Below are 57,671 nucleotides of genomic sequence, written 5' to 3'. Positions count from 1 at the left end.
TAAGCAATATTGTGGATAAAATGACGGATGATAAGATCGGATTGATCGTGTATGCCGGAGAGGCCTATACCCAGTTGCCTATAACAAGTGATTACGTGTCGGCCAAGATATTTTTGGAAACGATAAATCCATCCATGATTACCACGCAAGGAACAGATATCAAGCAGGCTATTGATTTGGCCATGAAAAGTTTTACGTCCAATCAGGACGTGAGCAAGGCTATTTTTGTGATTACCGATGGAGAGGACAATGAGGGAGGAGCTGTGGAGATGGCCAAAGCGGCAGCGGAAAAGGGAATAAAAGTCTATGTCTTGGGAGTCGGTTCTCCGCAAGGCGCACCCATACCCATGCCCGGAAGTTCGCAGTATATCACAGACAATACGGGGAATGTAGTGGTTTCCAAGTTGAACGAGTCGATGTGTCGGGAAATTGCGGCTGCCGGTCAAGGAGCCTATATTTATGTGGATAACAGTTCATCCGCACAGGAACAATTATCGGGCTATGTGGATAAGTTGGCTAAGAAGGAGATGGAAAGTGCGGTCTATTCGGAATACGATGAGCAGTTCCAAGCCGTAGCTTTGTTGGTTTTGCTTGTACTCGTTCTGGATGTGTTGATTGTGGAACGTAAGAATCCGTTGTTTAAGAATATAAAGTTGTTTCGTAAGTTAAGTAAGGAAGAAAGACATGTTACGTGGGATATATAAATATGGATTGGCTTTGTGCTTGTGTCTGACGGTATCTCTTTTATGGGCGCAGAAGAAAACAGACCGTGACTATTTGAGGAGTGGAAACCGGTTGTATCGCGACAGTATGTACACAAAAGCCGAGGTGGATTACCGTAAAGCCATTGAAGCCAACAGTCGTTTCCCTCAGGCACATTTCAATTTGGGAAATGCGTTGTTGAGACAGCAAAAGCCCAAGGAAGCCATGCAGGCATACGAACAGGCCGTGAAAGTGGAGACAAACAAGGGACGGTTGGCTTCCATATATCATAATATGGGAGTGATTCTGCAAAGCCAAAAGCAGTTCGGACCCGCCATAGAGTGTTATAAGAACGCCTTGCGGCGGAATCCTGCGGACAACGAAAGCCGCTATAATTTGGTCTTATGCCAACACCAGTTGAAAAACAATCCACAGCAGGACCAGCAAAACGACAATAAAGAGAATAAGGACGGAAAGGACAAGAACAAAGAAGAAGACAAGAATAGCAGTAAAAAGGACAAACAGGAGAATAAAGACAAAAAAGAAGACCAACAGAAGCAACAGCAAAAGCAGTCACAGCAGAATGAAGAGAACATGTCGAAAGAGAATGCCGAACAACTGTTGAACGCAGCCATGCAAGATGAGAAAGATACACAGGAGCGCATCAGGAAGGCCATGGCCAAACCGCGACAGAGAAAATTGGAGAAACAATGGTAACGACTAAACAATAAAGGAAATAGGAATGAAGAAATATATCGCATTACTTTGGTTATGTTGTCTGACAGTCGGGATACGGGCAGCCGTACAGATAAAGGCCGCGGCACCGGATGTGGTGGAGGAAGGTGAGCAGTTTAGGTTGAGTTTCACCGTGAACACACAGGATGTCAGTAATTTCCATTTGCCTACCCTGAAAGGGTTTAGTGTAGACATGGGGCCGAGCCGCTCCTCACAGTCCAGTTTTCAAATGATTAATGGAAAGACTTCGCAGAGCAGTTCGGTAACCTATACTTATATATTAAGTGCATTGAAGACCGGTACTTATACCATTCCGGCCGCTACGGCTACTGTGAACGGAAAGCAATACCGTTCCAATACCGTGAACATAGAGGTTGTCCCCGGCAGTGGCGGGGGGGCACAGTCTCGCCAGCAAGGGGGCGGACAGCACGAACGGATGCAGATGCAAGATGCCGGGGCTAAGATTACCGGAAAAGACCTTTTCATTACGGTTACGGCCGACAAGCAACGCTTGTATGAACAAGAGGCGGTAGTGCTGACTTATAAGGTCTACTCTTTGGTCAACCTGTCGCAGTTGGCCGGTGGCATGCCGGATTTGGAGGGTTTTCATACACAGGAAATAGAGCTGCCCCAACAGAAGAGCCTGAAAATGGAAGAGCACAATGGGCGCAGGTACGGTACGGTGGTATGGCGGCAATATGTGCTCTTTCCCCAACGTAGCGGAAAGATGACGATTCCTTCCATCAAGTTCGAGGGGATTGTGGTGCAGCAAAATCGTAATATCGACCCGATTGATGCGTTTTTCAACGGGGGGAGTACCATGGTCGAGGTGAAGAAAACCATTGTGGCTCCTTCTCTGACCTTGCAGGTAGATCCTTTGCCTTCGCCACGGCCTGCTAATTTCTCCGGAGCGGTGGGCAAATTCAATATCAGTGCTTCCCTTACTCCGAGCGAAGTGAAGACGAATGACGCGTTGACGCTGAGGGTTACGGTTTCCGGAAGCGGCAACATGAAGCTGATGAAAGCTCCGGTGGTGAATTTCCCGAAAGATTTCGAGACGTACGATGCCAAGATTACGGACCAGACCAAAGTAGGTCGCGGAGGGGTTTCCGGTAATAAAATATTTGATTATTTGGCTGTGCCCCGCCATCCGGGGGAATATACGGTCCCGCCTGTGGAATTCTGTTATTTTGATACCGACGCGAAAGCTTACAAGACCGTGAAAACGGAAGGATTTGACCTCAACGTGGCGAAAGGCAAAGGCGGAAGCGGCGGCGGGAACTATACGAATAAAGAGGACGTGGAGTTGTTGGCTTCAGATATCCGGTACATCCATCAGGGGGAGGTGCGTTTGCAGCAAAAGGGTGAGTCCTATTTCGGGACAGCAGCCTATTGGTGGAGTTATGTCATTCCCTTGTTGGCATTCATTGTTCTTGTGGTGGTCTTCCGCAAACAAGCTATGGAAAATGCCAATGTGGCTAAAATGCGTAACAAGAAAGCGAATAAGGCGGCAGCCAAGCGTCTGAAACAGGCGGCTGCATTGTTGAAAGCCGACAAGCCGGCCGAGTTTTATGATGAGGTCTTAAAGGCCTTGTGGGGCTATGTGGGAGACAAGTTGAATCTTCCGGCTACAGAACTGAACAAAGAGAATGTCAGTGAAAAGTTGCAGGCCAAGGGAACGGACGTCTCCGTCGTGCAGCAGTTGGTAGAGACGATGAACGATTGTGAATTTGCCCGTTATGCGCCGGGCGACCCGTCGCAAACGATGGACAAGATATATGCAGCGGCTACGGAAGTCATTGATAAGATGGAAAGTTCTATTAAACGGTAAGTAAAGGATGAAGCTGATGAGAAAGTTGATTTTGATATGTATAGGTGTGATGTGCATGTTTTCGCTTCACGCCCAAGACAAAGTGCAGGCTGATAGTGCGTACGCTGCGGAAAAGTATGAAGAAGCCATACCTATATATACGGCTTTGCTGAAAGAAGGGGAGCATGCGGACATATATTATAATTTAGGAAACTGTTATTATAAGACAGACCGTCTGGCTCTTGCCATTTTGAATTACGAGCGTGCCGCCTTGTTGGACCCCGGGAGTTCGGATGTCCGTTTCAATTTGGAGTTGGCCCGTTCAAAAACGATAGATAAAATCACACCCGAAAGCGAGATGTTCTTTGTGACATGGTATAAGAACATCATTGACATGATGAGTATGGACGGTTGGGCGCGTACGGGGATTGTGGCTTTTGTGCTGGCCTGCGTGCTGATTCTGGTGTTTTTCTTAGGCAATAAGGTCGTGTGGAAGAAATTGGGTTTCTTTGGCGCTTTGGTCATGTTGGCGGTTGTCGTGATGGCCAATGTGTTTGCTTGGACGCAGCATCAGGAATTGAATGCCCGCAGCGGGGCTGTGGTGATGAGCAGTTCGGTAGTCGTGAAGAGCACTCCGAACGAATCGGGTACGGACCTCTTTGTACTGCATGAAGGCACACGTGTGGAAATCATAGACGATTCCATGAAGGAATGGAAAGAAATACGGTTGGCAGACGGCAAGGTGGGTTGGATGCCGGCAGAAGCAATGGAGGTGATTTGATATGGCGTTAGAAGACTGGATCGGTTTGGACCAACGGTTGTTGCTGCTGTTGAATGGCAGCAATTCGTTGTTTTTCGACCATTTGATGAACGGGATTACCAGTACGGTGGCTTGGATACCTGTGGCCGTCGTGCTATTTTATGTGTTGGTCAAGAACAATTCCATGCGTGAGGTGGGGCTTATTGTGTTGTTTCTTGCCTTGTCCATCTTGTTGGCCGACCAGTTTTCTTCTTCTTTCTGTAAACCTTACTTTGCCCGTTTCCGGCCGGCTCAGGACCCCTTGCTGATGTATTTGGTAGACGTGGTGGATGGCTATCGTGGCGGACGCTATGGTTTTATATCCAGTCATGCCGCCAACACTTTTGCTGTATGTATCTTTTTAGCTTTGTTGGTTCGTAATGTTTGGATGACCTTTTCTTTGGTTTTGTGGGCTGCGCTCTGTTCTTATTCCCGCATTTATTTGGGGGTACATTATCCGGGAGATATTCTGTTCGGGATGCTTTGGGGGCTGTTGGTAGGTCTTTCCACTTACATGGCATGCGCTTATATTTTGCGCAGGATGTCGCCGGATAGGAATTTTATTTCTACTCAATATACTTCCACGGGGTATGCCGTAGCGGATTTGGATATTTTTCAGAGTGTACTTTATCTCACTTATGTGGTATTGGCCATACGGGCAGTGGTTTTGTAATGCTAGAATGGCTTGATGTCCTTTTCTTATTTTTATGGAATATATGATTTTTAACAACAAAGACTGATTTGTAGTAGTTATAATCTTGTTGTTTGAATGGCTTTTGTATTACGAAGTGTGCATATAAGTGCCTTTGTATTTATTCTTGGTTATAACTGTTTGGCTTTTTGGGGATTTTTGACCGCAAATATTCCTTTTATATAAGCTTCTATTTTTATTGTTTATCTTTTTTCTTTAACTAAATCCCTCTTGTAAAACCACATAACTGCCATTACCTTTGTGTTCCAATTTATCGGAGGAGTCCGAATAGACTTGGCTTGCACTAATTCTATCAATTAAAAATTAAAAGAAAATGAATCAAATGATGCTATTAGCGGAAACCGAGATGAGAACAACACTTAACTATGGGCGTAAAAATTATGTGAGTCCTGAAGTCCGGGTCATGTCATTCGAAACAGAGATGATGATTGCCGGAAGTGATATGAATCCGGAACCTCCAAATCCGGGATATAACTCGGGACATAATCCGGATGATTTTTGGGACGCATGGCGATGATTTTTTCAGTTGATCAGAAAGGATAGCGGAAAAGCACAAATAAATTCCAATATACTTTTTAAGATTAGATTGTTTTTGGGATACAGTATTAAATTTAAAACAGAAGTTAGATGATAAAGAAACTTTTTTTAACCACTCAACTTTTATTTTGCTGTTTTGTTTTGCATAGTTATGCAAGAAATGAGTATGCTTCGGATTCCGACAGGGACCTGAAACGACGCAATAAAATGGTAAAAGAAGCAGCTTTGCTTCCGGATTCCGCATTTGAATACGTGAAGATGGAAGACTTGCTGGATGATCAAGTGTATATGAAGTTGGCACATGACGGATGGAGCCCTCAAGAGATTGTAACCATCATGAAGACGGCCTTAAAAGACCGTAAGGCTGCCAAGAACAAATTCGGTTACGGATGGTATGCCAAGCAATGGCTACCCACTTACGGTATCATGCCGGGCGGAGATACGCTCTACCAGTTCGTGGATACAACCTATAACGAGGTGATGCAAGCCAGTATAGCCCGTACTGTTCCAACCGATGTACTGAACCATACCTGGCCCAAAATCGTGTACACTCCAGAAGACCGTAAAAAAGGTATTCGTAATACAGCCTATTTCCGTACGGTGGAACATAAACCATCGTCTGGACGTATGCATTGGGGTGTGGTACATCCTGAAGACCATGACAAATTGTATGTAATTCCCGACGGAGCAGGCATTTTCAAGACTGATAACGGAGGGCTTACCTGGACATGCATCACGGATAATATTCCGGTGAGAGCTCACCGCAGCACGGTTCGCCATTCCTCGATCCCTGTAGACCCGGATGATTGGAATCACTTGTTTGCTTTTGGTGATAACAGTACGGTGTATGAAACAACGGACGGCGGAGATAGCTGGCGTCGTATAGAAGGGGCTACTCACAAAGGATATAAGCGAGGTTATGCTTTTCGCGACAAAGCCGGAAATCTGAAATTCATCGGCGCACAGCAGCAAGGGGGGATTGAGCATTGGGCCAGTAAACTTTGGATTAGTGAAGACACCTGTAAAACCTGGACAGAGGTCATTGTACCGGATGAACTAAAAGACGTCCATCCCAATGGTGTGGGAAAAGGCGTGTGGTTCCAGTCTGTGGAGTTTGATCCCTCCAACCGGGATATAATTTACATACCAGGGTCTCGGTCTATCTTCTATTTTGACGATGGAGCGAAAAGCACGGTGGAAAATGGAAAGAGAAAATATAACATCAAGAAGATGAGTTTTGATGTATATAATGAAAACCGGACGGCACTGCGTAATGATCCTTCCGACCCGGATAACAAGACGATATTCCCTTTAAGAGCCACTTCGCCGGGTAATATGGTCATCAGTACCATAAATCCGAACCAAATGTGGTTTGCGGCAGCAGTTCGTAACGGAAATGCTACGGCACTCTATTATACCGAAGACAAGGGAAAGACTTGGATAACGCTTCAAGAGCCTAGTGCTGGAATCGGTGGAGGTACTGTTTTTGGCAATGAGGCTCCTTGGAATTGGTTGGGAGGTTTCGGTGTAAACCTTCGTGATCCGAATTGGGTGTACGGATGTACGATGAGTTCTGCCATTAGTTCTGACGGAGGAAAAAATTTCGATCAGTTTGCATGGTCAATCCGTTTGACGTCGTTACAGGATGACGGCAAATATTATGCGGTAACCAATTCTCGTCATAATGCAGACAATCATTTCATTCTTTCTCACAAGAGTGGTCGGGTGTTCAGAGGTTCGGATGGCGGTATGTTGATGAAAGATTTGGATGTGAACAATAACCAATGGACTAATATTGGAGGAAATATGGGACAGATGTTGTATTACAATATCCGTGTCAATGAATTCGGTGATCAGTTGATGGTGGGTAACACGCAGGATATTGATGTGCAGACCTACCGCTACGGTCGATGGGGAAATTGGCGTGGTTATGAAGGTTCCGAATCCAGCGCCAATCCTTATACCAGCACATGCTACTTCTCCGGAGGTGGCGGAGGCGGTATTGAGAATATGCCGTTGGACTCGTGGAGCACGACCACCAATTACGCTGATGTACATACTGGTTCCTGGTATATGAGACGTACGGGAACGGGAAAAGGAAACACTTTCTACCGCATTGATGATATAGGTCGGAGCCTGACTAATCTGTTTGATAATGTCGGGGCGGATGTCGCGGATGTCACATTTGCACGCGATAAAGGATATACTACTATTTTTGTACGTACTACTGATAATATCTTAAAGAAATCCATAGACAGTGGAAACTCTTTTCAGGACATCCTGTACAACGGTGAGCCGGCTAAATTTAGCAATACCAGATTAGCGGCAGATCCCGATAACAGCGACATCCTGTATTTGGGACAGACAGGACAGGTCATGCGATTGTATGTCAACGAAAGTCGTTGGGAAAAAGTAGGAGAGGGCCTTCCTAATATAGCTTGCGACCACTTGTTTTTCCACGAAGGTAGTGGCGATCTTTATTTTGTGAATCGTGGTAGTGCCGGAATCTATATTCTGGAAAACGGTTCAAATACCTGGCGTTTTTGGACCAAGGGATATAATAGTGGAAAATTCAGTGATATTGTCATGAATTATACCACACAAGAGATGGTACTGGCTGATTATGGTCGCGGCGTATGGGTAGCCGATTTGGAGCATCCTTCCGACCGTTTCTTTAAAAACGGATTTGCCTTAAAAGAAATCACCCATGTGGATGGCCGTCGTACTATCGGTATTGATACGAAATGGACTATTCCGTTGTATTACTATTATGAATGGACGGTAAATGGAATGAAGGTAGATAATCCCTATCAGTATCTTACTCAGGCCTTGCGTCCCGGAGATAAAGTACAGTTGAAACTCACACTTAGAGAATCTCCCGATGTGTCTACCCTTTCGGCCGAATACATCGTGAAGGAAACACCGGATGTAAAATTGGAAAAGAAAGCCGGAAATGCGTTGTATTCAAACGGAAAGGGCAGAATAGATTTAGGATATGTAGATTATTTCTTCAATGACTTTACTGTAGACCTTTGGGTGAAACCGATGAATGATGGAGTTTTGTTGGCCAACCGTCAGAAAGAATATGATAAAGGTGCAAAAGGTTGGTTGCTTTTCGTAGAAAACGGAACTTTGAAATTCAGATATTCTCCAAGCAACCAGTTTAACAAGCCGACGTATGAACCGGCTTCCGATGAACAGAAAACCATCGAAGGGGGTAAATTGAACATGGGTGAGTGGGCTCATGTGGCGATAACCGAGAAACGTGACGGTTCGATACGTCTGTATGTAAACGGTATGTTAACTGGTGAGGGAGAGCGTTATCGCAGGGAACATACGCTGAATAATTCCACTTACCTGTCGCTGTTTGCAGATGCTTTTGAGTATGCGCCGATAGAGGCAGCCGTAGATGAATTAAAGATATGGAACTACGAATTGAATGAAGAGGAAATCCGTCGTGAAATGTATTCCGTGAATGTAGACAATCGTAACGGACTTGTGGCTTACTATGCTTTCAATGGGGATAATCTGTCCGGAGACTTGGAAACATTTGCCGGATATCAGCCACGTGTGATGACGCGTGCGGAGGTTACTCATGAAAAAATGTCGCTCCCCATCAGTGCACAACGAGCTGCTTACGGTGTATTGACCGATGGTGAGAAACTCTTTGAAGACCGGGGAGTCAATCTGTTGAAGATAGCCGTTAAAAATACAACATCGGATTATCAGATCGGTGTATATGCTTATAAAGCGGAACATTGGTTGGAAGACAAATCCAATTTGGATACCAAATATTATGAGGTAGAACCGACTGGATATATCTTCCGAAACTTTACCGTTGCCGAAGCAGACACTTTGACGTTAGATTTCTATGCTGTCGAAGGCAAACCTTTTAATCAGAACAAGCGTTATCGTCTGTATTATTCGGAAGACGGACGTAGGAATTATTGGAATTTGGTGGGAGATTTGACCTATAATGCAGATACGCAGACTTTGCAAGCGACTGATTTGCCGATGCAGGAACTGCAAGGCAAAAAAATGTTGGTAGTGTCTTTGAAGCCGGCTATCGAAATGACCGTTGAGGGAGTTTCAAATAGAGGAGAGCTTACCGTATATTCCGAGGATCAGCATACTGTCAAAGCCCACGCTTCTATTGTGGAAGGCTTGGCAGAACCGAACGGTGTGTATGATATCGTGTCGGACAATGACGTGCTGCAACCTCAAACCGGATTCTATTTTACGAAGGGTGAAGCTTCCTCCGATCTTAAAATAGGGCAGAATTTGGGAGCCTTCAATGAACGGAATCTGGTGACCCTGAAAGGCAAGACCGATGAAAAGATGATTCCGATGCCGATTGAGGTTGTCAACCGGATTACCCCGAAAGAGTTGGGTAACTCGACGTGGGTAGAGAAAGGTGGAATTTTGGTGGGTTCGGCAGATAACTATGTTGCTTTGCATGAATCCAATACCGTGACCATAATGGGGTGGGTATATTTGGGTGATGTAGACATATTGTCCGGAACCAAACCGCTCTTATTTTTCCGCTCTTCAAATCCCTCTGTAGCAACAGGACTACACTTGCAAAACGGTAATGTACGCTGTCATTGGAATGAAGAATCCTGGAGTTGGAACCAATCTACTTCACTCAACGTGACGAAAGATCAGGTTGGACAATGGATTCATCTGGCATTGGTGGCCCGCCCCGATGGTATGGATTATTACCTGAACGGAATGAAATATTCTATAAAACGTAATATAAACAAAGGACGCATACATTCCATGTTGATGTTGGGACAGAACCAAATGGGTAACACTTGGTTTACGGGAGCATTCGATCAGGTTGCCGTATGGAACCGCTCACTGACCCAGGAAGAAGTCTTGAGATATATGCAGGAAAGAGTGTTGCTGAATGATTCGGCATTAGTGGCTTATTTGACGATGGATGTAAGAGATGAAAACGGGGATTTGCGTGAAAGCGTACAGGACATGTCGCTGAAGCACTACGGTACTTTGACACAAAACTATCGTTCTACTGTGCCGTTTAATCCGGAAAGTCGCCTGCATCTGAACCAAATGTCCGAAACTTCAGCCGTACAGTTGATTTATCCGGAAGGAAAGAATGTACTGGGAGAATGGAATACATTCGACGGTACCTCTTACAACTATGTAGCAGCCGGAAGACAATCCGATTTGCCTTTGAGCAAAACACACTACACATTGGTTTATGCAAACGATCCACAGTTGACAGCAACCGATCGGATTACTTTACGTTACCGTCATGCCGGTATTATGGAGCAGGACCATTTGGTGATGGCCATTCGTGCTTTAGGTTCGGAAAGTCCGTTTGAACATTTTGTGGAAGCACAGACTGTTGAAAACGGCAAAGCAGAGTTTTCTATCGAGGGAGCGTTGTTGAACCGTGCTTCCGAAGTGATGTTCTTTGTCTCTCCTGAATCCGGCAAACGTCCGGTGAAGGTGGAGCTGGCTTTGGCTGACGGAATGTCCGGAAACAGCAATATCATGCTGGAGGAAACCGCCAAGGGATTGCCTCTGCAAGTGAAAGTATTGAGCGGAAATGCCGATGATGTGGTGATGCTGGAAGTGAAAGAAACGGCCTACGCCTCTTTGGATAAAGACAGTGTAGACATGCGTAATGGCGATAATCGCTTTACGATCATGATAGACCAATCCAAGTTGGATAAAATGGCTTTGAATCCGATAACCGTCCAGGCGGTCGGTGCGGAATCAGCTCCGTTGGAGTTCAAGGTTTATCTTGAGCCCAAGGTCGAACTGAAATTGAAAAACGGCACGGACGACTATACTTTTGTGGCTACTGCACCTACGGCAGACTTGGAAGTGGAAGCCGAACTGCTGCAAGGCTATCTGGAAGAAGAAGTTCAGTTGACGACGATTGCTGACGTAGATAATGCGATGAATATCGGAAACGGAACCTTACTGTCGAACAGTTCGGTAACTATCGGCCACTTGGAGCATTTTGAATCTCCTTACGGTAAGGCTCAGGAGGGATGGAACCTGATCGGTAATCCGTATTTGGCAGACATCAACATCACGAAACACCAGAATGTGATCTTTGACGAGCACAAGGTGACTAAATTCGTTTATCAGTATAATAAGGAGTTGGACAACTACATTACATTCGATATGACGAACTATGATGAGGAACAGAAGATCATACCGTTCCAGTCTTATTTTGTCCAGACACTGGCACCTGAGGCTGAACTTACCGTGACTCCTGTGGCCAAAGAGGTGACGCTTAACCGTCGTACATTCGATTACTATACTGCAAACGAATATACTTCAGTGCGCTTGAAACTTTACGCAGGGGATAAAGAGCAAGATCGTACGGACATTATTTGGGAAGAAGGTGCTTCGGCAGATTTTGTGGTGAATGAAGATGCTCCGAAATTCTGGAGTTTGTCAGCCACAGCCAATCAATTGTTCTCTGCAGCCGGAAAATCGGCGGCTTCTGTGAACACACTGCCGATGGATACCGAAGAAGTCAAACTGGGTTTGAGAATAGGAACTCCTGGCAAGTTGTCTCTTCGTTTGAGCCGGATAACCGGTTTTACAGGAGATGATGAGGTTATCCTTTGGGACAAACATACGGGGGCGGAATGGAAGTTGGATCAGGAAAACGCCTATGAGTTTGATATCACGCAAACCGGAGATGTGAAAGACCGTTTCGTATTGAAGGTGAAACGTCATGACACTTCGGTTGGTGTTGAAGACAGAGTAGAAACAGCCGGTTATAAGGTGTACGTTTCAGGAACTACCTGCATGATAGAGAATCTGCGTGGCAATGCCGACATTCAAATCTTCAATGTGCAAGGTCAGCTTGTAGCACGCGACAAAACGGCTCAACACAACTATTCGGTATCTTTGAAACCGGGAATACATGTTGTGAAAATCAGTGAGAACGGAAAAGATTATGTGACTAAAATTATATTGAAATGATAAAGAATAAATTAATAGGTAAAATAGGATGTTTACTGATGCTCGTATGGGCATCGGTAAGCCTCCACGCTCAATCCATAGAACTTTTGGGATTATATTCCAATGGCAGTGCCGGTCAGTTAAAAGCTAAGGTGGAGTTGGCAGGAAAGCAAATCAAATCGGTCACTTCTTATGCTTATCGGATGTCTGACGGTTTTGCTACGACAGCTTCGGATTATGAATTGATAGAAGGTTCTTTCCTGACGGCGGATGTGGAGATGCAAACCGGAGACTATGCCTATCGCATGGAAGTGGTGTTGGACGACGACACCCGGTTGCTTACCGAGTGCGTGAACCAAGCCAATACGGAAGCTTTCATGTGGTTGGGAGACTATCAATGGACGGAGGCTACCACAGCCGTAGCTGGAACATTGCCCGGTGTGGACCGTTGCTTCGGTACGGACCAGAATTTGCAGACAAACGATAAGACTTACTATAAAGGAGTTTCCAGCAAGGGTGGTCAAATCATCTATGACCTCCCGGAAGAAATGAATTTTCGTAAGTTTGATATGGTATTGGGAACACAGAATGGCAGCGGAAATCTTAAATTCATGTTCTATTGTAATGATGGAAAAAAATTGGACTTCACCGTTAATTCAAATGCAATAAAGTCCATTTCCACGGCTGACTACCCAGCTTTTATTCCACACTTGCCATTGACAAAAATCAGGTTGGACTTTACGAATAATTCAAATGCTATCGGAAACTACAACTTGGCCAGACTGTATATGGAACGTACCCAGTCGGACAAGCAGGAGCAACAGGTTACGTTTACGAATACGGGAGAAACCATCATGTATCCTCGGCAAGTGGATTTGAAAGCTACTGCCACGTCAGGAGGCAAGATATATTACCGCATCATCAAAGGCCGCGATGCCGCCGACTTGAAAGGCAACGTATTGACCTTTAAAGATGGACAATCTACGGAAGTGGTTGTCGAGGCCACACAATACGGCAACGAACAATATGCTTGTGCTGTAAGTCAGTTGTCTTATGCGGTTCGCACGGGAGAGAATATCTTTATCTCTTCTGTATTACCGGAGTCCGGAAACAATCCGGGAACGGTATATTTATATGTCAATCCTCAGGCAAATCGGCTTTCACAACTGACGCTGAATATCTATGACGATGTATATCTGTTGAATGAATTGCAACAACTTGATTTGTTGACGATATGGAATAACACACCGTTTGTGTCCGGAACAACCGGTAAGGTTCTGGCTATTGCCGTTCCTGACTTAGAGATGAATCGTGTGTTCCGCATTACCTACGGTTACGAAGGAGGTGAGACGATGTATAGTTCTTATTACGAGGGATTGGATATGTTTGATTATCTTTCGGATTTGCCTTATCGTACGCAGGGAAATGCACAGATAGACAAGGCTGTCAATGGTTCTATGCTCCAAATCACCACGCAAAAATATAAAAAAGGATTTGGTATTCATGCAGTAGGTTCGGTGCAGACTACCTTGCCTGCGGGCATTTATGACCGCTTTATCACGGATGTCGGCAAACAGTCAGGCCAGCCTTATGTCATGGAGTTTGCGTTGAAGATGGATAACCGGCAGCTTACGACAACAGGCCCTGTCAATAACAGCAAGAAGACTACATGGGATTATCCTTTGGACGGCGTTTCCGTTTTGCATATTGATGTGCTATACGGTGGCGATGGAGCCGGAAACGATCATGGTTCAATCGGAGCGCCGAGACTATACCGCACGGCGGTGGCACGTAAGGAACAGACTTTAAACTGGCAGAAAGAATTTCCGTTAACCCACAACAAGCCGTTTAAGTTGCCGATGAAAGCTACGGCCTCTTCGGGATTGGCACCGGTATATCGTATTTTGAAGGGACAGGAGTTTGCCACGATAGAAGACGGAAACATACTGAACCTGCATACGCTTCCCGAACATGCCGAGATTGTAGTCGAGGCGTTTCAGCCCGGCGACCGGGAATGGGAACCTACCACAACTACTACTTGTACATTCCGCTTTTCCAAGGGCTTTGTGGTGCAGAAGGATGCACGGGTTGAGTTGGAAGGCGGTCAGGTATTGGAAGAACTGATTGTCTATGGTGATGCCGGACAGATGGGGCAGGTGGTAGTAAAAAACGGTATTGTTCAGGTAAAAAAGCTGGTGTTGAAATATACTTTCGTACCCAAGGCATGGAATTTCATAACTTTTCCTTCCGATTTGGATATAGACAAAATCAGCGACTTGAATGCCAAGGGGTATTATCTGAATAACAAAACGTCCGGCAGGGGAGCTTACTACATCCGCAGTTACGACACTCAGGTGCGTGCGGAAAACCCGTCCGGTTCGGTATGGAAGAATCTGGAGACTCCGGAGGTGAAAGGACTGAAAGGTTACATCATGGGCATCAACAATGCCTTGGGTATGGATCCGGTAGAGGTAACCTTTACGATGGACAATGTTTCGCTCGATTTCGAATCTTCGATTCGTCCGTTGAATCTTACGCTGGACCTTTCCCAGGTAGAGCCGGGCACCCGTCAGGATGTATATATAAAGCCGGTTAACGTGAAAGGAAATACATTGAAAGTCAGTGTGGACTTCCAACCGGAGGACCTGTCGGTATTGCCCGTCAATCATGCCAAAGCATTGGAGGGGATGCGTTTTACCTTCACTCCGGACAAGCGTGGCATACGTCTGACACTTCCCGACCAGACACCAGCCAAGATTGCTATCTATAACAAGAAAGGAACCAAATTGATGAAAGCTGTTCGTTACGTAGCGCCGATGGTATTGGATTTGAGCGATTTGAAGTCGGGCACCTACCAAATGGTGATTAACTACGGAGATGCCACGGCTGTAAGAATATTGGATTTTTAAGGATGATATAATAAAGTAAACAGAGTTTGTCGTTACGTCTTGAGTTAAAAGACGTAACGACAATTTACATAACAGAATAACTATATGATGAACAAGATTTTTACAGGATTACTTTTATGCCCCGTCATCTATTTACATGGTGCGGAACCCGCCGATTCAACCCTTCGGTTGATGGAAGAGATTACAGTGGCGGCCAATCGTCAGCAGGATGTGAAAATGAATGTGCCGCAACAGGTTTACATTTTATCCCGTGACCAGATAGAACGAGCCAATGCACAGACTGCCGCCGATTTACTGACCACAGACGGTTTGCTGACAGTGCAGAAAAGCCAACAGGGTGGTGGAAGCCCGATGATACGCGGTTTTGAAAGTTCGCGGGTGCTGCTTGTCATGGACAACGTGAAGATGAACAATCTCATTTATCGTGCCGGACATTTACAGAATATCATAACCGTGGACCCTTCCATACTGGAACGTGTGGAAGTGCTTTACGGTCCTTCTTCGGTCAGCTACGGTTCGGATGCCTTGGGGGGAGTTGTGGCTTTTCGTTCTAAAAATCCGGTTTTGGGCGATGGGGGGAAAACTTGGTTTTCCGGTAATGCCTTTATGCGCTACGGTAGTGCGAATCAAGAAACCACCGGTCATGTGGATTTCAATATCGGCGGCGAACGTTTTGCTTCATTGACTTCTTTATCCTATAGCAACTTCGGTGATTTGCGGAGTGGACGACGCAAGAACCCCTTTCTAAAGGATGATGAATACATTAGCCGTCCTTATGAAGTGATACGTGAAAATGGTGAAGACCTGTTAATCGGTAATTCCAAAGACTGGCATCAACCCGGGTCTGGATATATGCAGTACGACTTGATGCAGAAGTTCCTGTTCAAACCGGACGATAGATTCCGCCATTTGTTGAACTTCCAATTCTCGAATACGACGGACATTCCCCGTTACGACCGGTTGACGGATATGAAAAAAGACAAACCTAAATTTGCCGAATGGTATTATGGCCCTCAGTTCCGTTTGATGACAGCCTATACGATGGAGATAGCCGACTGGTTGTCGGCAGACAGAGTCGATTTTACGGTGGCCTATCAGAAAATCAAGGAAAGCCGTCATAACCGTAAGTTCGGCGAGGTTTGGCTGGGTAGCCGTAACGAGAATGTGGATGTGGTGTCATTGTCTTCCGATTGGATGAAGCAGGTGGACAATCATCGTATCCATGCCGGAATAGACGGTGCATTGAACTTCCTTTCCTCTACGGCTCACAAAACGGACGTGGACACCGGTGAGCGTGCTGCATTGGACACGCGTTACCCCGACGGACAAAACTATATGCACAATATAGAGGCCTACGCGTCCCACCAATGGGAAATCACTCCGCGTCTGACCCTAAGTGACGGTATCCGCCTGGGATTCTCCACGTTGTATTCCTCGTTTGAGACCGCCGAATTTTTCCCATTCCTGAGTCAGGACGTGAAAGAAGTGAAACAGAACAATATGACTTACAGTTTCAGTTTGGGACTGAACTACAATCCGACCAAGGACTGGAAAATAGCTTTGGCACTTTCCACCGGTTATCGTGTGCCCAATATAGACGATGTGGGAAAGGTATTCGACTCGCAGCCGGGTATGGTGGTTGTGCCCAACCCGGATGTGCGCCCCGAAAAGACTATCAACGCCGACTTCAATGTGACTCGGTTCAAAAACGACCGTTTCCTTTGGGAAACTTCCGTGTTCGGAACCTATCTTTTCGATGCCATTACGCTAAAGCCGTATACGCTGAACGGAAATACCGAAATAGAATATGATGGCGAACTCAGCGAGATATATGCCAACCATAACAGCAGAAGGGCCTATGTTGTAGGTTCCACCACGCGCCTGAAAGCCCGTTTCCTCAAGATGTTTATGGCAGACGCTTCGCTTACTTATACTTACGGTGATATTATCGACGGGGAGGATGAACGTATGCCCCTTGACCATATATCTCCGCTTTTCGGAAGGGTGGGCATGACCTTTCAGAGCAAAGACGACAAGGCCATTGTGGAGTTTTATTCCTTGTTTAACGGACGAAAGAAACTAGACCGTTATAATCTGAACGGGGAAGACAATATCGGCTACGCCACAGTGAAGGGAGAAGAGGGCAGAGGGCTTCCGGCATGGTTCACCCTGAATCTCAAAGCTTCTTATGCGTTCAATCCGAACCTGACGGTACAGGCCGGTATCGACAATTTGCTGGATACGAAATATCGCACTTTCGGTTCGGGAATCAATGCTATGGGACGTAATATCAACGTTACTTTACGTACGACCTTTTGATAAAACGGAAAACGTATATTCTACCCCCAATAAAAACGGGACTGCTTTTTTGCAGTCCCGTTTTTATTGGGGGATACACTTCTGGTCATGTAGTCCCATTGTCTACAGTTAAACTATTTACTTTGTCGTTTGGGGAAACAGCAAAATGTGTATGACCTTTTTCGGGCGGCTTGTTCGGAAAAACGTGAAGGTGGAGCATTGCGTAGATGGGCTTCCACGTGGAATTTATATTGTGGGCAAGAAGAAAATACTTGTAGACCGGTAGAATGTCAAAATGACAAAGTGAAAGATAGCGACGCACGAGAATGCGTTATTTCCTGCCGCATCCCTTACGGGTGGGAAATAACGCATTCTCGTGAGCTTTCCTTTTTTCTGAAAGTCAGCGTTTCGTTGCTTTTGCTTTCTTTTATTCCTGTGGCATGCGGGGAGATGCTGTCGGTGTCTCCCGGCGTGTCTTGTACCGATATGTTTTTCCCGTCAAATTGCCGGTTCGTCCATGTAAGGTAAAAGTCTCCAAATAAATGTGCAGGATATGTTTTCAAGCATGTTTTTTCCGTTTTCATGTCATTTCAAATCGCTTTTCTTCGGATGGCCCGTCCGTTCTGCGGAGAGCGATTTTTCGCTTTCAGCCAAACGATTTTTCATTTGGCTTGGATTGACGGAACAAGAAGCCCGTGTTTGTACGCAAAAACGCCCCGAATTTTTATTTTTCGGGGCGTTGGTTGGGTATGGTTGTCCTGTTTTTGATTTTTTCCTTTGCTGCGGATTTTTCTTTTTGCTACCTATTTGATGCTTGTGACGTGCTTGGGGTTGCAATTTGATAATTTTGCTTAGGAATCAAGATGTCCCCCAAATGGTATTCGTCCATAAAACGGCTGCGGTCTACGGGGCCGTTGATGCCCTCGATGCGTCCGTTGGCGGTAAACTGCCACATGACGAACCGGATGTCGTCCGTCAGTTCCGGAATATCTTCTGCGTACCGGGCTATCATGTATTTGTAGTCCGTGTATTTTCCGGCCAAATATTTATTGTAGAAATTACTCGACGTGTAGATGATGGGACGGATGCCATAATGTTCTTCTACCATGTGGAGAAAACGGGTAAGCCTTTCGCAAAAGCGTTGCGTGCTGCCTTTCCCTATGATTTCAACGTCGATGATAGGAATCAAGTCTTGTTCGTCCAGGTTCACCGTGCTTGTGAAGTTCTTGAACTGGGTTTCCGGATCCACTGTGGGACTGAAGAAATGATAGCAACCGACTTTCAGGCCGGCTTTACGCGCCTCAGTCAGGTTGTAACGATAGGTCACGTCGACCAGAGAGGCACCTTCTGTAGCTTTCAGGTAGACGTAACTTACATTTTTGTCGGTTTTCACCGTTTGCCAGTCTATGTCTCCCTGATAGCGTGATACGTCTATGCCGTAACGATGTTCATTCTTATTGATGCGGTGGCGGTAAGCTTCCTCTACCGGAGCAACGACGGGATGCGAATGGCTCGGAGTGGCCATCATGTCGGGCTCAACCATGGCCAAGACCACTTCCTCCTTGTCTGCTTGCTTATCCTTTTTACGACCGTGCATGGGGGTTACCGTCAGGCAACATAATATGATAGTAAGAAATGAAATGAAATTTCTCATGGTGCATGGATGTTATTTCGCAAAATTACATATTTTACGGAGGAAATGCAAGCGTTTTCCGCTTCGTATGAATATTATTATTATTTTTGCCCTGATTTTTATTCCTTATTATAGAATGTAAACATGAAAAAGTGGTTTGGAATTTTTTGTTTCTTGGGGATTGTGGTTTGGGGGCGGACGGCTTTGCATGCACAGTCCTGGTTTGACGTGAAGCTTTGGGAGCAAGGCTTGCCGAATACGAACGGCAGGGATGGCGGGCCGGAGCGGCAACAGGATGGTATTTATGCGCCAGAGATCCGTGTGTTCCTTCCGGATTCGGCCAAAGCTACGGGGCGTATCATTCTGGCTTGTCCCGGAGGAGGTTATTCGTTCATAGCCCTTGGGCATGAAGGCTACGATTGGGCGCCTTATTTCAATGAGATGGGTATTGCATACGCCGTGTTGAAGTATCGTTTGCCTTTCGGGCATCCGGAAGTTCCGGTCAGCGACGCGCAAGAGGCTATACGCGTGATACGGCGGCATGCGGCGGCATGGCGGATTAATCCTTACGATGTGGGAATTATGGGTTCTTCGGCAGGCGGGCATCTGGCTTCTACGGTAGCGGTCAAGGCGCCTTTCGATTGCCGTCCCGATTTCCAGATATTGTTTTATCCTGTTATTTCAATGGAGCTGAACCAGACCCATAATGGTTCCGTTTATTCTTTTATCGGGAAAGAACCTTCGCACGAGGAGCAGTTGCGATACTCCAATGAACGGCATATCCGTCGCCACATGGTACCTCCGGCATTGCTGTTGTTGAGCGGGGATGATACGGTAGTGCCAGTCTCCAATTCCATTAAATATTATACGGCTTTGTCACAGGCGGAAGTGCCTGCCGCGATGCATATTTATCCCACGGGCGGACATGGTTGGGGTTATAACCCTTCTTTTGCATGCCACGAACAGATGCTGGCAGACTTGAAAGCTTGGTTGGAGGGATTGGATGCCCCGGATGGGGATGCGCTCAGGGTGGCATGTGTGGGAAACAGTATTACGGATGGCTATGGCATTTCTTTGAGTGAAGAGTATGGTTATCCGGCTGTCTTGGGCCGGAAATTGGGAAACAAATATCGGGTCAGGAATTTCGGGGTGAGCGGCCATACGATGTTGCAGAAAGGCGATTGCCCTTATATGAAGAATGACGTGTACCGGTGGTGTAAGGAATTTAATCCGGATGTCGTGGTCATTAAATTGGGTACGAACGACAGCAAGCCGCAAAACTGGAAATACAAGGATGAATTTATGACGGATGCACAGCAGATGATAGACGAATTAAAGGCTTTGCCTGCCCGTCCGGATATTTATCTGGCTTATCCGGTAAAGGCGATGAGTTCGGCTTTTGACATTTCGGACAGTGTGATTGTCAATGGTGTCATCCCTATGATCCGGAGGTTGGCCCGGAAGAACAAGCTGAAAGTCATCGATCTCCACTCCGTGTTCGACGGCCATCCCGAATGGTTGATTTCGGATGGCATCCACCCCAATGACAAAGGTGCCGCCGTGATAGCTGAAGAAGTAAAGAAAGCTATTTTGGAAAATACGGGAAATGAAAATAAATAAGTAAATAGAAACAGAAAAGGTTGCCTCCGGACATTCCGTGCAGGCAACCTTTTCTCGTTAATGTTTGATTTCGATTTCTTCTTTCATATCTATTTCCTGCCCGTTCTTGTCGTAGAACTCATATTGCAGGAAACCCAGTTTCTGACTGGGGATTACTTTGAGTCCGAATCCGTATTTGACTTGCCACTTGCGTTTCAGGGAAACGATGCCCTGGTTGATGTAGGCTGCCACATACGGGTGGACATGAAGCGTGAAATTCTTAATCCCTAATTTATTGGCCATCGTGCTGATCTTGCTTTCCAAAACGTCTGTAAACAGAAAGCTTGATTTCACGGTACCCTTACCGAAACAAGTAGGACATACTTCATCCACATTTACATCCATGACCGGACGCACGCGTTGGCGTGTAATCTGCATCAAGCCGAATTTGCTTAATGGCAGGATATTATGGCGGGCACGGTCCTTCTTCATGTTTTCGCACATGCGTTCGTACAATTTTTGCCGGTCTTCCGCCAGGTTCATATCGATGAAGTCTACCACGATAATACCTCCCATGTCGCGCAGTCTTAATTGGCGTGCCAGTTCGTCTGCCGCCCCCAGGTTGACATCCAACGCATTGGCTTCCTGTCCGTCTTTCGACTTGGAGCGGTTGCCGCTGTTCACGTCCACGACATGCAATGCTTCCGTATGTTCGATGATCAGATAAGCCCCATGCTTATAAGATACGGTTTTTCCAAACGACGATTTGATTTGTTTGGTCACGTCAAAGTTGTCGAAGATGGGCAGTTTGCCTGTGTACTGTTTCACGATGCCCGCACTTTCCGGGGCTATCAGCGTCACGTAGTCTTTTACTTCGCTGAAAATATCCGTATCGTTGATATAGATGTTTTCATACGAAGGATTGAACAAATCCCGCAGCATGGCTACCGTGCGGCTGGTTTCTTCAAATACCAGTTCGGGAAGCTTGCTTGCTTTTTGCGCTTTAATAAAGGCATCCTCACATCTTTTGACTAATACCTTGAGTTCCGAGTCGAGTTCGGCCACGCGTTTCCCTTCGGCCACCGTTCTGACGATAACACCGAAGTTTTTGGGCTTGATGCTTTGAATGAGCTGTTTTAAACGTGCACGCTCCTCGGCTGATTTTATTTTGGAAGATACGGACACCTTGTCTTGGAAAGGCATCAGTACCAGAAAACGTCCGGGGAACGATAGCTCACAAGTCAGGCGCGGTCCTTTGGTCGAAATGGGTTCTTTTACAATTTGTACCAGAATCTCTTGTCCTTGCTGGAGCGTGGTTTGTACGCTTCCGTCTTTCTCAAGGTCGGGCAGGATGGAAGCCTTCGAGAATGGGTACAATTTCTTTTTGTCGCTGGTTACTTGTTTGAGGTATTTGGTGTAAGAGTTGAATTTAGGGCCAAGATCAAGGTAATGTAAGAAAGCATCGCGTTCATAGCCTACGTTCACAAAGCATGCGTTCAGCCCCGGCATAAGTTTCCTCACTTTTGCCAGATATATGTTGCCCACCACGAAAGAGGCCGACCGACCTTCTTTCTGAAATTCCACCAGCCTCTTGTCCTCTAACAATGCAATGGAAATCTCCTTGGGCTGAACATCTACTATAACTTCGCTTGTCATTCTTTTAATTTTACTATTTGATTCTATACAGCCTTGTTTACACAAAGAACAAACTTGTCGGAATCTGTAAAGAGCCCGTCCAAGTTTGTTCTCTATTCTTTACTTACAGACAAGCGTTGGCTACTTGCTCTTATGTCTGTTCTTTCTTAATCTTTTTTTACGTTTGTGTGTAGCCATCTTGTGTCTTTTTTTCTTCTTTCCGCTAGGCATAGCTCTAATGTTTTATAAGTTAATAAATCTGTTTACTATCTTTTTCTGTTCGAATGATTCTTACTTCTTGATTGCATCAACAAAGACCTTAGCCGGTTTAAAGGCCGGAATGTTGTGCTCGTCTATGATTATAGTCGTATTCTTGGAAATATTACGAGCCGTCTTTTTAGCTCTTTTTTTAAGAATGAAACTACCGAAGCCGCGAAGATATACGTTATCCTCTTTTTGAATCAAAGATTCCTTTACTGATTCCATAAATGCCTCTACGGCAGTCAGCACGGTTGCCTTGTCGATACCCGTTTTTTTGGAAATCTCGTTTACAATTTCTGCTTTTGTCATCTTTCTGTAAAAATAATTGTTTGTAAATGCCTAATTCCTAATTTTTTGGAATGCAAATATATAGCTTTTTAGCAAGGAAAGAAAGAATATCATTGAAAAAAAACTCGTTTTTTTGCTTTTTGCCATTCCAAAACAGCTAATTTTGTACCGTTTATCTGTTTTTGCAAGAATGAAAGATTATAATTTTGCTCATAAGTTGTTGGCATGGTATCATGAAAACAGAAGGATTTTACCGTGGAGAGACACTCACGATCCATATATAATTTGGATTTCGGAGATTATCCTTCAACAGACGCGGGTCGTTCAAGGATATGATTATTTCCTGCGTTTTATGAACCGCTTTCCTGATGTGGATGCTTTGGCGGCAGCTTCAGAAGATGAGGTGTTGAAGTGCTGGCAGGGTTTGGGATACTATTCCCGTGCGAGGAATTTGCATGCGGCGGCTCGTCAGATTGTGGAGTGGGGAGGATTCCCTGAACGTTATGAAAATATCCGTCAACTGAAGGGCGTGGGGGATTATACGGCAGCCGCCATAGCTTCTTTTGCATTCGGGTTGCCGCATGCTGTGGTGGATGGGAATGTATATCGCGTACTTTCCCGTTATTATGGGATTGAGGAACCGATAGATACGGGGCATGGGAAAAAATATTTTGCAGCCATGGCGCAGGAGCTGTTGCCCGAGGGCAAAGAGGCGGCGGACTATAACCAGGCTGTAATGGATTTCGGAGCCATGCAGTGTGTGCCTAAGAGCCCTAAGTGCGAAGACTGTCCTTTGGTTGACGGCTGTGCCGCTTTTCGAGACAGGAAAATACAGGAACTTCCGGTAAAATCCCGTGCTCTGACCGTGACCGAACGCTATTTACATTATATGTATATAGAGGTGGGGGGAGAGGTTGCAGTATTCCGGCGGGAGAGCAATGATATATGGAAAGGTTTGTATGAGCCATTCTTGATAGAAACCCCTGCGGCATGTGCTCCGGAAAACTTGCTGAACGATGAAAAAGTTCCTTCATTTATTCGGTCTGATAAGGTTGTGATGACTTATTTGTGCGGGGGCGTTCGCCACCAACTGACCCACCGAACGTTGATTTGTGATTTTTATAAGGTGGAACTGGCAGATAAACCCGATGATTTCGGACGTCGTGTTTGTTGGGTAAAAAAAGAAGAACTGTCAAACTATGCATTCCCTCGCTTGGTTGTAATGCTGTTTGAGAAGTTTGGTTTATGGTAGGAAAATGAAAGGATTGCAGAAAAAGTGACGTTATAGTTGGTGGAATATGGTTTATTTATTAATTTTGGAGAAATTTTAAAATGAAAAGCGTATGTCTTTAAATAAAGTGATGTTGATCGGAAATGTCGGGAAAGAGCCTGATGTTCGTTATTTGGATAACGGAGTGGCTGTGGCTTCGTTGACTTTAGCCACCACGGAAAGGGGGTATCGTCTACAGAATGGTACGGACGTGCCGGAACGTACGGAATGGCATAATATAGTATTATGGAGAGGCCTGGCTGAGACAGTAGAGAAATACGTTCACAAAGGTGACAAGCTGTTTATCGAAGGAAAAATTCGTTCTCGTTCGTATGACGACCAAAATGGAGTGAAACGATACATCACGGAGATATTTGCAGATAATATGGAGATGCTGTCTCCCCGTAATCAGGCTGGCCAGGTTTCAGGCCCTTCTGTCTCTTCTTCACAGTCCGCTTCCGCACAGGTGCAGGGCGGAAAAGAAGACTTACCCTTTTAATGTGTAACTAAATTTGTGAATTTTGGACCCTGATACATATTTATCCCAGTTTATAGCGTTATTTAACCATATAGAGGTTTACCCTCCGGATTTGGGAGCTACGATTGCTCTTGTTTTGTCTGTGTTATTGTTGGGTTGTTCCGGCTTTGTTTCAGCTTCAGAGATTGCATTTTTTTCTCTTTCCCCTACGGATGTGGGTAAGATAGAAGAGAACAGACACGCAGCAGACGGCAAAATTCTCGAGTTAAAGAAAGATTCGGAGCGTTTGTTGGCTACGATTTTGATATCCAACAATTTCGTGAATGTGGCTATCATCATGTTGCTGAATTTCTTTTTCAGTAAAACTTTGATTTTCGGTGATAGTCGTTTGTTGGAATTCCTTTTCATGACCGTCTTGCTTACCTTCTTGCTTTTGTTGTTTGGGGAGATTATGCCGAAAATCTACTCATCCCAACACACCTTGAGCTTCTGTCGTATGGTGGCTCCTTCTTTTGTGTGGATTGAAAAGTTATTTTGGCCTCTTTCGTCATTGCTGGTACGGTCGAGAAAATTGGCTACGAAAGTGGTGCATAAAGAAAAACGGGCCATATCGGTCGACGAGTTGGAACAAGCCTTGGAGTTAACAGATAAAAAGTATATTGCAGAAGAACAGAATATGCTGGAGGGGATTATCCGTTTTGGAGGCGAGATGGCCAAAGAAATAATGACTCCTCGTATGGATATTGTAGACTTGGATATGAAAACTCCTTATCCGGAGGTGCTTCAATGTATCGTAGAAAGTAACTATTCCCGTATTCCGGTATATGCAGATTCGCGCGACAATATAAAAGGTGTGCTTTACATTAAGGATTTGTTGCCTCATCTGAACAAACCTGCAAATTTCCGCTGGCAGTCTTTAATCAGGCCGCCTTATTTCGTTCCGGAAACAAAGATGATTGATGATTTGTTAGGAGACTTTCAGAAGAATAAAGTGCATATAGCCATTGTGGTGGATGAGTTCGGAGGTACGTCGGGTATCGTGACGATGGAGGATATTATCGAAGAAATTGTAGGCGAAATAAATGACGAGTACGATGAAGATGAACGTCAGTACGTGCGGTTGAATGCGAATACGTATGTTTTCGAGGCAAAAGTCCTGCTTACGGATTTCTTTAGAATTATGAAACTGGATGATGATTTCTTCGAGGAGGTAGAAGGCGAGGCCGATACTTTAGCCGGACTTCTGTTGGAAATTAAAGGTGAGTTTCCGGAGCGTCATGAGGTGATCAAATATAAAAACTATTGTTTTGAAGTGTTGGAAATGGATGACCGGAGGCTTCTGAAGATAAAGGTGACGGTGGAGAGTCCGGAAACGTCCGATGAGGTGTAAATCATAGAGAGAAAATATGCCGCTGTTTCGGAAAATAAATTGTGAGAAGGGATGGGGAGGTATATGGAAAATTACCGAGACCTTTGATGAGTTGTGTGACATGTTGCCTCACAGCGCATGTTATCGGGAGCATGCCTTCCATTTTGCGGCTGAGCGGAGGCGCTTGGAGTATGTGGCGGTGCGTTTGCTTATCTTCACTCTGACAGGGGAAGAACTACAGGTGGAATATTTGCCGTCCGGCCGTCCTTTTCTCCGTGACAGAAGACTTCAGCTTTCCATTTCCCATACGTTCGGATATGCAGCGGTGTTGTTTTCGGAAGAATATGAAGCCGGACTTGACATAGAAGTCTTTTCAGAAAGAATTGTAAAGCTGAAAGAACGTTTGATCGGTCCGGAAGAAGCGGCAGAAACAACATATGAGATTCTTTTGCATTGGTCGGCCAAAGAGGCTGTTTTTAAGATTTTGGATGAAGAGGGTATTGATTTCAGGAAGAATCTGACGGTACAAAATTTAAGTTGCCCCGCGATGCCCGACCATACGGAAGCGAAAGGGGATTTTTCTTTATATTATCATTTGTCGGACGGGAAGACGGGAACCTTTCCGGTGCATTATGAAACTACGGCCGATTTCGTCCTGACTTATGCGTTTCGGAAGCTGTAAAGTGAGGATGCAATAGCTGTTACCCGGTTTGAAATAAAAGTGAAGATACATCTCCCCTTTCCATACGGGGGATGTATCTTCACTTGTTTTTAGGCACGTACCACTTGTCTTTTCATCATTTGACAGAACAGTCCGTTTTGTTTTTTCAGTTCCTCCGGATTTCCGGTTTCTGCGACATGCCCGTCTTTCAGTACTACTATTTTATCTGCGTGTGCGATAGTACGCATGCGGTGTGCGATAATCAGTACCGTTTTATGTTTGATTAGTTCCGAGATACCAGCCTGGATTTTTGTCTCGTTCTCTACGTCGAGCGAGGCTGTGGCTTCGTCCAGCAACACGATGGGAGCGTCTTTCAATAACGCCCGTGCGATGGATATGCGCTGACGTTCTCCGCCCGATAAGGTTTCTCCGTTTTCCCCGATAACGGTTTGGTATCCTTGAGGCATTTTAAGGACAAACTCGTCACATCGGGCCAGACGTGCCACGCGCCTCACTTCTTCGTCAGTCGCTTCCCGTTTTCCGATTCTGATATTCTCCATGACGGATGTATTAAATAGGGTTACGTCCTGAAAAACGATGGAGAAGCATTTTAGCAGACTTTCCGGTTCAATCCCACTGATGTCTGTTCCGCCGAGTGTGATATGTCCGGCCGTGGCATCCCAAAAACGAGCCACTAATTTGGCTGCCGTACTCTTTCCGCTTCCCGAGGGACCGACTAAGGCCGTGATTTCTCCTTGTCGGGCAGTAAAAGATACGTTGTCCAGGACTTGCTTTCCCTTTTCATAAGAGAAACTTACATGGTCGAACCGGATGTCATATCCGTTGGGATTGAACGATTTCTCTCCGTGTTGGACCGGCATGGCTTCCATTTCTTTCATCCTGTCTATACGGACATCAAGGTAGAATAACGCCGCCAGATTGTTCAGCACTTCATTGATAGGAGTGTAAATACGTGAGCCGATAACCATGAATATCAAATACGTGAAAAGCTCCGTTTGACCAGAGGCTACCAAAGAGGCTCCGACAATGATGACACTTGCCAATCCGAGCTTCAAGATGCTTTGAGATCCGTTGACGGCAATACCCATCAGTAATTCGCTTCGTGTCAGTTGGTGCTCGTATTTATCGATTTTCTCGTCCAATCCGTTCAAGTAAGCCGCTTCCTGGTGATAGGACTTGATTTCCTGAATCGTGTCCAGTCCTTCCTGTATTTGTTCGGTCACTTCCCTTTTGTTCAGGTAGTTAGTTCGGTTCTGCTTGTGCAGTTTTCTTTTGGAGAGGACGATGACGGCCAAGGAAATGGGGACCACCCAAAACAAAGCGAGTGTAAGTGCCCAGTCGTAGAATGCCATGCCTATCGTAATCAACAGGATGCTGAGCAGAGACGCAATGAGTTGCGGTACGGCATGCGAAAAAGTGTGTTCCAGTTCCGTACAATCGTCCATGATGGTGGCAGTCAAGTCGGACAGGTTCTTTTCTCCGAAGAATGCGAGCGGAAGTTTCCGTAGCTTTTCGGTCAGTGAGATACGCCGGTTGGCACTTTCGTCGTAAACGCAAGTGTAGGTGCTTCGGTACTGGAAGACGGCAATCACATACATGACAGCCATGAATGCGATTCCGAGTAGTCCGTAGTAACATATCCCATGTGCTATTGTGGCCTCGGGGTTGAAGACGGGACGAATCCAGTCTTGCAGGTATAGGAACACATATACGGCGGGCAACATCAGTGCGACATCCAGCCATACGGTCCAGAACACTCCCTTACAAAAATCCTTGGCACCTTTTTCCGAAAGGGCGAAACGGTTTCTTATTTGACTAAGCATGGTGAACCTCCTTTCCGATGGTCCAACTGACAGATTGCTGATATTCATTCCACATGGTTTTGTATATGCCGTTTTGTTTTAATAGTTCCTCGTGTGTACCTTGCTCGACGATTCGTCCTTTGTCGATTACCAGAATACGGTCGGCATCGGTAATGCTCGATAGCCGATGGGCGATGGTCAGCACGGTTTTCCCGGCAGTCAGCTCCCTCAGCGCTTGTTGGATGAGGTGCTCGTTTTCCGGATCGGCGTATGCCGTGGCTTCGTCAAGTACGATGATGGGGGCATTTTTCAGGATGGCCCGTGCCAAGGCGATTCTTTGCCGTTCCCCTCCGGACAGATACGTTCCTTCCGCTCCGATTTTCGTATTCAGTCCCTCCGGCAGACGGTCTATGATTTCCCTGCATTGCGCAAGGTTGAGTGCCCGATTGATTTCCTCCTCTCTGGCTTTCGGGTTTCCGTATTTCAGATTCTCGCGTAGCGTCGTTTTCAGAAGATGAGGGTTCTGAAAGACGAATGACACGTGCTGCATGAGGTCCTCCGGTGCGATATGCTTGATATTGACGTGGCCAATCCGGATTTCTCCTTCGTCGGCATCCCAAAAACGGGGCAGCAGTCTGGCAATAGTTGTTTTACCGCCTCCCGAAGCGCCGACAAGGGCCACTTTCTTTCCTTGGGGGATGGAAAAGCTTATTCCGTCTACGGCTTTCTGCGTGGCACCGGGATAACTGAAACTCACGTGGTCGTAGCAAACATCAAAAGCTGTCGGCTTCTCCGGTTTTTCCGGCCAGGACAACGGCTTGTATTCGAGCAGTCGTTCCAAACGTCCGATTGCTTCTCCGGCCTGTCCTAAAGCTTCGCTGAGATGCATGCTTTTCATGATGCTTTGCGAGAAAAGCGGAGTAATGAGTACGAACAGGAAGAAGTTGAGCAGGGCAGAAGCATAGTCGCCATCGTGGCTTACGATGAGAATGACGGTGGGAGCGAGGAAAAAGACGAAACTGTTGATGATAATCGTATAGCACGACATCGGTTTTTCCCACAGTCCGGTATAGGAAGAAGCCATTTGATTGTAGGCCATGATACTTTTATGGAAGTTCTTGAAAGAGTAGATGGTCTGTTGGAATACCTTGATGACCGGTATGCCCCTGACATATTCTACGGCTTCCGTATTCATTTCTTCCAGTGAAGTCATGTAGGCACGCATGAAGGCCTGTCCTTGCGTGTTCATGAGGTGTCCCATCAGGAACATGGCTACGGCTACCGGAATGATACAGACGAGCCCCAGTTTCCAATCGAACGCGAAAATCAGGATGACGGCCGTCAGCGGTACCAGGACGGAACCGGCCAGGTCGGGCATCTGGTGGGCCAAAAACGAGTGGGTGATACCGGCATTGTCGTCGATGACCTTACGAATCTTGCCGCTGGTATTGAGGTCGAAGAATCCTAAGGGCATGCGGACGATTTGTCTCATGGCTGCTTTCCGCAAGTTGGATTCCACCCGGAACGCCGCCAGATGGGAGCACATCAATGCCAAGTAGTATAAGACGACACTTCCGACAGCCAGGCCTGCCGCCCACCCGGCGTATGGTATGGTTTCGGCGGGAATCCTGTTGCCGTGTGTGTCAAAAAATCCTTTCACGATCAGCCAGATAAAGACATAAGTGAGCATCCCTGTCACTTCGCTTACTGCCGAGATACACATGGAAAGCGGTAGCAAAGCTTTCCGGTTTCCCATATAATGTTGGAGTTTTCGTAATGTATTCATAGGTTTGAGTATTGAGTCGGTTCTTTTGTTTTTTGTGCCGTGACACAGATATTTTCTTTTTTCATCTTGTCAGTGCGGACGTGGACAAACCCACAATTTTCGAGCTTGTGTTTAATCTCTTCGGCGGTATATACGGACATCCCTTCGATGCGGTCGGTCCAAGTCGTGTTGTGAGGGTTGCTGGCTTCGCAGGCAATCAGAAAAATGCCTCCCGGTTTCAGAATGCGAAGTATTTCGCAGAAAGCCTTGTCCGGATCTTCCCAAAAATATAGGGTTTCAAAGGCCGTGGCGACATCGAATGTGTCTCCTTTAAAAGGCAGGTCCGAGGCCGTACCTTGGAGGATGAAACAACGTTCATCCAGAAAAGCCTTGTTTTTTTGCCGGGCGAAAGCCACGCTTTCCGGAGAGATATCCACACCGTAAACTTGTCCTTGCGGACATCTTTTCAGCATGTGGGCGATGTTGGCTCCTCCTCCGCAGCCGATGTCGAGCACTTTCCAATCGGGGCACCAGTCCAAATGTGTAAACGCCCATGCCGCCAACGGAGCATGGCCTGTGTTCATGCTCCTTAGAATCATCCGTCCCCAGAAGCCTTGAGGCTTACGGGTGTTTTGCAGGATGCGGTTGATAAAACTCTTTTTCATTGTATGATGGATTGATTATAATACGTAATACGTAGATGTGTAAAAGCTTACTTGATTCTGTAGCCCAATAAGGAACTGAACTTGCAACTGAAACGCGGAAAACGGGCGAAAAGACGCATGACGGTTCCCCAGCGTTCGGTGAAAAATTTCTGGTAGCAGGCTTGTTCTATCAGTTCCAGTGCGGGCACCCAGCTCTCTACTTCGTGCCCGTCGCTGATGCCGGAACGGATTTCGGCTGCCGATTTCCGCAAGGAGTCCGGTTTTGCTCCGGATTTTACCATCATCTTACCACAAACGTCAAACCATAATTCGCCTCCGCTGAAGCGTTCGGCGATATGCTTCAAAACCGTTTTTACCTGTTCCTCGTAGAAATACATCAGTACGCCTTCCACCACGAAGATGAACTGCCCCTCGGGGTGTTGTTTTTTCAGTGCGTCCATCCATCCGGTTTCAAGGAGCGACGCAGCGATGTAATGGTCTTCGCCGGTTTCCGGAATCAGTTTTCGGCGTAAGTCGATGACTTCCGGCAAGTCCAGTTCGTAGAAGACGGCCACTTGGTCGTTGCCGATGCGTTGGTAGCGGGTATCCAGGCCACACCCGACGTTGACCACGACAGGGTGGGAGTGGCTTAGGATGAAGTGCCGGATGGCATCGTCGAAGTACTTGCCGCGTACGACACATCCTACTTCACTCATTTTGGCTCCGTCGAATTGGGAATAGTCATATTCGATGCTGTCCACCAGTTGTTCTGCCATCGTGTCTTTCAATATGGCATCTCCTTTTCTCCGGCTTTCCTTGGCCCGCATGTAGAGCGGAATCAGCAGCGTTTCGGCCACTACATTTTTAAATTCATACTTTTGTTTCATAATCTTATTTTTATTAACAGTCAGACTTTCGCGGGAAGCAGTTCAAAAACGAACGCTATTCCGATTTGTTCAAAAAAAGAGGGAACTTATATTTTCATAAGTTCCCTCCATCCGGCCACCTCGATGGTCATATATTCGGTGACGACCTTTTCTATCTCATCCGGTTTGACCCGCCGCATGAGAAGTTCTTCAAACAAGGCAAACATCCACACCGTATGCATACGTATGGAAAAGTCCGAAATGTCGGTCTCCAGTTGCGGATGCTTATGTTTCATGAGTGTGAAATATTCTTTGACCAGTGCCGTCGACTTCCGTGCAAACTCTTCTTTGTAGTTTTCCAAGGAAGAGCCTTGCGAGCGGAAAAGCAGCAGCAGCAGTAAGTCGCGATGCCGATGGATGAACGAAGTGTATTCGGCTACCATATATTTGAAGTAATCCCTGTCGCACATGGCCATGATGTCGGTTCCGCGCCGCCCGTGATGCTCGTCCAGCATATTCTCGAAAGTGCGCACGGCCGGAGTCACGATTTGGACAAAGATGTCGTCCTTGCAAGAAAAGTAATTGTATATATTGCTCAATCCTACCCCCGATTTGTGCGCGATTTCCCGCATCGGCACCTTCAGGTAACCTTTTTCCAGAAACAAGGTGGCCGCCGATTGCAGAATGTCGCTTTTGATATGGTCTTTTACCGTTTGCATAGGCATGTCTGTTTGTCGTACAAAATTAGGATGGATTATCAGTCGGTGCAATACCTAAAAAAGACGATTTTACCGCCGCCCTTCTTCCTGTGGTGTCCGGGCGGGCCGTGAACGACGCTAATTTCCTATCGAATGGTGATTTAACCGATATTTTTTTGTACTTTTGTTTCCGTAAAGCGAAGATGAATACCCCCTGTTTAATTTTATTTACGTCCTTGTGAGATGATGAATACGATACTGATTATAGATGACGAACCCATCATACGGAAATTGCTGGCACGCATGATGGAACTGGAAGGTTATGAGGTGTTCCAGGCGGCCGATCGTGCCTCGGGCCTGAAGCTGCTCACGGCCAAAACGCCGCAACTGGTATTGTGCGATGTGTTTTTGCCCGATGGCAACGGGGTGGAGATGGTAAAGGAGATAAAAGAACTGCAACCCGAAACAGAGGTCATCCTCCTGACGGCTCACGGAAATATCCCGGACGGGGTACAGGCTATCAAAAACGGCGCATTCGACTACATTACCAAAGGGGATGACAACAATAAGATCATACCGATAATCAGCCGTGCCATGGAGAAAATCAACAGCCGGCCGGCGCAGCCTTCGGGGAGCACTGTCGTGCCGGTTCGTGAATCGGCCTTCGACACTGTCTTGGGACATTCGCGAGGTTTGCAGCAAGTGATACAGTTGGCTCGCAAAGTGGCCGTGACAGACGTGCCGGTGCTGCTTACGGGCGAGACGGGGACGGGAAAAGAGGTATTCGCACAGGCCATTCATAACGGAAGCGCGCGTGCCAAGCAGCCGTTCGTGGCCATCAACTGTTCCGCTTTCAGCAAAGAATTGTTGGAAAGCGAGATATTCGGGCATAAGGCCGGGGCTTTCACCGGGGCTTTGAAGGACAAGAAAGGACTGTTTGAAGAGGCCAACCACGGCACGATATTTCTGGACGAGATAGGGGAGATGGCGTACGGCTTGCAGGCCAAACTCTTGCGCGTGCTCGAAACAGGGGAATATATAAAGGTGGGGGATACGAAACCCACGAAAATAGACGTGCGTATCGTGTCGGCCACCAACCGCAACTTGAAAGAAGAGATAGCGAACAGTAATTTCCGGGAAGATTTGTATTTCCGCTTGTCCGTTTTCCACCTCCATCTGCCGCCCTTACGCGAGCGCAGGGAGGATATACCGGAACTGGCCGCAGCTTTCCTGAAGTTTTTTGCCGCCAAAATGGGAAAACAGGTCAAGGGATTTGCGGCGGATTGCCAAGCTTGGATGCAGTCGTATGCCTGGCCGGGAAACGTACGTGAGTTGCGTAACGTGATAGAGCGTGCGTTGATTATCTGCGACGACTACATCACGTTGGATGACATGCCTCTTGATTTCAGGTCGTCCACTTTATCCGGCTCGGCTGCCGACGGTGACGATTTTGAACTGGCGGAGGCGGAGCATCGTCATATCCAACGTGTATTACAGTACACGAAAGGGAATAAGGCCGAGGCGGCCCGGCTCCTGAAAATAGGATTGACCACCCTCTATCGGAAGATAGAAGAGTACGGTATTAATATCTAAGAGGCTTCACGCCTCTTTTTTTGTCTTATTTCTTTATTGTTGACGTAACGGCACTTCGTACCTGTCGGAATATTCGTTTTCATGTCATGCGATATAGAGTTTAAAATCTTTTATATCAGCGAATTAAAGACTTCTCTGCGAATGTGAGATTTAGGATGGAAATCTTGTAAAATCAATCACTGCAGAACTGAAAATCATTCTCAAGAGATTGATTTTTCGTTCTCCTGAGAATGATTTTCAGTTCTGCGCAAGGTGATTTACGAATCAAAAGACGGTGCCAAACTATAAGAACTTTTTATCATTCCTTGGGTCTGGCAGCCGTCTTCGGGCTTAGTTCTACAGATTATATTGAGATGGGTCAGATGCTCATGGCACTATAAGCCTCGCGGAAGCGCGGAGCGACGTTTCTTTTCATGAAATCTTGTCCGGCGAAATTGTCCATCAAGATGGCCTGTGCTTTTTCGCCCATGTCTTTGCTCACGACAACAGACACGCTGTTGTTGTCGCTTCCGTATGAAATCATCAGGATGGGGATGTCTTTAAGCAGATCGATGACTTTGACTTCCATGTTTTCCTTTTCTTGGTCGAACTGGCCGATGATATGGATGACGGAAATGTCTTTTTCCACACTGACGGAAGCGAATTGGGACAGTTGGTTTTCCATTTGGTGGAAAGTCTCGGAACTCAGTTCCACGGCCATGGAGATATTGACACTGGAAGAGGAAATGAGGTGTATGGGAGTCTTGAAGTCCCCACAGACGGCCATCACTTTGGTCAGGAACTGAAACGGCATGAGGTTTCCTGATGAATGGATCTGTAAATAATCTGCATTTTTCCGTGTAACAACTGCTTTAATCTGGTTCATGGTTGATGTTTTTGTAATAGTGATTGTTTGTTTATTGGGATTATAATAATTGGATATACGTAGGTTGATTCCGTGTTGTCCGGCTAAATCCAGACAAGCTTTCGGAATCAGGTTGAAGCCGGCATTGATGATGCTTTTGGCTTCGTTATATGTGATGGTATAGTCTTTGAACTGACTGCATACGTCTTCGTCGGGTGAAGCCGAAGACATTTGTTTCGTGGTATAAAATGTAAGTTCCTCGGCATGGAACAAGGTTGCCATGTGGGTCGCATAAAGCGTATGGAGCTTTGCGGGCATCAGTATCGTCTCTTCGAGGCCGTTCTTGCAGATGCGGGCGGGGAGAATGCTGACGATTGCATCTTGGTCCTGTATGAGTGTCCGGAGGCATTCGGCGCTTTTTTCAGAGTCTATCTTTGAATTGCTGCCGATACATACGAAAAGCGAAGGGTCTAAGAGGGATACATTCACTTTCAGGGTTTTAAAGTAAGAATAGATGATGAGACCTGAAAGGCGTTCGGTGAAAGAGAGAAGCTCTTTGTCTTTGATTTGGTTTAACGGACGGTTGACGAACGAATGGAGGGATTGGAAGAGGTTCTCTATAATCGAGATTGTGGCAGGGCTGTTCTCCGTGGCACCTGTAAGTTGAGATGTGAACTCGAAGGTTTTTGTTTTCAGCGCGTCAATCAGGGTCGGGAGCTTTTCCCAGTCGAAATTGTACAGCGAAATGGCGATGTCCTGGAGTTTGTCTTTAATCCACGGAAAGGACGGAGGGATGAGAATAGACTGCTCTCCTAAAGGGACGTACGACGGTATTTGCCGGACATCTTCAATGGATGTGATAGCTTCAAAACTATAAATTTTCATATTTTTCTATTTATTAATTTCTTGTTTTGGTTTTATTCTTCTTTTTCTTTCTCAAATTGGAAGGGATTTTTCCAAAATGAAAGGGTGAAACTTTTTGCGGAATGTATTCAACCTTTTGTAAATCAGTTCTTTTTTATCTTTTCATGCTCTTTCGTTTGATAACTGTTATTTCATATACATATATGATACCACCGTGCCGGAACATAAAGACGGGGGAGAAAAGCGGAGCGGGACACTGTGGGTAGGAATAAGTAGCGGTAGGGAGAGGAAGTGGAAGGTGGGGAGAGGTTTATATATAATAAGGTATATGAATATAAAGAGAGTTTATCCTTTTTCAAATCGGAGAGGTGTTTTTTCAAAATGGAAGAAGGTTTTCTCTGTATAGAGAATCATGATAAGACGTTATGTGTTTGTAAAACAGTATAGTAGGGGATAAACTATGTTTTTTGGCATACTTTTGGTCTAATGGTATGGCGATAAGTTATAGTATTAATTAAAAAACAAAAGTATTATGGAATTATTTTCATTTGGTTTTTTGGCCTGCTTGGTGAGCGGCTTTTTGTGTTTCTGGTTGTTCTGGAAATGTGTGGATTGGTTTGAGAAGATTTAATTTTTAAAAAGTAGGTATTATGTACACAGCGTTATTTGTTGTCAGTGTAGTGATGTTCGGCTATTTGATGTATGTGCTCGTCAAGCCGGAAAAGTTCTAAAAAATATTTTTTTGATTTAGCAGTATTATGAATACAGAAATTTTAGGTGTAGTTGCACAGATTGTACTGTTGGTGGTATTGAGCTATCCGCTCGGAAAGTATATCGCTAACGTATATAAAGGTAAAAAGACGTGCTTGGATTTTATGAAACCGATAGAAACGGCTATTTATCGTTTCTCCGGTATCAACCCCGAAGAGGAGATGAATTGGAAACAATTCTTGCGTGCATTATTAATCGTGAACCTCTTTTGGTTCATTTGGGGTATGCTTTTGTTGGTGCTTCAAGGTTATCTTCCGTTAAACCCGGATGGAAACGCCGGACAGACAGCCCATCAGGCATTCAATACTTGTATTTCATTCATGGTGAACTGTAACGAGCAGCACTATAGCGGTGAGACAGGATTGACTTATTTGACTCAGTTGTTCGTCATCATGTTATTCCAGTTCGTAACAGCAGGAACCGGTATGGCTGCTATGGCCGGTATCATGAAGGCGTTGGGAGAAAAGACTACGAAGACTATCGGTAACTTCTGGAAATACTTGGTATTGAGCTGTACCCGTATTTTGTTCCCTCTTTCCTTAATCGTAGGCTTTATCTTGATTACTCAGGGAACTCCGATGGGCTTCGACGGAAAGATGGAAATTACCACAATGGAAGGTGCAACGCAGAATGTCTCACAAGGTCCTACGGCTGCAATCGTTCCTATCAAACAGTTAGGTACGAACGGTGGTGGTTACTTCGGTTGTAACTCTTCTCATCCGTTGGAAAACCCGACTTATTTGTCCAACATGACGGAATGCTGGTCCATCCTGATTCTTCCGATGGCAATGGCTTTCGCATTCGGTTTCTATATCAAGCGTAAAAAACTGGGTTATTCCATTTATGGCGTAATGTTGTTCGCTTTCTTGGTGGGCGTATGTATCAACGTATATCAGGAGATGAACGGTAATCCGCGTATCGACGCCATGGGTATCGCTCAGGACAATGGTGCCATGGAAGGCAAGGAAGTGCGTCTGGGCGCAGGTGCCACGGCTTTGTGGAGCATCGTTACCACGGTAACTTCTAACGGTTCTGTAAACGGTATGCACGATTCAACCATGCCGATTTCCGGTTTGATGGAGATGTTGAACATGCAGATCAATACATGGTTCGGCGGTGTCGGTGTAGGATGGATGAACTACTTCACCTTTATTATCATCGCAGTGTTTATCAGCGGCCTGATGGTCGGCCGTACGCCGGAATTCCTTTGCCACAAGGTCGAGGCACGTGAAATGAAGGTGGCTTCTATTGTGGCATTGCTTCATCCTTTCGTTATCCTTGTGGGTACGGCGTTGGCAGCCTACTTGTATGTACATGCTCCGGCTTTCGTGGAGAATGAAGGAGGATGGTTGAACAACCCGGGCTTCCACGGCTTGAGCGAGATGTTGTATGAGTTCACCTCAGTGGCTGCAAACAACGGTTCCGGTTTTGAAGGGTTGGGCGATAACACCTGGTTCTGGAACTATGCGTGCGGTATCGTTTTGATTTTAAGCCGTTTCATTCCTATCGTAGGACAGGTGGCCATTGCCGGTCTGTTGGCAAGCAAGAAATATATTCCCGAAAGCGCAGGTACGTTGAAGACTGATACCGTTACATTCAGTGTGATGACTTTCGCTGTAATCTTCATCGTGGCAGCCTTGTCATTCTTCCCGGTTCACGCATTGAGTACGATTGCAGAACATTTCAGTTTATAAAAGATTATTTAAGGATAAGATAAAGTATGAAAACTAACAATAATACTTCCCTCTTCCAAAGGGATCAGGTAATGGAAAGCTTGAAACAGTCTTTTGTCAAGCTGAATCCCAAGATAATGGTGAAGAACCCGGTCATGTTCACCGTAGAGATTTCTACTCTGATCATGTTTATCGTGACCCTCTTCTCGGCTACGAACGATTCACAGGGTTCCTTTGCATACAACCTTTTGGTCTTCATCATCCTGTTGGTGACTTTGCTGTTTGCCAATTTCGCAGAGGCGATTGCCGAAGCCCGCGGTAAGGCTCAGGCCGACAGCTTGCGCAAGACCCGTGAAGAGACTCCGGCCAAGTTGAACGTGAACGGACAGATCAAGACCGTGAGCAGTTCACAGTTGAAGAAAGGTGATGTGTTTGAATGCGAGGCAGGCGACGTGATTCCGGCCGACGGTGAAATCATCGAAGGTTTGGCTTCTATCGACGAGAGTGCCATTACCGGTGAATCTGCTCCGGTAATCCGTGAGGCAGGCGGCGACAAGAGTTCCGTTACCGGTGGTACGAAGGTACTTTCCGACCATATCAAAGTCGTTGTGACCAGTCAGCCGGGCGAGAGCTTCTTGGACAAGATGATTGCCTTGGTAGAAGGTGCAAGCCGCCAGAAGACTCCGAATGAAATCGCCCTGACGATATTGTTGGCCGTGTTCACTCTGGTATTCTTGATTGTCTGCATTACCTTGAAACCGTTTGCCGACTATTCCAATACGGTGATTACCATTGCAGCTTTCTGTTCTTTGTTCGTTTGCCTGATTCCTACGACTATCGGCGGTCTGCTTTCTGCTATCGGTATTGCCGGAATGGACCGTGCTTTGCGTGCCAACGTGATTACCAAATCCGGTAAGGCTGTGGAGACGGCCGGTGACATCGACACGTTGTTGCTGGACAAGACCGGTACGATTACAATCGGTAACCGTAAGGCTACGGAATTCTATCCGGTTGCCGGTATGGATAAGCATGCGTTTATCGAAGCTTGTTTGATGTCTTCCGTATCGGATGATACGCCGGAAGGTAAGTCAATCATTGAATTGGGACGTGAAATGGGTGTACGTATGCGTACCCTGAACACCGAAGGTGCACACATGATTAAGTTTACGGCCGAGACGAAGTGCTCTGGTATCAACTTGAAAGACGGTACTGAAATCCGCAAGGGTGCTTTCGACGCTATCCGTCGTATTGCCATGGAGGCCGGTAACAAGTTCCCGAAGGATACGGAGGATATTATCCAAGCCATTTCGGCAAACGGTGGTACTCCGTTGGTGGTTTGTATCGACAAGAAGGTTGCCGGTGTCATCGAATTGCAAGATGTTATCAAACCGGGTATCGAAGAACGTTTCGAGCGTTTGCGTAAGATGGGTGTGAAGACGGTAATGGTAACCGGTGACAACCCGTTGACCGCCAAATATATTGCCGAGAAGGCCGGTGTGGACGACTTTATTGCTGAAGCCAAACCGGAAGACAAGATGAATTACATCAAGAAAGAACAGGCTGCCGGTAAGTTGGTGGCTATGATGGGTGACGGTACGAACGATGCTCCGGCATTGGCACAAGCCAACGTGGGTGTGGCCATGAACAGCGGTACTCAGGCAGCCAAGGAAGCCGGTAACATGGTCGACTTGGACAACGACCCGACCAAATTGATTGAAATCGTGGAAATCGGTAAGCAACTGTTGATGACTCGTGGTACGTTGACGACATTCTCTATTGCCAATGACGTGGCTAAGTACTTTGCCATCATTCCGGCATTGTTCATGTTGACGATTCCTCAATTGGCTCCGTTGAACATCATGGGCTTGCACAGTCCTGAAAGTGCTATCCTTTCGGCTATCATCTTCAACGCCATCATCATTCCTATCCTGATTCCGTTGGCTTTGCGTGGTGTGACTTACAAACCTATAGGTGCCAGTGCGCTGTTGCGTCGCAACTTGTTGATTTACGGTGTAGGCGGTCTTATCGCTCCGTTTGTCGGCATTAAGTTGATAGATTTATTCGTAGGATTATTCTTTTAATCAATAAACAGACAAAACAATGAAGAACTTTATAAAATCATTTCGTATAACGATAGCGTTCTGCATCTTCTTTTCGGTATTTTACATACTGGTATTGTGGATATTCGCACAGTTTGCAGGCCGCGGCGAGAATGGCAATGCAGAGACTGTAACCTTGAACGGTAAAGTCGTAGGTGCTGCGAATGTAGGACAGATGTTTACGTCAGACGTTTACTTCTGGGGACGTCCTTCAAGTGCTGGTGACGGTTACGATGCTACAAGTTCTGCCGGTTCCAACAAAGGTCCTACCAATGAGGAATATTTGGCAGAGGTGGAGGCCCGTGTGGATTCCTTCCTTGTACACCATCCTTATTTGAGCCGTGACGAAGTGCCGGCTGAAATGGTAACGGCCAGCGGTTCCGGTCTGGATCCCAATATCACTCCGGCTTGTGCATACGTACAGGTAAAACGTGTTGCTGAAGCTCGTGGCATGAGTGAAGACGAAGTGAAAGCTATAGTAGACCAAGCTGTGGAGAAGCCTCTGTTAGGTATGTTCGGAACAGCAAAGGTAAATGTACTGAAACTGAATGTGGCTTTAGACGAAGCAAATAAATAATAACAGTAGACAAGAAATGCCGTCATTGATGAAGTTCGGATATGGAAGAATACATTCGGGTAGCTTTGTCGGCGGAAGGAATAAACTGCTTCTCTCGTACTACCTTTGCCATGGCGACAGAGTCTGGAGGTTTTGGAGATATTCCCGTGCTTCAAGGGTGATGGCATTCTTTAAAAAAACAAGTGAAAAGTAAAACGACACAACACAACACTTTAATTGATTTATGAATATGAAAAGTTTAAAAAAAGTAGGATTGGTTTTAGGTGCGGCACTGTTAGTGCCCGGCATGGCAAACGCAGGTGATTTCGTTGTCAGCGGAAAAGCTGATTTCGTAAGCGATTATATCTGGCGTGGTATAGACCAAAATTCAGGTTTCTCTATTCAACCTTCTTTGACGTTGGGTTACAAAGGCTTGAGTTTGAATGCATGGGGAAGCCAGACGCTTTCTAAATGGGGCGTGAATGACAATGGTGGCGGCGCAAAGGAATTCGACATCAACTTGTCATATGCCATCAAAGGTTTCTCCGTAACCGTATCGGATTACTGGTGGAGCGGAACCGACATGCCTTATGGGTACTATGAGGATGCTCATTATTTTGAAGGAACTTTAGCTTATAACTTCGGTGAGACTTTCGATAAATTTGCATTGAACATTTCATGGAGTACGATGTTTGCCGGTGGAGATAAGTTCGTGTTGGGCGAAGATCCTACGGACAACAACAAGTTCTCTACTTATGTCAACCTCTCTTATCCGGTTTCATTACCGGCCGACATTACATTAACCCCGGCCTTAGGATTCACTCCTTGGAAGGGTATGTACAACGACAAAGCCGGTGTGACGGATGTTTCCATCAAAGCAAGTAAAGATATCCAAGTAACGGATAAATTTGCAATACCTGTCTTCGTACAGGCTCTTGTTGCCCCGGTCCATGACAGAACCTACCTTTTGGCTGGTTTTAGCTTGGGCTTCTGATTCTATTCGTAGTTTTCTCAGGGTTCCTCACGGAGCCCTGAGTTTTCTCTCTTATATATAAAGGCAAGTATGGACATTGACCTTTTTCTTTGTTTGGATATTACCTGACGCGTTATTGCCAGGTTTTATGGTGAATAGTCGTATTTAGGAATTTATTTGAAGATGAAATTATATATCGTTGCAAACAGATTGCCTGTAAAGGCTGTGCCTCGGCAAGACAGCTATACTTTCGTACGTAGTGAAGGAGGTTTGGCAACGGGGCTCGACTCCTTGCAGATTTCCATGGAGAAACATTGGATCGGCTGGCCGGGAGTTTGTGTCGATAATGCCCGTCAGCAGATAGAAATCCGACAGCATCTGGAGACGATGGATTTTCATCCGATATTTTTGTCGGAAGAACAGTATCACGATTACTACGAAGGATACAGCAATAGTACCATTTGGCCTTTGTGCCATTATTTCTTTTCCCATACTACGGTACGGAAAGAGTATTGGGAGTCTTACCAGAAAGTGAATGCTCTGTTTTGCGATGAGATTTGCAAGCAAGTGGGTTCCGGCGATTGGGTTTGGATACAGGATTATCAGCTTATGCTTCTTCCAGGCATGTTACGGAAGCGGATGCCCAATCTTCACATCGGATATTTCCATCACATTCCGTTTCCCTCATACGAATTATTCCGTATATTGCCCGAGCGGGCGGAATTGTTGAACGGTCTGATGGGAGCGGATTTTATAGGTTTTCACACACACGACTATATGCGCTATTTCATCAATGCCGTAGAACGTGTATTACATATTAAGTTCGATTTGGACGAAGCCCAGACGGACAGCCGCATCGTGCGTGTAAACGCACTGCCGATGGGCATAAACTATGAATTATACAATCATTCGTCTGCCACGCCGAAAGTGTGGAGCGAGATAGAGAAAAAACGTATTCTTTTCCGCAACCACAAGTTGTTGCTGTCCGTAGACCGTTTGGATTATAGCAAAGGCATCCTGCATCGTTTGCAAGGGTTTGAGACTTTTCTCGAACGTCATCCAGAGTACCAAGGAAAGGTGACGTTGGCTATGGTCATTGTGCCTTCTCGCGACCATGTGGAAAGCTATGCAGGGCTGAAAACGAAGATAGACGAGACCATAGGACGGATTAACGGACGTTACTCCGACATCAACTGGACACCGGTCTGTTATTTCTATCATGGTTTTTCATTTGAAGAACTTACGGCCATGTATTTCGTGGCAGACGTGGCCTTGGTTACTCCGTTACGAGACGGTATGAACCTTGTGGCTAAAGAATATGTCGCCACGAAAGTCAACAATCCGGGGGTATTGGTATTGAGTGAGATGGCGGGTGCTGCCGTGGAATTGGCCGATGCCATTCAGATTAATCCCAATGATACGGACCAGATTGCGGATGCCATTTTTACGGCGTTGCAAATGCCATACGAGGAGCAAGCAAAACGTATCAGCAAGATGCAGGCCATACTTTCCGTCCAGACCGTCAACAAATGGGCGGCCGACTTCATGGAAGAATGGAAAAACGTGGTAGACAAAAACCAATACCTGTCGGGGAAGTTGCTTTCCACGAATTTGCTGAAACAGATAAAGGCTTTGTATACTCAGGCTCGGAGCCGTCTCATTTTGTTGGATTATGACGGGACGTTGGTGGGATTCCAAAAGCGTCCGGAAGATGCCGTGCCGACCCCTGAGGTAATACAAGTACTTAAGGATTTGACCTCCGATCCGGCCAATCATGTGGTTATCAACAGCGGTCGCGACCATCAGACATTAGAGAAGTGGTTAGGCGGTCTGCCGGTTTCTTTTGCCGCGGAACACGGGGCCTATTATAAAGAGAACGGAGAATGGCATCAGACCAGCTACAAACCGGAATGGAGCCAAAGTATCCTGTCTATTCTGAACATGTTTGTGCATAAAACCCCGAAATCGCGTTTGGAAATAAAGGAGACGGCTTTGGCTTGGCATTACCGGGCGGTAGATTCCTGGTTGGGAGAACTGAGGGCACGCCAGTTGGTTCGGGCATTGGTTTCCATTTGTTTGCAACATCGTCTGCAAATCTTGCAGGGAAACAAGGTGGTAGAAATCAAACAGTCTAACTGTACGAAAGGCTCCGAAGTAAAACGATTGTTGCGTAAGGCGCATTATGATTTCATATTGGCTATGGGAGACGACACGACAGACAATGACATGTTTCGTGCCTTGCCGGAGAGTGCCGTTACGGTGAAAATCGGAACGGTGTCGGAAGATGCCCGTTATAACCTGAAATCTCAAACGGATGCTTTGCCGATGTTGCAGGCTTTGGCCACGGGGGCTCCTCTTCGTATCTCCTCGAACGGGAAACAAGGCCGTCAGGATTTAGGTGTGATTTTACATTGGATGAAAAAACTGATTAAACGAAAATAGACATATCATGCAAAATTTGAACTACGGTGTAATCGGGAATTGCTCGACCGCCGCCCTCATATCGGAAAAAGGGGCTATTGAATGGTTGTGTTTTCCGGAATTTGATTCTCCTTCCGTATTTGCGGCCATATTGGACAGGCAAAAAGGAGGCCATTTTGGTTTTAAGGTGACTTCGGATTATAAGGTTACACAATCGTACGTGCCTCATACCAACATTCTGTCTACACATTTCGAGTCGGAAGAAGGAGCCTTCGACGTGGTGGATTTCATGCCTTGCTATCCTACCTCCGATGGAAAGGATTTCTACCGTCCGGCAGAGATTTACAGGTATATCCGTTGGGCGAAAGGCCGTCCCCGTATGAAGGTGGATTATCGTCCGGCTCCCAACTATGCGAGGGGAAAGACTATTTATAACGTGACCTCCCAATACGTCGAAACTTATTCGTCGGTGGAGAATAAGGACCGGCAATATTTGTATTCGTCATTGGACTTGAAGAAAGTTGTGAATCATGATGAAATCACCTTGGAAAAGGATGAGTTTTTTCTGTTTTCTTTCAATGAGAAGGTCATTCCGGTGGATATCGAACGGGAGAAACTGGAATATTGCCGCACTTTGGTGTATTGGCTGAATTGGACAGACCATGCCAAGCGTTACACAAGGTATAACGAGGTAATCGAACGAAGCATGCTTGTATTGAAGCTCATGACCTACCGCAATGGGGCGGTGATGGCGGCCGTGACCACCAGTCTGCCGGAGACTGTAGGGGAGGTGAGAAATTGGGATTACCGTTTCTGTTGGCTGCGTGATGCTTCCATGGCCATCGAGACCTTGTTCAATATCGGCCATGTCAATTCAGCCCGTCGTTTCATGAAGTTCATCCAGTCTACTTTTATCACGACGCACAACTACCAAATCATGTATGGCATTCGTGGCGAGAGGGAACTGACGGAGCTGACACTCGACCATTTGGCTGGTTACAAAGATTCGAAACCGGTGCGCATAGGCAACGATGCTTATCATCAGCGCCAGAATGACTCTTTCGGTTATCTGATGGACCTGATTTACCAGTACTATTGTCTGATGCCCGGAACCTTGGACGAGGTGGAAGACATGTGGGAGATGGTGAAGTGTATCGCCTTGACGGTTTGTGAGAATTGGCGCAAGCCGGATAAAGGTATTTGGGAAATCCGGGGCGAAGCGCAGCAGTTCGTGTCGTCCAAAGTCATGTGTTGGGTGGCATTGGATCGTGCGGCCAAAATAGCCGTATTGCTGAACAAACATGGTTATGGAGAGCAGTGGAATGCCGAAGCTGCGCTGATCAAGGAGGAAGTCTTCACACACGGGTGGAAAGAGGAACTGCAAAGCTTCTCCCAATGTTATGAAAACCAGGCATTGGATTCTTCCTTGTTGTTGATGGAACCATACGGTTTCATCAGTGCGGACGATGTACGTTACCATAAGACGGTACGGGCCGTGAAAGAGGCATTGATGCACAAGGGATTGATGTATCGTTATAACAGTAAAGACGATTTCGGTTTGCCGTCTTCGGCCTTTACGATTTGCACTTTCTGGTTGATTCGGGCTTTGTATGTCATCGGGCAGCGTGAGGAGGCCCGGTGTTTGTTCGAAGAAGTGTTAACCTATGGTAATCATTTGGGATTGTTCAGTGAAGATATTAACTTTGATACGAAAGAACTGTTAGGAAACTTCCCGCAGGCTTATTCCCATCTGGCTTTGGTGAATACGGCCATTTTACTTTCACAAGAGAGTAAACAGTTGAAGCTTAAATAATAAAAGTATATGGAAGAAAACGAAAACGGTAACGCGCAGCGCTTTCTGGAATTGATTCGTCGTTCCCGACGGGGTAAGTTCAAGATTTACATCGGAATGATAGCCGGTGTAGGCAAAACTTACAGGATGTTGTCGGAGGCACATGACTTGTTGAAGAACGGAATAGATGTGCAAATCGGTTATGTGGAGACTCACGGTCGTCCCGGAACGGTGGCCATGCTCGAAGGTTTGCCCGTGATTCCCCGCAAGAAAGTCTTTTATAAAGGAAAGGAAATCGAGGAGATGGATTTGGAGACCATTCTGCAAGTCCATCCCGAGTTGGTCATCGTCGATGAATTGGCGCATACGAATGTGGAGGGTTCTCGCAATACGAAGCGTTGGGAAGACGTGATGGAACTCTTGGATGCCGGCATCAATGTGGTTTCGGCTTTGAACATCCAGCATATCGAAAGTTTGAGCGAGGACGTGAAGAGCATTACGGGAATCAATGTGGCGGAGAGGGTGCCCGACAAAGTATTGCAGGAGGCCGATGAGGTGGTGAACATCGACCTGACGGCCGAAGACTTGATAACGCGCCTGAAAGCCGGGAATATCTATAAAAAGGAGAAAATACAGACCGCCCTCAATAATTTCTTTAAGACAGAGAATATTCTCCAGTTGCGTGAGTTGGCTTTGAAAGAAGTGGCTTTCAGGGTGGAACGCAAGGTAGAAAGCGAGGTGACGCCTTTGGCGCCGGCCCAGACGCGGCGTGAGAAAATCCTGGCTTGCGTGAGCAGCAATGAGCATACGCCGAGGCATATCATACGGAAGGCATACCGGCTGTCCACGCGTTACAGTACTTCTTTTATCGCTTTGCACGTGCAGACTCCCAAGGAAAGCCCGGACCGTATCAAGCTTTCTTCCCAACGTTATTTGCTGAATTATTTCCAGTTGGTAACCGAGTTGGGCGGAAAGGTAGAACAGATGTCTTCACCGAATGTGACCGACGCTATCGTGCAGTTTTGCAAAGAGAATCAGGTGACAACCGTATGTATGGGGCGTCCTGCGTTTGAGATGCCGGAAATGTTTTTTAAAATCGGACGGTACAAGCGTTTCTTGCAACAGTTGTCCGAGATGCGGATTGACTTAATTATTGTAGCATAATAAATCTCATTTAAAGATATGAAATTCGATATGAACATTAAGACCAAACTCACCGTGTCGATCGGTGTCTTGGTGGCCATGATTGTTTTGTTGGTGTCTTTGTCGGTGACGAATCTGCAAATACTGACAGCAACCGAACCGGACAGCCCGGCAGCCGAGCCGGGAATGAACCGTGCATTGACATGGATTATGATTATCGGTGGCATTTGTATTTGCATCGGTTTGTGGATTCTGTTTAAAATTCCCAACTCCATCAATTCTCCCTTTAAAAGTTTAGTGAAAGGTATCCTTGAGATAGCCAATCATAATTATGATGCCAAGTTGGACCTGAGAGGCGACAAGGAACTGGAAGAGGTGTCGAAGAATTTCAATAGGATGGCCAAACGGCTGAAAGATTATCACAACAGTACGATTTCGGACCTCATGGCTTCCAAACGTTATCTGGAAACCATCATCAATTCCATCAATGAACCCATCGTCGGTCTGGACAATGAGCAGATCATTCTTTTTATCAACAATGAAGCGCTGAACATACTGAATTTGAAACGTGAGGACGTCATCCGGAAGTCGGCTCAGGAGATAGCCATGCGCAACGACCTGCTGCGTCGTCTGATTTGCGGAATGTGGGAAGATAAGAAGAAGGAACAGGAGGCACCGAAGTCCAAACGCGAGTCGTTGAAGATTTACGCCGACAACAAGGAGAGCTATTTCCAAGTGAAATATATGGAGATTACGATGCGCGGCAACGACGGAGTGACGATGGAGAAGAGGGGAGATGTAATCATGTTGAAGAACGTGACGGAGTTCCAAGAACTCGACACAGCCAAAACGACTTTCATATCCACCGTATCGCATGAGCTGAAAACCCCGATTTCAGCCATTATGATGAGTCTGCAACTTCTGGAAGACAAGCGTGTGGGAGGACTGAACCCCGAACAGGAGGAACTTTCGAGAAGCATTAAAGAGAACAGTGAGCGGCTGCTCAGTATCACGGGCGAGTTGCTCAATATGACGCAGGTGGAGAGTGGAAAACTGCAACTGAAACCGAAGATTACCAAGCCCATCGAATTGATTGACTATGCTATCAAGGCCAATCGCGTACAGGCTGAGAAATTCGGAATACAAGTGGAAGTGGACTATCCGGAGAAAATCGGGAAGCTCTTTGTCGACAGCGAGAAAATAGCTTGGGTGTTGACCAACCTGTTGAGCAATGCCGTCCGTTATTCGTCCGAGGCCGGTCGTGTGGTCATCGGGGCACGCCAACAGGACGACAACCATATTGCCATGTTTGTACAAGATTTCGGAAAGGGCATAGACCCGCGTTACCACGAAAGTATTTTCGAGCATTATTTCCGTGTGCCGGGTACGAAAGTGCAGGGAACCGGATTGGGTTTGTCCATTTCCCGGGACTTTGTGGAAGCTCACGGAGGAACACTGACGGTAGACAGCGAATTGGGAAAAGGCAGTGTCTTTACCATGGTTTTGCCTTGCTGAGGAAAGAATATGTAGGAGTGGCATCCTTCTTTCAAAAAACGCATGATTTTGCGGCTTTTCGAAGGAAGGATGTTTTTTATTTATAAAGACAAAATGATTTTTCTGTCCGAAAGACATAAGAATCAGGCTTTTTTTGTAAGTTTGCAATATACAAAACAAGGAGGAACAGTTTATGACTACAATGGAATTGAATGCGGAACTTTTCCGCCAGCTCAGTATTATTGCAGAGGACGAATCGTTGATGCGGAAGGCCGTGAAAGCCGTTACGCGCCTCGCCAAACAGAAAGAGACGGAAGAAACAGAATATATCGGCAAAGAGGAAATCCTGAAAGGGATTGATGCGGGACTGAAAGAAATGGTCGAGAGGAAGCATAGTGGAAATAAGGCAAAGACGTTGGAGGAGTTGATCAATGAATTATAAAATCGTATTAGACCGTACTTTCGAGAAAGAAGTGAAGCGGTTGGCCAAACGTTATCCTTCATTGAAATCCGACATCAAGGCTTTGCGTGATGAAATCTTGGCTAATCCTACCGCCGGTACCGACTTGGGAGGAGGTTTGCGCAAAATCCGCATGCGTATCGCTTCTAAAGGAAAGGGAAAGAGCGGCGGGGCAAGGGTCATCACTTTCACGGTGGTAGTGGCTGTCGAAGAAACGGAAATCAACTTGCTTTATATTTACGACAAGGCGGAACGCGAATCGGTGTCGGCTCATGAAATCGAGGCACTGCTTCGCAAAAACGGCTTGTGAGCCGTTTTTTATAAGAACAACATCAGCACCACCTGACTGATTACCACACGCATGAACATCCCCAACGGATAGACCGTGGCGTAACTGACGGAAGCGTCGTTGCCGGGAAAACTGTCGTTCACGTAATTCAAAGCCATGGGGTTGGCCATGCTGCCGCACAACATGCCGCAAGTGGAACCGAAATTCATCCCGCACATCCGCATGGCCACCACGGCCATCAGCAGCACCGGTACCACGGTGATAAGAAATCCGGAACCAATCCATATCGCCCCTTCCGGCCGGACGACGGTCTCGAAGAAATGGGCACCCGCATCGATACCGATACCGGCTAAATAAAGGGACAACCCGATACCGCGCAACATCAGGTTGGCGCTACGGGTCGTATAAGTGCGCATGTGCAGGCGCGGCCCGAAACATCCTACCAATATTCCTACGATAATAGGGCCGCCTGCCAGTCCCATTTTTACCGGACTGCTGATGCCCGGCATGCTGAGCGGCACGGAACCCAATATCAATCCCAGTACGATGCCGATGAAAATGGCGGCCAGATTGGGTTCGCGAAGTGTGGTGACGGAGTTGCCCAATATGCCGGCCACGCGCTTGATGGCCGTTTTTTCGCCCACCACCGTCAGCCGGTCGCCTAATTGCAGGATGAGGTCGGGAGTGGCCAGAATTTGTACGCCGCTACGCAACACGCGGCTGATGTTGATGTCGTAAGTGTTGCGCAGGTGCAACGAACCCAAACGCTTGCCGTTGATTTCAGCTTGGGTCACTACGATATGCTCCGACACTAAGTTTCGGTCTATGCTGTTCCAGTCTATATCTTCCTGATTCCAATCCCGGTTTTCCTGTTCGCCGAACAGCAGGGTCAGGGTAGGCATATCTTTTTCCGTAGTTACCACCAGAATCCGGTCGTTTTCCAACAACTCCGTGCTGCCGGTCGGGATAGTTACCTTTCCGTCTCTCCACAGGCGGGAGATGACGAATTTCGTATGGCTGTAGAGTGCCAAATCCTTAATGGTCTTATGGTAAATGCCCGGATTATGCAACTGGAATGCGGCGATGTACGGATGGTTGTGGTCTTCCGTCTCTTTTTCTTCCATATCCGCCGGGCGAGCAAGTATTTTCCGGATGACCAGAATGGCAAGGATGACTCCCACGACACCGAGCGGATAAGCCACGGCCGCCCCTAAGGCTGCGCTACTGGATGGCTCTCCCATCTGCTTCAAGGTTTGTTGGGCCGCCCCGAGTGCCGGTGTATTCGTGGTGGCTCCGCACAGGACGCCCACCATGTCCGGCAAGGGAATAGACAGGCCATAGCTTAGAAGTACGGTCATGGCCGTTCCGATGAAGATTACTCCGAGGCTCAACAAATTCAGTTTGACCCCTCCGTGCCGCAGGGAACTGAAAAAACCGGGGCCTACCTGCAATCCTAAGGCATAGACGAAAAGCACGAGTCCGAAACTTTCGGCATAGTTGAGCATGTCGGCATCCAATGAAATGCCGAGGTGCCCGGCCAGAATGCCGACGAAGAATACAAAAGTGACTCCCAAGGATATTCCCCACACGTGCATCTTTCCCAACCACAACCCGGCGGCAGTGACCAATGACAATACCACGATGGCCTGTATGGCGCTATGCTCGAAAAACAAACTGTCAATCCATTCCATGCTGCAAAGGTATCACTTTTTGGCCATATAAAGTGCAAGTAGATGGAAAATCAGGATTATTTACCATGAAAAAGTGCCGGAGGAGCCGGTAAAATCAATCTGCGCCAAATAAAAAATCAATCTCAGGCAAACGAAAAATCAATCTCAGGCAACTGATTTTTCGTTCGCCTGAGATTGATTTTTGTCTATTCTTATTTAGTTTATTTATTGTTAGTCAGTGTGTTATGTTTGTACGGAAATAAATGCCATTAGAATATGGAATGTTGTATTTTTTTAGAGATTCTATTTCATGAGGGTTCAAGCTTCTTGGATGGGGATGTCTTGTGTTACGGACATAATAAAGAGAGGCACAACAAACGCTCCTTGTATTTGTTTGTTGTGCCCCTGTATGGATGCTGTCCAATGAGTTTTATTTCACGACATATTTGCGTCCGTCCATTATATATATGCCTTTTTGGGGTCTGTGCATGATACGGCGTCCTTGCAAGTCGAACATTTGGCCTTTTGATGTCGGGGCTGTATCTGTTGTTGTGGAATGGATACCGCTTCCTGAATTCTCAAAGTCCAAACTTAAAAATACCGCGTTTGGGTTGGCATCATTGTATGGCAGGTACGCTTCGTTGGCTTTTAAGACCGGTGTTTCCGGAGGATAAAAACCAATGCCGTTTTCCGTAGTGAAGTCCAATACGTAATATTCGTTTTCCGCAGATGCCTGGTATTGGTCTTTGTAACTTCCTTCAAACAAGTTGACGGATGGCTTTTGTGCGCGTGAGGTGATTTGTAAAGTCACCACATCGGCTCCTTCGCTGTTCATTATCAATGCCCCGTTTCCGCTTTTCAGTTTTCCGTCAGCGACTTCCGTCAGTTTAACAGCCTTATCGTCACTTCCTGTAGCTACATACATCTTGCTGCTTCCGGATGCCTGTACATCAAACGGGAGATACAACGTGGCATAGGATAGTCCGTCTTCCCCGTTTTTCATTTTCACATCAAATTCTGTGGTGGGGGCAATGTACCAGTCGGCATTGTCGTCTGCTTTGTCTGTCTTGACAAAGTTGCCTTTGTCGTCCACGGCCAGATATTGTCCGTCTACCGTGAGGTTCCACCTCCAAAAAGCCGGATGTTCGATTGGGGCATCTTCACCCTTGAAGTTGAGTGTGCCAAGCATGGGGTCGCTTACATTTTGCACGGCCATATAGTATTTATTGGCCGTGCCGCTTTCAATCAGGCGTATTTGTGCACCGGCACTGCAGCGCATGTCCGCTTCAGTCACTAAAGCGGTTTCGTCCTCACCGTTGGCACTGAGTTGCAAGTATTGGCCTGTGCTCCTGTTCCTGAATGTATAATATTGGTTGGAGGCGATTTCATTCACCCCTTTAGGGTCGTAACCCGTTATGTCGCCTCTTACAATCTTATATGTAACCGTTTCGTATTCTTGTTTCAGGTTTGACGGTACGATGAGGTGGAGAGGGTACAGCGTTTCATAAACATAGTCTTGGTTTATGGCTTTTTCCAAACTTACATATTGTTTGGTTTCGAGGATGATGTAGTCCAGATAGGTCGTGAAGTCGGGATATGAACCGTAGCTTGCGCATTCTAAAGCTCCTTTGCCGATGCTTGTCACTAAGGGAGGAATGACAATGGAGCGCAAGCGTGTCCCCTTAAATGCATCATCCCCGATTGTCCTTAGTGAATCAGGCAAACTGACAGATTCTAAAGCGCACGAGAGTGCACCGTTCCCAATAGATGTGACAGTATTGGGTATTTCTATCGATGTCAGTGAGGTGCAGCCGGTAAACATGTTTGCCGGGATGCTTGTCAGCAGGTCGGGCAAAGTGGCCGAAGACAGCTTTCCGCAACCGTTGAAGACACCTGTGCCGATGAAAGTCACGGAAGCAGGCAAGTCTGCTTTCTCCAAGGCTGTGTTGGCAAAGGCTGAATTGCCGATGTAGCTTGTATTTGACGGGATGTTGACGCTTTCCAAACTGACGCAACCGTCGAATGCGTTCGCACCGATACGCCCTATGGCCTCGGGAAGGGTTATTTTCTCGATGTCTTCGCAATATTGGAATATGCCATTGTTGATTGTGGACACCCCGTCGGGGATTTTGATAGTGCTTGGCATATTGAATCCTGCGAAAGCATAATCACCGATGGTTTCCAAAGTTTCTGGCATTTTTCCGTTCATTTCGGTTAAATTATACTCATATGCAGAAGTATGACCTATGTAGAACGCGTAAGCCCCGATTTCTTTCAGGTTGGGTGGAAGCGTGGTCTTCAGCTTTGTGGCTCCGTAAAAAGCCCTTTCACCGATAACCTCTACTGACTGGGGAATTTGGAAATCCTGTAAGTCGGAGCATCCCTCGAATGCGCGTTTGGGAATTTCTTTTAGGGTAGACGGTAGCGTAACCACTTTCAAGTTTTGATTGCCCGCAAAACATCCTTCACCAATTTCTTCCACCGATTCAGGAAGCTCTACACGTTTGAGGTAACCGCAATAAGCGAAAGCTTCCTTGCCGATCCTTTTTAGGGAAGACGGAGTTTCAAAAACGATTTCCAAATCTTGTGCACTTGTAAATGCCTGATCTCCTATTTCTTCAACGGTCGTTGGGACGATAATTGTAGCAAAGAAATAGTGCGTACCAGAGTGAACATATCCTCCTAAGAACTGCGGGCTGATGACAGTGACTGGTTTTCTGTCAATGTATGCCGGTAGTTTTGCTTCCATATATTTTTCCCCTTTAAGACCTGTGGCTTCTACATGGTCGTCATAAATGAGGAACTCCCAAGAGCAACCTGATTCTTCGTCATAATACAAAGAGTCTTTTTGCGCCCAACCAGTGCCCGTTTGTGCCAAGAATAAAAAACAAGTTATTCCTTTGAGAAAGGAAAATAACCTTTGTCCTTTTTTATTTTTCATATTTGTGATGGTTTGATAAGAAAAAGGCGTATAACCGTTCATAGCTTGCCTTCCTATTAGGTTACCGCCAAGTGACCTTACCAACAACAAGCACAGAACGGTTCACGCCTTATGAGCGTGAACCTTCACACTGCTTGTCCTCGTTGGTTGAATGTTTGGCGGTATTCAATAGGAAGAGAACAAGAGCTAAAAGCCCAATGTCAAAAAGTTATAGAACAGGAACGCTTTCCCTTTGTTTTGTTTTACATGGTGAAACTGTTTTTATCATCACAGTCCCACTTGTTGTTAATTCTCTAATGAAAACTATGCCTTTAGCATCGAAAGTTTTCTTTTGCATTTCATTTTACTACTGTCTGTTTCGTATTGATTATAATTTATGTTATATTCATTTGTAATTGTAATGCAAAGATACGATAAAATGTTGTCCGTCGGATAAAAGCGAAAGGATATTTTTGTGATAATTAAAATATTCTTTGCCCTCCTTTTCTATGTACGATAGTTTATTTCTTTAAATCATCTAATAGTTTGTCCAGGGCTTCCGTAGCCGAGCCGTATTGGTCGAGCAGGGCGACGAACCGGCTGCCGATAATGGCGCCGGCGGCATGCTTTTGGGCAGATTCCAAGGTCTGCCGGTTGCTGATACCGAAGCCGATCATACGCGGATGGGTCAGTCCCATTTGGTTTACACGGTCGAAGTAGGCCTGTTTGGTGCGGTCGAACTCTTTTTGTGCACCGGTAGTGGCAGCCGACGATACCATGTAGATAAAACCGTCCGTGTGCCGGTCGATGAGACGGATACGCTCTTCGCTGGTTTCCGGCGTGATGAGCATGATGATTTTCAGCCCGTGGCGGTCGGCTATGGGTTTGAATGTTTCCATATAGTCCCGGAAGGGGAGGTCGGGGATGATGACCCCGTCTATCCCGCAGTCCGCACAGCTTTGGCAAAAGGCTTCGAAACCATAATGGAAGATGGGGTTGAGGTATCCCATCAGTATCAAGGGGATTTCCACGTCTTGCCGGATGTCTTTCAGCTCCTCGAAGAGGCGGTGCAGGCTCATGCCGTTTCGCAGGGCTTTCGTGGCAGCGTCTTGGATGACGGGTCCGTCGGCCATCAGGTCGCTGAAGGGGATGCCGATTTCCAGCATGTCTATGCCTCGTGCGGCCAATGTGCGGATGATGTCAGCCGTACTTCCGGCCGTCGGGTGTCCGGCACAGAAATACAAAGAAAGGATATTCTGTTTCTTCTCGTTGAATAGTTTATTGATTCTGTTCATAATATATTGTATTTTAGTTATCTGATATATTTTATTCACGTAAATCTTTGATGAAATCGGTGAGGAGGCCTACGTCTTTCAGGGCCGGAGCCGTCTCAAAACGCGAGTTTAAGTCCACGCCCGCCCATGCGGGGTGTGAAAAGCTGCGAAGACGGTCCGTACTGTCCGGACCGATGCCTCCGCTCAGGAAGAAGGGCGTATGTCCGTGGTAGTTTTGCAGGACATCCCAGTCGAATGTCCGGCCGCTGCCGCCGGCCGTGGGGCAACGCGTGTCGAATAGGAAAAAGTCGCAATCCGCTTCGTAATCTTCGGTATGCGGGAACGGTTCGTCGAGAGCCACGCCGAAGGCTTTGATGATTTGCAGGGCACGGCCGGATTTCAGCCCCTCTTCTTTTATGCTTCGGCAGAACTCCGGTGTCTCATGCCCGTGTAGTTGCACGAGGTCGAGGCGGAAGGTTTTGAGCCGTTCCTGTACATACCCGATTTCCGGGTTGACGAAAACGCCTACGCGACGGCAAGTCTCCGGCAGATAGTCGGGGAGGCGGCTTACGTGGCGGCGGGAGCCCTCCCAGCAGATGAACCCCATCATGTCCGGCGTGAGGGCTTCCACTTGGCGGACGTTGTCCGCGTCGCGCATGCCGCATACTTTAATTAGGAGTGGTTTCATCGTTCTACGCTTTGAATGAATGTTTTCAAGGCCGCCCCGGGGGCAGGTTGCCGCATGAAGGCTTCGCCCATCAGGAAACCGCGAAAGCCGGCATCCCGTAACCGACGGACTGTGTCCGGTTCTGAAATTCCGCTTTCCGACACCCAAAGGAGGTCGTCCGGCAAGAGAGAGGCGATACGGAAGGAATTTTCCACGTCAGTGTGGAACGTCCCGAGATGGCGGTTGTTCACGCCCAACATGTCCGGACGTTCGGCAAGGTAGTCCAATTCCTTTTCCGTGTGTATCTCCAACAGCACTTCCAGTCCTAATTCATGGGCTTTCCGGGTCAAGCGTTCATAATCGGGGCGCGTCAAGGCAGCGGCAATCAGTAGCACGGCATCCGCTCCGGCTTGGCAAGCCTGGTAGAGTTGGTATTCATCAATGATGAACTCTTTGCGCAGGATGGGGGTGTCCGTCATCGGACGTGCTTGCCGTATGTAGTCCAAACAGCCGCCGAAATACTTTCCGTCGGTCAGTATGGAGAGGGCTGCGGCTCCGGCTGCGGCATAGGCGGCCGGAATGACGTCCGCCCGTCCTTCTTCTTTAATCCACCCTTTGGAAGGGGATTTCCGTTTGAATTCCGCGATGATGCCGGAACGCGAGGCTGCCAGACTCTCGCGCATGGAGCGGTGCTTCCGTGCGTCGGTCATGTATGCCGGGACTTTGCCGTGGCGGGCAGTCCCGTCATGGGCGTTTCTCCATCTGCCTTCTACGAGGGCGAAGAGCTGTTCGGGAGGTAACTCAGCTTTCTCCCGTTCCACTTCCTTGCGTTTGTATGCCAATATTTCTTCTAATATGTCTTTCATAAGTTTTTATTGTTAAGTTCCACGTATGTTTTCAGGCAAGCCAGGGCACGTCCGCTTTCCAGCGATTCGCGGGCGATAGCGAGGCATTCGGCGATGTCCTTGTCCCGTTCGATGACTTTGATGGCAAAGGCCGCATTGGCCAATACCACGTTTTTTCGGCTTTCCGTGCAGCGGTTTTCGAGTACGCTGTCGAAAATTTCCGCAGCCTCGTCTGGGGTTGTACCACCGTAGAGTTCTTCCGGGCGGACGGTCGGCAGACCGAGGTCGGCAGGCCGGAAGATTTTCTCCATGGTGTTGGTCTTGACTTTGAAATTACCCGTCAGCGAGATTTCGTCATATCCGTCTATGCTGTTCACGATACCGTAACCGATACCCAACTTCTCATACACGCTGCTGTACAGCCGCATTTGGTTCAGGTTGGCCACGCCTAATAATTGATAGGCCGGGCGGCAAGGATTGACCAGCGGACCGAGAAGGTTGAAACAGGTCGGTATCTGAAGCATTTTGCGTACGGGGGCCACGGCTTTCATTCCGTGGGCGAACAGCGGGGCATGCAGGTAGGCAAAGTTGCACGCCTCCATGCTGCGGCGTAACAGGTTGCTGTCGGCCGTGAACCGCACGCCATGATGCTCTATGACATTGCTCGCTCCCGAAGTCGAGGTGGCGGCGTAATTGCCGTGTTTGGCTACTTTGTAACCGGCTCCTGCCACTACGAAACAGGCGCAGGTGGAGATGTTGAATGTGTTTTTATTGTCACCGCCTGTCCCCACGATGTCAATGACTCGGTAAGGGGAGAAATCCACGGGCTGGCCGGTTTCTATAAGCCCGTCGCGCAGGCCGAGCATTTCGTCCACCT

At 46.7% G+C, this 57,671-nt stretch carries 41 protein-coding genes (2 of these 41 cut by a window edge); 26 read left to right on the top strand and 15 right to left on the bottom strand.

What is annotated here, in order from left to right:
- The 9 genes from HMPREF9441_RS12300 to HMPREF9441_RS12260 all read left to right on the top strand — a co-directional run.
- Positions 1–704 carry the 3' portion of a VWA domain-containing protein gene (locus HMPREF9441_RS12300; protein ID WP_008621646.1) on the top strand. 355 nt of this gene lie to the left of the window's left edge, so 704 of the gene's 1,059 nt are visible here — the last part of the coding sequence; its start codon lies beyond the left edge, outside the window; its stop codon occupies positions 702–704.
- Positions 685–1,419 (top strand): tetratricopeptide repeat protein, encoded by a 735-nt coding sequence (locus HMPREF9441_RS12295; RefSeq protein WP_008621645.1) that lies wholly within the window; start codon positions 685–687, stop codon positions 1,417–1,419. The genes HMPREF9441_RS12300 and HMPREF9441_RS12295 overlap by 20 nt, the downstream gene beginning before the upstream one ends.
- Positions 1,420–1,444: 25 nt before the next feature.
- Positions 1,445–3,268: a BatD family protein gene (locus tag HMPREF9441_RS12290; RefSeq protein WP_008621644.1), complete on the top strand. Its 1,824-nt coding sequence runs from the start codon at positions 1,445–1,447 to the stop codon at positions 3,266–3,268.
- Positions 3,269–3,275: 7 nt separating this feature from the next.
- Positions 3,276–4,028 (top strand): tetratricopeptide repeat protein, encoded by a 753-nt coding sequence (locus HMPREF9441_RS12285; protein WP_008621643.1) that lies wholly within the window; start codon positions 3,276–3,278, stop codon positions 4,026–4,028.
- A gap of 1 nt (position 4,029) precedes the next feature.
- Entirely contained in the window at positions 4,030–4,719 is a 690-nt protein-coding gene (locus HMPREF9441_RS12280; RefSeq protein ID WP_008621642.1) for a phosphatase PAP2 family protein, read from the top strand.
- 385 nt (positions 4,720–5,104) lie between these two features.
- Positions 5,105–5,275 carry a hypothetical protein gene (locus tag HMPREF9441_RS12275; protein ID WP_232038305.1) on the top strand — a complete coding sequence of 57 codons (171 nt, stop codon included), beginning with the start codon at positions 5,105–5,107 and terminating at the stop codon, positions 5,273–5,275.
- Positions 5,276–5,502: 227 nt separating this feature from the next.
- The gene (locus HMPREF9441_RS12270) at positions 5,503–12,270 is read left to right on the top strand and encodes a LamG-like jellyroll fold domain-containing protein (protein WP_244949759.1); all 6,768 of its coding nucleotides are present in this window, start codon (positions 5,503–5,505) and stop codon (positions 12,268–12,270) included.
- Complete coding sequence (locus tag HMPREF9441_RS12265; RefSeq protein ID WP_008621622.1) at positions 12,267–15,158, top strand: NPCBM/NEW2 domain-containing protein; 2,892 nt, start codon at positions 12,267–12,269, stop codon at positions 15,156–15,158. Before HMPREF9441_RS12270 ends, HMPREF9441_RS12265 begins: the two co-directional genes overlap by 4 nt.
- Before the next feature lie 84 nt (positions 15,159–15,242).
- Positions 15,243–17,477 (top strand): TonB-dependent receptor plug domain-containing protein, encoded by a 2,235-nt coding sequence (locus tag HMPREF9441_RS12260; protein ID WP_008621621.1) that lies wholly within the window; start codon positions 15,243–15,245, stop codon positions 17,475–17,477.
- A gap of 778 nt (positions 17,478–18,255) precedes the next feature.
- Here HMPREF9441_RS12260 and HMPREF9441_RS12250 read toward each other — a convergent pair.
- Positions 18,256–19,110: a glycoside hydrolase family 25 protein gene (locus HMPREF9441_RS12250; RefSeq protein WP_244949758.1), complete on the bottom strand. Its 855-nt coding sequence runs from the start codon at positions 19,108–19,110 to the stop codon at positions 18,256–18,258.
- Positions 19,111–19,233: 123 nt separating this feature from the next.
- Between HMPREF9441_RS12250 and HMPREF9441_RS12240 the strand changes: the two genes are divergently transcribed.
- The gene (locus HMPREF9441_RS12240) at positions 19,234–20,709 is read left to right on the top strand and encodes a GDSL-type esterase/lipase family protein (protein ID WP_008621616.1); all 1,476 of its coding nucleotides are present in this window, start codon (positions 19,234–19,236) and stop codon (positions 20,707–20,709) included.
- Positions 20,710–20,766: 57 nt separating this feature from the next.
- Here HMPREF9441_RS12240 and HMPREF9441_RS12235 read toward each other — a convergent pair whose 3' ends face one another.
- On the bottom strand, positions 20,767–22,344 hold the full coding sequence (locus tag HMPREF9441_RS12235; RefSeq protein ID WP_008621615.1) for an Rne/Rng family ribonuclease: 1,578 nt from the start codon (positions 22,342–22,344) through the stop codon (positions 20,767–20,769).
- Positions 22,345–22,614: 270 nt separating this feature from the next.
- A complete protein-coding gene (locus HMPREF9441_RS12230) occupies positions 22,615–22,893 on the bottom strand; it encodes an HU family DNA-binding protein (RefSeq protein WP_008621614.1) in 279 nt (92 codons plus the stop codon).
- A gap of 169 nt (positions 22,894–23,062) precedes the next feature.
- Here HMPREF9441_RS12230 and mutY point away from each other — a divergent pair, with 169 nt between their 5' ends.
- From mutY to HMPREF9441_RS12210, 4 genes are all read left to right on the top strand, one after another.
- Positions 23,063–24,124 carry an A/G-specific adenine glycosylase gene (gene mutY / locus HMPREF9441_RS12225; RefSeq protein ID WP_008621613.1) on the top strand — a complete coding sequence of 354 codons (1,062 nt, stop codon included), beginning with the start codon at positions 23,063–23,065 and terminating at the stop codon, positions 24,122–24,124.
- 91 nt (positions 24,125–24,215) lie between these two features.
- Positions 24,216–24,641: a single-stranded DNA-binding protein gene (locus tag HMPREF9441_RS12220; protein ID WP_008621612.1), complete on the top strand. Its 426-nt coding sequence runs from the start codon at positions 24,216–24,218 to the stop codon at positions 24,639–24,641.
- 22 nt (positions 24,642–24,663) lie between these two features.
- Positions 24,664–26,010, top strand: coding sequence for a gliding motility-associated protein GldE (gene gldE / locus HMPREF9441_RS12215; RefSeq protein WP_008621611.1), 1,347 nt, complete (start codon positions 24,664–24,666; stop codon positions 26,008–26,010).
- Positions 26,011–26,026: 16 nt separating this feature from the next.
- Positions 26,027–26,671: a 4'-phosphopantetheinyl transferase family protein gene (locus HMPREF9441_RS12210; protein WP_008621610.1), complete on the top strand. Its 645-nt coding sequence runs from the start codon at positions 26,027–26,029 to the stop codon at positions 26,669–26,671.
- An 89-nt stretch (positions 26,672–26,760) separates the two neighbouring features.
- Here the strand turns inward: HMPREF9441_RS12210 and HMPREF9441_RS12205 are convergent, their stop codons facing one another.
- The 5 genes from HMPREF9441_RS12205 to HMPREF9441_RS12185 form a co-directional block, all read right to left on the bottom strand.
- Positions 26,761–28,494, bottom strand: coding sequence for an ABC transporter ATP-binding protein (locus tag HMPREF9441_RS12205; protein WP_008621609.1), 1,734 nt, complete (start codon positions 28,492–28,494; stop codon positions 26,761–26,763).
- A complete protein-coding gene (locus tag HMPREF9441_RS12200) occupies positions 28,487–30,259 on the bottom strand; it encodes an ABC transporter ATP-binding protein (protein WP_008621608.1) in 1,773 nt (590 codons plus the stop codon). The genes HMPREF9441_RS12205 and HMPREF9441_RS12200 overlap by 8 nt, the downstream gene beginning before the upstream one ends.
- Entirely contained in the window at positions 30,256–30,903 is a 648-nt protein-coding gene (locus HMPREF9441_RS12195) for a class I SAM-dependent methyltransferase (protein ID WP_008621607.1), read from the bottom strand. Before HMPREF9441_RS12195 ends, HMPREF9441_RS12200 begins: the two co-directional genes overlap by 4 nt.
- Positions 30,904–30,950: 47 nt before the next feature.
- Entirely contained in the window at positions 30,951–31,769 is an 819-nt protein-coding gene (locus HMPREF9441_RS12190; protein WP_008621606.1) for a class I SAM-dependent methyltransferase, read from the bottom strand.
- 86 nt (positions 31,770–31,855) lie between these two features.
- Complete coding sequence (locus HMPREF9441_RS12185; RefSeq protein ID WP_008621605.1) at positions 31,856–32,473, bottom strand: TetR/AcrR family transcriptional regulator; 618 nt, start codon at positions 32,471–32,473, stop codon at positions 31,856–31,858.
- A 219-nt stretch (positions 32,474–32,692) separates the two neighbouring features.
- Here HMPREF9441_RS12185 and HMPREF9441_RS12180 point away from each other — a divergent pair, with 219 nt between their 5' ends.
- Positions 32,693–34,039, top strand: a complete 1,347-nt coding sequence (locus HMPREF9441_RS12180) for a sigma-54-dependent transcriptional regulator (protein ID WP_172634958.1) — start codon at positions 32,693–32,695, stop codon at positions 34,037–34,039.
- 358 nt (positions 34,040–34,397) lie between these two features.
- On the opposite strand, the gene HMPREF9441_RS12175 is transcribed toward HMPREF9441_RS12180, so the two are convergent.
- Positions 34,398–35,768, bottom strand: a complete 1,371-nt coding sequence (locus tag HMPREF9441_RS12175; protein ID WP_008621602.1) for an aspartate kinase — start codon at positions 35,766–35,768, stop codon at positions 34,398–34,400.
- 629 nt (positions 35,769–36,397) lie between these two features.
- On the opposite strand from HMPREF9441_RS12175, the gene kdpF reads away from it, so the two are divergent.
- From kdpF to HMPREF9441_RS12125, 11 genes are all read left to right on the top strand, one after another.
- A complete protein-coding gene (gene kdpF, locus HMPREF9441_RS19230; RefSeq protein ID WP_087943207.1) occupies positions 36,398–36,478 on the top strand; it encodes a K(+)-transporting ATPase subunit F in 81 nt (26 codons plus the stop codon).
- A gap of 27 nt (positions 36,479–36,505) precedes the next feature.
- Complete coding sequence (gene kdpA, locus HMPREF9441_RS12170) at positions 36,506–38,212, top strand: potassium-transporting ATPase subunit KdpA (protein ID WP_008621599.1); 1,707 nt, start codon at positions 36,506–36,508, stop codon at positions 38,210–38,212.
- 26 nt (positions 38,213–38,238) lie between these two features.
- Entirely contained in the window at positions 38,239–40,272 is a 2,034-nt protein-coding gene (gene kdpB, locus HMPREF9441_RS12165; RefSeq protein ID WP_008621597.1) for a potassium-transporting ATPase subunit KdpB, read from the top strand.
- 19 nt (positions 40,273–40,291) lie between these two features.
- Entirely contained in the window at positions 40,292–40,867 is a 576-nt protein-coding gene (locus tag HMPREF9441_RS12160; protein WP_008621595.1) for a K(+)-transporting ATPase subunit C, read from the top strand.
- Positions 40,868–41,090: 223 nt separating this feature from the next.
- Entirely contained in the window at positions 41,091–41,840 is a 750-nt protein-coding gene (locus tag HMPREF9441_RS12155; RefSeq protein ID WP_008621592.1) for a TorF family putative porin, read from the top strand.
- A 162-nt stretch (positions 41,841–42,002) separates the two neighbouring features.
- Positions 42,003–44,261, top strand: a complete 2,259-nt coding sequence (locus tag HMPREF9441_RS12150; protein WP_008621588.1) for a bifunctional alpha,alpha-trehalose-phosphate synthase (UDP-forming)/trehalose-phosphatase — start codon at positions 42,003–42,005, stop codon at positions 44,259–44,261.
- Positions 44,262–44,268: 7 nt separating this feature from the next.
- Positions 44,269–46,053: a glycoside hydrolase family 15 protein gene (locus HMPREF9441_RS12145; RefSeq protein WP_008621586.1), complete on the top strand. Its 1,785-nt coding sequence runs from the start codon at positions 44,269–44,271 to the stop codon at positions 46,051–46,053.
- 9 nt (positions 46,054–46,062) lie between these two features.
- Positions 46,063–47,196, top strand: coding sequence for a sensor protein KdpD (locus HMPREF9441_RS12140; protein ID WP_008621584.1), 1,134 nt, complete (start codon positions 46,063–46,065; stop codon positions 47,194–47,196).
- 30 nt (positions 47,197–47,226) lie between these two features.
- A complete protein-coding gene (locus tag HMPREF9441_RS12135) occupies positions 47,227–48,690 on the top strand; it encodes an ATP-binding protein (protein ID WP_172604747.1) in 1,464 nt (487 codons plus the stop codon).
- Positions 48,691–48,862: 172 nt separating this feature from the next.
- A complete protein-coding gene (locus tag HMPREF9441_RS12130; RefSeq protein ID WP_008621574.1) occupies positions 48,863–49,111 on the top strand; it encodes a hypothetical protein in 249 nt (82 codons plus the stop codon).
- A complete protein-coding gene (locus HMPREF9441_RS12125) occupies positions 49,101–49,439 on the top strand; it encodes a type II toxin-antitoxin system RelE/ParE family toxin (RefSeq protein WP_008621573.1) in 339 nt (112 codons plus the stop codon). Before HMPREF9441_RS12130 ends, HMPREF9441_RS12125 begins: the two co-directional genes overlap by 11 nt.
- An 8-nt stretch (positions 49,440–49,447) precedes the next feature.
- Here the strand turns inward: HMPREF9441_RS12125 and HMPREF9441_RS12120 are convergent, their stop codons facing one another.
- The 6 genes from HMPREF9441_RS12120 to trpD all read right to left on the bottom strand — a co-directional run.
- A complete protein-coding gene (locus HMPREF9441_RS12120; RefSeq protein WP_008621572.1) occupies positions 49,448–51,109 on the bottom strand; it encodes a putative transporter in 1,662 nt (553 codons plus the stop codon).
- Positions 51,110–51,518: 409 nt separating this feature from the next.
- Complete coding sequence (locus HMPREF9441_RS12115; protein ID WP_172634953.1) at positions 51,519–53,837, bottom strand: leucine-rich repeat domain-containing protein; 2,319 nt, start codon at positions 53,835–53,837, stop codon at positions 51,519–51,521.
- Between the two features lie 692 nt (positions 53,838–54,529).
- Entirely contained in the window at positions 54,530–55,303 is a 774-nt protein-coding gene (trpA, locus tag HMPREF9441_RS12110) for a tryptophan synthase subunit alpha (protein ID WP_172634952.1), read from the bottom strand.
- A gap of 31 nt (positions 55,304–55,334) precedes the next feature.
- The gene (locus HMPREF9441_RS12105) at positions 55,335–55,970 is read right to left on the bottom strand and encodes a phosphoribosylanthranilate isomerase (protein WP_008621565.1); all 636 of its coding nucleotides are present in this window, start codon (positions 55,968–55,970) and stop codon (positions 55,335–55,337) included.
- A complete protein-coding gene (gene trpC, locus HMPREF9441_RS12100) occupies positions 55,967–56,815 on the bottom strand; it encodes an indole-3-glycerol phosphate synthase TrpC (protein WP_008621564.1) in 849 nt (282 codons plus the stop codon). Before trpC ends, HMPREF9441_RS12105 begins: the two co-directional genes overlap by 4 nt.
- On the bottom strand, positions 56,812–57,671 hold the 3' portion of the coding sequence (trpD, locus tag HMPREF9441_RS12095) for an anthranilate phosphoribosyltransferase (RefSeq protein ID WP_172634951.1). Its footprint extends 145 nt past the window's final position; only the last 860 of its 1,005 coding nucleotides appear in the window; its start codon lies off the right edge, out of view; its stop codon occupies positions 56,812–56,814. The genes trpC and trpD overlap by 4 nt, the downstream gene beginning before the upstream one ends.

The organism is Paraprevotella clara YIT 11840, from assembly GCF_000233955.1.
Lineage (GTDB): Bacteria > Bacteroidota > Bacteroidia > Bacteroidales > Bacteroidaceae > Paraprevotella > Paraprevotella clara.
This window is presented reverse-complemented; position numbering and strand designations above follow the sequence as displayed.

What these genes read in the sequence shown, in the direction of transcription:
- HMPREF9441_RS12260 (WP_008621621.1), top strand. Translation starts at nt 15,243, where the DNA reads ATGATGAACAAGATTTTTACAGGATTACTTTTATGCCCCGTCATCTAT.
- HMPREF9441_RS12285 (WP_008621643.1), top strand. Translation starts at nt 3,276, where the DNA reads ATGAAGCTGATGAGAAAGTTGATTTTGATATGTATAGGTGTGATGTGC.
- HMPREF9441_RS12180 (WP_172634958.1), top strand. Translation starts at nt 32,693, where the DNA reads ATGAATACGATACTGATTATAGATGACGAACCCATCATACGGAAATTG.
- HMPREF9441_RS12135 (WP_172604747.1), top strand. Translation starts at nt 47,227, where the DNA reads ATGAACATTAAGACCAAACTCACCGTGTCGATCGGTGTCTTGGTGGCC.
- HMPREF9441_RS12140 (WP_008621584.1), top strand. Translation starts at nt 46,063, where the DNA reads ATGGAAGAAAACGAAAACGGTAACGCGCAGCGCTTTCTGGAATTGATT.
- HMPREF9441_RS12200 (WP_008621608.1), bottom strand. Translation starts at nt 30,259, where the DNA reads ATGAATACATTACGAAAACTCCAACATTATATGGGAAACCGGAAAGCT.
- HMPREF9441_RS12205 (WP_008621609.1), bottom strand. Translation starts at nt 28,494, where the DNA reads ATGCTTAGTCAAATAAGAAACCGTTTCGCCCTTTCGGAAAAAGGTGCC.
- HMPREF9441_RS12265 (WP_008621622.1), top strand. Translation starts at nt 12,267, where the DNA reads ATGATAAAGAATAAATTAATAGGTAAAATAGGATGTTTACTGATGCTC.
- HMPREF9441_RS12250 (WP_244949758.1), bottom strand. Translation starts at nt 19,110, where the DNA reads ATGAGAAATTTCATTTCATTTCTTACTATCATATTATGTTGCCTGACG.
- HMPREF9441_RS12120 (WP_008621572.1), bottom strand. Translation starts at nt 51,109, where the DNA reads ATGGAATGGATTGACAGTTTGTTTTTCGAGCATAGCGCCATACAGGCC.
- HMPREF9441_RS12230 (WP_008621614.1), bottom strand. Translation starts at nt 22,893, where the DNA reads ATGACAAAAGCAGAAATTGTAAACGAGATTTCCAAAAAAACGGGTATC.
- HMPREF9441_RS12125 (WP_008621573.1), top strand. Translation starts at nt 49,101, where the DNA reads ATGAATTATAAAATCGTATTAGACCGTACTTTCGAGAAAGAAGTGAAG.
- kdpF (WP_087943207.1), top strand. Translation starts at nt 36,398, where the DNA reads ATGTACACAGCGTTATTTGTTGTCAGTGTAGTGATGTTCGGCTATTTG.
- HMPREF9441_RS12270 (WP_244949759.1), top strand. Translation starts at nt 5,503, where the DNA reads ATGGTAAAAGAAGCAGCTTTGCTTCCGGATTCCGCATTTGAATACGTG.
- HMPREF9441_RS12130 (WP_008621574.1), top strand. Translation starts at nt 48,863, where the DNA reads ATGACTACAATGGAATTGAATGCGGAACTTTTCCGCCAGCTCAGTATT.
- kdpB (WP_008621597.1), top strand. Translation starts at nt 38,239, where the DNA reads ATGAAAACTAACAATAATACTTCCCTCTTCCAAAGGGATCAGGTAATG.
- HMPREF9441_RS12105 (WP_008621565.1), bottom strand. Translation starts at nt 55,970, where the DNA reads ATGAAACCACTCCTAATTAAAGTATGCGGCATGCGCGACGCGGACAAC.
- kdpA (WP_008621599.1), top strand. Translation starts at nt 36,506, where the DNA reads ATGAATACAGAAATTTTAGGTGTAGTTGCACAGATTGTACTGTTGGTG.
- HMPREF9441_RS12195 (WP_008621607.1), bottom strand. Translation starts at nt 30,903, where the DNA reads ATGAAAAAGAGTTTTATCAACCGCATCCTGCAAAACACCCGTAAGCCT.
- HMPREF9441_RS12235 (WP_008621615.1), bottom strand. Translation starts at nt 22,344, where the DNA reads ATGACAAGCGAAGTTATAGTAGATGTTCAGCCCAAGGAGATTTCCATT.
- HMPREF9441_RS12145 (WP_008621586.1), top strand. Translation starts at nt 44,269, where the DNA reads ATGCAAAATTTGAACTACGGTGTAATCGGGAATTGCTCGACCGCCGCC.
- HMPREF9441_RS12295 (WP_008621645.1), top strand. Translation starts at nt 685, where the DNA reads ATGTTACGTGGGATATATAAATATGGATTGGCTTTGTGCTTGTGTCTG.
- HMPREF9441_RS12280 (WP_008621642.1), top strand. Translation starts at nt 4,030, where the DNA reads ATGGCGTTAGAAGACTGGATCGGTTTGGACCAACGGTTGTTGCTGCTG.
- HMPREF9441_RS12115 (WP_172634953.1), bottom strand. Translation starts at nt 53,837, where the DNA reads ATGGAAGCAAAACTACCGGCATACATTGACAGAAAACCAGTCACTGTC.
- HMPREF9441_RS12220 (WP_008621612.1), top strand. Translation starts at nt 24,216, where the DNA reads ATGTCTTTAAATAAAGTGATGTTGATCGGAAATGTCGGGAAAGAGCCT.
- HMPREF9441_RS12290 (WP_008621644.1), top strand. Translation starts at nt 1,445, where the DNA reads ATGAAGAAATATATCGCATTACTTTGGTTATGTTGTCTGACAGTCGGG.
- HMPREF9441_RS12210 (WP_008621610.1), top strand. Translation starts at nt 26,027, where the DNA reads ATGCCGCTGTTTCGGAAAATAAATTGTGAGAAGGGATGGGGAGGTATA.
- HMPREF9441_RS12155 (WP_008621592.1), top strand. Translation starts at nt 41,091, where the DNA reads ATGAATATGAAAAGTTTAAAAAAAGTAGGATTGGTTTTAGGTGCGGCA.
- trpA (WP_172634952.1), bottom strand. Translation starts at nt 55,303, where the DNA reads ATGAACAGAATCAATAAACTATTCAACGAGAAGAAACAGAATATCCTT.
- HMPREF9441_RS12275 (WP_232038305.1), top strand. Translation starts at nt 5,105, where the DNA reads ATGAGAACAACACTTAACTATGGGCGTAAAAATTATGTGAGTCCTGAA.
- HMPREF9441_RS12150 (WP_008621588.1), top strand. Translation starts at nt 42,003, where the DNA reads ATGAAATTATATATCGTTGCAAACAGATTGCCTGTAAAGGCTGTGCCT.
- HMPREF9441_RS12175 (WP_008621602.1), bottom strand. Translation starts at nt 35,768, where the DNA reads ATGAAAATTTATAGTTTTGAAGCTATCACATCCATTGAAGATGTCCGG.
- trpC (WP_008621564.1), bottom strand. Translation starts at nt 56,815, where the DNA reads ATGAAAGACATATTAGAAGAAATATTGGCATACAAACGCAAGGAAGTG.
- HMPREF9441_RS12240 (WP_008621616.1), top strand. Translation starts at nt 19,234, where the DNA reads ATGAAAAAGTGGTTTGGAATTTTTTGTTTCTTGGGGATTGTGGTTTGG.
- mutY (WP_008621613.1), top strand. Translation starts at nt 23,063, where the DNA reads ATGAAAGATTATAATTTTGCTCATAAGTTGTTGGCATGGTATCATGAA.
- HMPREF9441_RS12190 (WP_008621606.1), bottom strand. Translation starts at nt 31,769, where the DNA reads ATGAAACAAAAGTATGAATTTAAAAATGTAGTGGCCGAAACGCTGCTG.
- HMPREF9441_RS12185 (WP_008621605.1), bottom strand. Translation starts at nt 32,473, where the DNA reads ATGCCTATGCAAACGGTAAAAGACCATATCAAAAGCGACATTCTGCAA.
- HMPREF9441_RS12160 (WP_008621595.1), top strand. Translation starts at nt 40,292, where the DNA reads ATGAAGAACTTTATAAAATCATTTCGTATAACGATAGCGTTCTGCATC.